This is a genomic window from Pseudomonas sp. W2Aug9 (assembly GCF_023127755.1).
In the GTDB taxonomy this organism is placed as follows: domain Bacteria; phylum Pseudomonadota; class Gammaproteobacteria; order Pseudomonadales; family Pseudomonadaceae; genus Aquipseudomonas; species Aquipseudomonas synxantha_A.
Genome location: NZ_SPKL01000010.1, coordinates 172,777 through 230,447, shown reverse-complemented (window position 1 = coordinate 230,447; position 57,671 = coordinate 172,777). Strand labels below are relative to the sequence as shown.

43 protein-coding genes (2 of these 43 only partly in view) are annotated in these 57,671 nt (G+C 59.7%); 24 read left to right on the top strand and 19 right to left on the bottom strand.

Annotated elements, in window-relative coordinates; genetic code table 11:
* The 4 genes from E3O56_RS07955 to E3O56_RS07940 form a co-directional block, all read right to left on the bottom strand.
* Window positions 1-734: the 5' portion of an amino acid ABC transporter ATP-binding protein gene (locus E3O56_RS07955; RefSeq protein ID WP_005785051.1), read on the bottom strand. 31 nt of this gene lie to the left of the window's left edge; 734 of the gene's 765 nt are visible here — the first part of the coding sequence; its start codon is at window positions 732-734; the stop codon falls past the left edge of the window.
* A gap of 11 nt (window positions 735-745) precedes the next feature.
* A complete protein-coding gene (locus tag E3O56_RS07950) occupies window positions 746-1,843 on the bottom strand; it encodes an amino acid ABC transporter permease (RefSeq protein ID WP_032877666.1) in 1,098 nt (365 codons plus the stop codon).
* A 10-nt stretch (window positions 1,844-1,853) separates the two neighbouring features.
* Window positions 1,854-3,035 (bottom strand): amino acid ABC transporter permease, encoded by a 1,182-nt coding sequence (locus E3O56_RS07945; RefSeq protein WP_005785047.1) that lies wholly within the window; start codon window positions 3,033-3,035, stop codon window positions 1,854-1,856.
* A gap of 72 nt (window positions 3,036-3,107) precedes the next feature.
* Window positions 3,108-4,139: an amino acid ABC transporter substrate-binding protein gene (locus E3O56_RS07940; RefSeq protein WP_032877669.1), complete on the bottom strand. Its 1,032-nt coding sequence runs from the start codon at window positions 4,137-4,139 to the stop codon at window positions 3,108-3,110.
* Window positions 4,140-4,485: 346 nt separating this feature from the next.
* Between E3O56_RS07940 and E3O56_RS07935 the strand changes: the two genes are divergently transcribed.
* Both E3O56_RS07935 and rhlB read left to right on the top strand, forming a co-directional pair.
* Window positions 4,486-5,142: an alpha/beta hydrolase gene (locus E3O56_RS07935; RefSeq protein ID WP_078820336.1), complete on the top strand. Its 657-nt coding sequence runs from the start codon at window positions 4,486-4,488 to the stop codon at window positions 5,140-5,142.
* Between the two features lie 95 nt (window positions 5,143-5,237).
* The gene (gene rhlB, locus E3O56_RS07930; protein ID WP_248128068.1) at window positions 5,238-6,704 is read left to right on the top strand and encodes an ATP-dependent RNA helicase RhlB; all 1,467 of its coding nucleotides are present in this window, start codon (window positions 5,238-5,240) and stop codon (window positions 6,702-6,704) included.
* A gap of 65 nt (window positions 6,705-6,769) precedes the next feature.
* On the opposite strand, the gene E3O56_RS07925 is transcribed toward rhlB, so the two are convergent.
* From E3O56_RS07925 to E3O56_RS07890, 8 genes are all read right to left on the bottom strand, one after another.
* A complete protein-coding gene (locus tag E3O56_RS07925; protein ID WP_248128067.1) occupies window positions 6,770-11,497 on the bottom strand; it encodes an RHS repeat-associated core domain-containing protein in 4,728 nt (1,575 codons plus the stop codon).
* A 35-nt stretch (window positions 11,498-11,532) separates the two neighbouring features.
* On the bottom strand, window positions 11,533-13,548 hold the full coding sequence (locus tag E3O56_RS07920) for a hypothetical protein (protein ID WP_248128066.1): 2,016 nt from the start codon (window positions 13,546-13,548) through the stop codon (window positions 11,533-11,535).
* Window positions 13,549-13,677: 129 nt separating this feature from the next.
* Window positions 13,678-14,130: a molybdopterin synthase catalytic subunit MoaE gene (moaE, locus tag E3O56_RS07915; protein WP_032877675.1), complete on the bottom strand. Its 453-nt coding sequence runs from the start codon at window positions 14,128-14,130 to the stop codon at window positions 13,678-13,680.
* Window positions 14,131-14,132: 2 nt separating this feature from the next.
* Window positions 14,133-14,375, bottom strand: coding sequence for a molybdopterin converting factor subunit 1 (moaD, locus tag E3O56_RS07910; protein WP_032877676.1), 243 nt, complete (start codon window positions 14,373-14,375; stop codon window positions 14,133-14,135).
* Window positions 14,372-14,845: a cyclic pyranopterin monophosphate synthase MoaC gene (gene moaC, locus E3O56_RS07905; protein WP_032877677.1), complete on the bottom strand. Its 474-nt coding sequence runs from the start codon at window positions 14,843-14,845 to the stop codon at window positions 14,372-14,374. Before moaC ends, moaD begins: the two co-directional genes overlap by 4 nt.
* Before the next feature lie 124 nt (window positions 14,846-14,969).
* On the bottom strand, window positions 14,970-18,698 hold the full coding sequence (locus E3O56_RS07900) for an autotransporter serine protease (RefSeq protein ID WP_103733354.1): 3,729 nt from the start codon (window positions 18,696-18,698) through the stop codon (window positions 14,970-14,972).
* A 307-nt stretch (window positions 18,699-19,005) separates the two neighbouring features.
* Window positions 19,006-20,400, bottom strand: a complete 1,395-nt coding sequence (locus E3O56_RS07895; RefSeq protein ID WP_032877681.1) for a PhoH family protein — start codon at window positions 20,398-20,400, stop codon at window positions 19,006-19,008.
* Between the two features lie 340 nt (window positions 20,401-20,740).
* Window positions 20,741-21,865 carry a polysaccharide deacetylase family protein gene (locus tag E3O56_RS07890; RefSeq protein WP_078820329.1) on the bottom strand — a complete coding sequence of 375 codons (1,125 nt, stop codon included), beginning with the start codon at window positions 21,863-21,865 and terminating at the stop codon, window positions 20,741-20,743.
* A gap of 120 nt (window positions 21,866-21,985) precedes the next feature.
* On the opposite strand from E3O56_RS07890, the gene yaaA reads away from it, so the two are divergent.
* The 13 genes from yaaA to E3O56_RS07825 all read left to right on the top strand — a co-directional run bounded on the left by yaaA (window position 21,986) and on the right by E3O56_RS07825 (window position 40,077).
* Window positions 21,986-22,765 (top strand): peroxide stress protein YaaA, encoded by a 780-nt coding sequence (yaaA, locus tag E3O56_RS07885; RefSeq protein WP_005785021.1) that lies wholly within the window; start codon window positions 21,986-21,988, stop codon window positions 22,763-22,765.
* Window positions 22,766-23,577: 812 nt separating this feature from the next.
* Window positions 23,578-24,894, top strand: a complete 1,317-nt coding sequence (locus E3O56_RS07880; protein WP_014717010.1) for a nucleotide sugar dehydrogenase — start codon at window positions 23,578-23,580, stop codon at window positions 24,892-24,894.
* An 81-nt stretch (window positions 24,895-24,975) separates the two neighbouring features.
* Window positions 24,976-26,457, top strand: a complete 1,482-nt coding sequence (gene alg8 / locus E3O56_RS07875; RefSeq protein WP_164699511.1) for a mannuronan synthase — start codon at window positions 24,976-24,978, stop codon at window positions 26,455-26,457.
* Window positions 26,458-26,494: 37 nt separating this feature from the next.
* Entirely contained in the window at window positions 26,495-27,661 is a 1,167-nt protein-coding gene (locus tag E3O56_RS07870; RefSeq protein ID WP_005785015.1) for an alginate biosynthesis protein Alg44, read from the top strand.
* 110 nt (window positions 27,662-27,771) lie between these two features.
* Window positions 27,772-29,193, top strand: a complete 1,422-nt coding sequence (algK, locus tag E3O56_RS07865; RefSeq protein WP_103733590.1) for an alginate biosynthesis TPR repeat lipoprotein AlgK — start codon at window positions 27,772-27,774, stop codon at window positions 29,191-29,193.
* Window positions 29,190-30,677: an alginate export family protein gene (locus E3O56_RS07860; protein WP_032877688.1), complete on the top strand. Its 1,488-nt coding sequence runs from the start codon at window positions 29,190-29,192 to the stop codon at window positions 30,675-30,677. The genes algK and E3O56_RS07860 overlap by 4 nt, the downstream gene beginning before the upstream one ends.
* The gene (algG, locus tag E3O56_RS07855) at window positions 30,677-32,245 is read left to right on the top strand and encodes a mannuronan 5-epimerase AlgG (protein ID WP_005785009.1); all 1,569 of its coding nucleotides are present in this window, start codon (window positions 30,677-30,679) and stop codon (window positions 32,243-32,245) included. Before E3O56_RS07860 ends, algG begins: the two co-directional genes overlap by 1 nt.
* A gap of 11 nt (window positions 32,246-32,256) precedes the next feature.
* Complete coding sequence (locus tag E3O56_RS07850) at window positions 32,257-33,705, top strand: alginate O-acetyltransferase (protein ID WP_032881093.1); 1,449 nt, start codon at window positions 32,257-32,259, stop codon at window positions 33,703-33,705.
* An 8-nt stretch (window positions 33,706-33,713) separates the two neighbouring features.
* Window positions 33,714-34,823: a mannuronate-specific alginate lyase gene (locus E3O56_RS07845; RefSeq protein WP_103733353.1), complete on the top strand. Its 1,110-nt coding sequence runs from the start codon at window positions 33,714-33,716 to the stop codon at window positions 34,821-34,823.
* A gap of 228 nt (window positions 34,824-35,051) precedes the next feature.
* Window positions 35,052-36,584: an MBOAT family protein gene (locus E3O56_RS07840; protein ID WP_032877692.1), complete on the top strand. Its 1,533-nt coding sequence runs from the start codon at window positions 35,052-35,054 to the stop codon at window positions 36,582-36,584.
* 11 nt (window positions 36,585-36,595) lie between these two features.
* The gene (locus tag E3O56_RS07835) at window positions 36,596-37,765 is read left to right on the top strand and encodes an alginate O-acetyltransferase (protein ID WP_248128065.1); all 1,170 of its coding nucleotides are present in this window, start codon (window positions 36,596-36,598) and stop codon (window positions 37,763-37,765) included.
* 16 nt (window positions 37,766-37,781) lie between these two features.
* A complete protein-coding gene (locus E3O56_RS07830) occupies window positions 37,782-38,438 on the top strand; it encodes an alginate O-acetyltransferase AlgF (protein WP_005785001.1) in 657 nt (218 codons plus the stop codon).
* 187 nt (window positions 38,439-38,625) lie between these two features.
* Window positions 38,626-40,077 (top strand): mannose-1-phosphate guanylyltransferase/mannose-6-phosphate isomerase, encoded by a 1,452-nt coding sequence (locus tag E3O56_RS07825; RefSeq protein WP_005784999.1) that lies wholly within the window; start codon window positions 38,626-38,628, stop codon window positions 40,075-40,077.
* Between the two features lie 140 nt (window positions 40,078-40,217).
* Here the strand turns inward: E3O56_RS07825 and E3O56_RS07820 are convergent, their stop codons facing one another.
* The gene (locus E3O56_RS07820; RefSeq protein ID WP_248128064.1) at window positions 40,218-43,946 is read right to left on the bottom strand and encodes a DUF6543 domain-containing protein; all 3,729 of its coding nucleotides are present in this window, start codon (window positions 43,944-43,946) and stop codon (window positions 40,218-40,220) included.
* Window positions 43,947-44,139: 193 nt separating this feature from the next.
* On the opposite strand from E3O56_RS07820, the gene E3O56_RS07815 reads away from it, so the two are divergent.
* From E3O56_RS07815 to E3O56_RS07805, 3 genes are all read left to right on the top strand, one after another.
* Window positions 44,140-44,352, top strand: a complete 213-nt coding sequence (locus tag E3O56_RS07815) for a DUF3077 domain-containing protein (RefSeq protein WP_148853492.1) — start codon at window positions 44,140-44,142, stop codon at window positions 44,350-44,352.
* 167 nt (window positions 44,353-44,519) lie between these two features.
* Window positions 44,520-44,984, top strand: a complete 465-nt coding sequence (locus E3O56_RS07810) for a hypothetical protein (protein WP_005784995.1) — start codon at window positions 44,520-44,522, stop codon at window positions 44,982-44,984.
* A 14-nt stretch (window positions 44,985-44,998) separates the two neighbouring features.
* A complete protein-coding gene (locus E3O56_RS07805; protein ID WP_032877698.1) occupies window positions 44,999-45,811 on the top strand; it encodes an SDR family oxidoreductase in 813 nt (270 codons plus the stop codon).
* On the opposite strand, the gene E3O56_RS07800 is transcribed toward E3O56_RS07805, so the two are convergent.
* Complete coding sequence (locus E3O56_RS07800; RefSeq protein ID WP_032877699.1) at window positions 45,808-46,665, bottom strand: LysR family transcriptional regulator; 858 nt, start codon at window positions 46,663-46,665, stop codon at window positions 45,808-45,810. The genes E3O56_RS07805 and E3O56_RS07800 overlap by 4 nt on opposite strands.
* A 111-nt stretch (window positions 46,666-46,776) precedes the next feature.
* On the opposite strand from E3O56_RS07800, the gene E3O56_RS07795 reads away from it, so the two are divergent.
* Both E3O56_RS07795 and E3O56_RS07790 read left to right on the top strand, forming a co-directional pair.
* Window positions 46,777-47,964, top strand: coding sequence for an MFS transporter (locus tag E3O56_RS07795; protein WP_103733348.1), 1,188 nt, complete (start codon window positions 46,777-46,779; stop codon window positions 47,962-47,964).
* Window positions 47,957-48,358 carry a nuclear transport factor 2 family protein gene (locus E3O56_RS07790; protein ID WP_103733347.1) on the top strand — a complete coding sequence of 134 codons (402 nt, stop codon included), beginning with the start codon at window positions 47,957-47,959 and terminating at the stop codon, window positions 48,356-48,358. The genes E3O56_RS07795 and E3O56_RS07790 overlap by 8 nt, the downstream gene beginning before the upstream one ends.
* 506 nt (window positions 48,359-48,864) lie before the next feature.
* Here the strand turns inward: E3O56_RS07790 and E3O56_RS07785 are convergent.
* The 4 genes from E3O56_RS07785 to E3O56_RS07770 are packed head-to-tail and all read right to left on the bottom strand — an operon-like array spanning window position 48,865 to window position 53,625.
* Window positions 48,865-49,725, bottom strand: coding sequence for an HlyD family secretion protein (locus E3O56_RS07785; protein ID WP_032877703.1), 861 nt, complete (start codon window positions 49,723-49,725; stop codon window positions 48,865-48,867).
* Between the two features lie 10 nt (window positions 49,726-49,735).
* A complete protein-coding gene (locus tag E3O56_RS07780; RefSeq protein WP_005784982.1) occupies window positions 49,736-49,936 on the bottom strand; it encodes a DUF1656 domain-containing protein in 201 nt (66 codons plus the stop codon).
* Window positions 49,926-52,103, bottom strand: coding sequence for an FUSC family protein (locus tag E3O56_RS07775; RefSeq protein WP_248128063.1), 2,178 nt, complete (start codon window positions 52,101-52,103; stop codon window positions 49,926-49,928). Before E3O56_RS07775 ends, E3O56_RS07780 begins: the two co-directional genes overlap by 11 nt.
* Before the next feature lie 10 nt (window positions 52,104-52,113).
* Window positions 52,114-53,625 carry an efflux transporter outer membrane subunit gene (locus E3O56_RS07770; RefSeq protein ID WP_228309359.1) on the bottom strand — a complete coding sequence of 504 codons (1,512 nt, stop codon included), beginning with the start codon at window positions 53,623-53,625 and terminating at the stop codon, window positions 52,114-52,116.
* A 181-nt stretch (window positions 53,626-53,806) separates the two neighbouring features.
* Here E3O56_RS07770 and E3O56_RS07765 point away from each other — a divergent pair, with 181 nt between their 5' ends.
* Complete coding sequence (locus E3O56_RS07765) at window positions 53,807-54,775, top strand: LysR family transcriptional regulator (protein WP_032877708.1); 969 nt, start codon at window positions 53,807-53,809, stop codon at window positions 54,773-54,775.
* A 56-nt stretch (window positions 54,776-54,831) separates the two neighbouring features.
* Here E3O56_RS07765 and E3O56_RS07760 read toward each other — a convergent pair whose 3' ends face one another.
* Window positions 54,832-55,224: a hypothetical protein gene (locus tag E3O56_RS07760; protein WP_248128062.1), complete on the bottom strand. Its 393-nt coding sequence runs from the start codon at window positions 55,222-55,224 to the stop codon at window positions 54,832-54,834.
* Window positions 55,225-55,434: 210 nt separating this feature from the next.
* On the opposite strand from E3O56_RS07760, the gene E3O56_RS07755 reads away from it, so the two are divergent.
* The 3 genes from E3O56_RS07755 to E3O56_RS07745 all read left to right on the top strand — a co-directional run.
* Window positions 55,435-56,409 (top strand): D-glycerate dehydrogenase, encoded by a 975-nt coding sequence (locus E3O56_RS07755; RefSeq protein WP_032877711.1) that lies wholly within the window; start codon window positions 55,435-55,437, stop codon window positions 56,407-56,409.
* A gap of 198 nt (window positions 56,410-56,607) precedes the next feature.
* Window positions 56,608-57,510 (top strand): chemotaxis protein, encoded by a 903-nt coding sequence (locus E3O56_RS07750; protein WP_005784972.1) that lies wholly within the window; start codon window positions 56,608-56,610, stop codon window positions 57,508-57,510.
* Window positions 57,511-57,513: 3 nt separating this feature from the next.
* Window positions 57,514-57,671: the 5' portion of a GNAT family N-acetyltransferase gene (locus tag E3O56_RS07745; protein ID WP_032877712.1), read on the top strand. Its footprint extends 325 nt past the window's final position; only the first 158 of its 483 coding nucleotides appear in the window; its start codon is at window positions 57,514-57,516; the stop codon falls past the right edge of the window.

Genomic DNA, 57,671 nt, shown 5'->3' with positions numbered 1-57,671 from the left:
GTCCGGTCATTCTGCGGGTTGTCGAAGAAGTCATTCGGCGCCGCCTGCTCCACAATCTCGCCCTTGTCCATGAAGATCACGCGGTTGGCCACGGTGCGCGCAAAGCCCATTTCGTGAGTCACGCACAACATGGTCATGCCGTCTTCGGCCAGGCCAATCATGGTGTCCAGAACCTCTTTCACCATTTCCGGGTCGAGTGCCGAGGTCGGCTCGTCGAACAGCATGATTTTCGGTTTCATGCACAAGGCACGGGCGATGGCCACACGCTGTTGCTGGCCGCCGGACAGTTGCCCCGGAAACTTGTGGGCCTGCTCTGGAATGCGTACACGTTCAAGGTAGTGCATGGCAATTTCCTCGGCCTTGCGCTTGGGCATCTTGCGCACCCACATCGGCGCCAGCGTGCAGTTTTGCAGGATGGTCAGGTGTGGGAACAGATTGAAGTGCTGGAACACCATGCCCACTTCACGGCGGATCGCTTCGATCTGCTTGAGGTCGTTGGTCAACTCCACGCCATCGACCACGATGCGGCCTTGCTGGTGCTCTTCCAGGCGGTTGAGGCAGCGAATGGTGGTGGACTTGCCCGAGCCCGACGGCCCGCACAGCACAATACGCTCGCCCTGCTTGACGTTGAGATTGATGTCTTTCAACACGTGGAACTGGCCGTACCACTTGTTGACGCCCTGCATCTGAATAATGCCTTCAGGGCTCACCGGCTGTTTGATTGCTTGGCTCATTGAAACAACTCCTAACGCTTGTGGCCGGTGTCGAGCTTGCGTTCCAGATGCATGGAATAGCGCGACATACCAAAACAGAAAATCCAGAACACCAGGGCGGCAAACACGTAGCCTTCAGTGGCCATGCCCAGCCATTTGGGGTCGGCGGCGGCTTGCTTGACGCTGTTGAGCAGGTCGAACAGGCCGATGATGATCACAAGGCTGGTGTCCTTGAACAGTGCGATGAACGTATTGACGATGCCCGGTATCACCATCTTCAAGGCTTGCGGCAAGATCACCAGGCCCATGCTGCGCCAGTAACCCAGGCCCATCGCCGCAGCCGCTTCGTATTGCCCCTTGGGGATCGCCTGCAAGCCACCGCGCACCACTTCAGCCACATAGGCCGACTGAAACAGAATCACGCCGATCAGGGCACGCAACAGCTTGTCGAAGTTCATGCCCTCGGGCAGAAACAACGGCAACATCACCGATGACATGAACAGCACCGTGATCAACGGCACGCCGCGCCAGAACTCGATGAAGGTCACGCACACCACCCGAATCGCCGGCATGTTCGAGCGCCGCCCCAACGCCAGCACAATGCCCAACGGCAAGGCGCCGGCGATGCCCACCGTGGCGATCACCAGGGTCAGCATCAAGCCGCCCCATTGGCTGGTCGCCACGTTGCTCAGCCCGAACACGCCGCCATGCAGCAAGCAGTAGGCAATGATCGGGTACAGCAGCAAAAAGCCCAGGCCGTAGATCGCCTTGCGTGGAAAACGCGAGATGAACAACGGCGCCACGCCAATGATGGCCAGCCATACCGTCATGTCCACGCGCCAGCGCAGGTCCACGGGGTAATAGCCATACATGAACTGCCCGAAGCGCTGCTGGATGAACACCCAGCAGGCGCCCTCTTTGGTGCAATCGGCGCGCGTGGTGCCGACCCAGTTGGCGTCCAGAATCGCCCAATGCAGGATCGGCGGCACCACCAGGTACACCAGGTAGATCGCCAGCAAAGTCAGCAGCGTGTTAAGCCAGCTTGAGAACAGATTGGCGCGCATCCAGGCCACCGGCCCGAAGACTTTGTCCGGGGGTGGCATATCAGGTTTGAACGTATGCGTAGTCATGGGCGTTTCCTCACCGCTCGATCAGCGCAATGCGCTTGTTGTACCAGTTCATCAGCAGGGAAATGCTGATGCTGATCGCCAGGTACACGCTCATGGTGATGGCAATGACTTCGATGGCCTGGCCGGTCTGATTGAGCACCGTGCCGGCAAACAGCGAAACCATTTCCGGATAACCGATACCAGCGGCCAACGAGGAGTTTTTCGCCAGGTTCAGGTATTGGCTGGTCAACGGGGGAATGATCACGCGCAAGGCTTGCGGGATGATGACCTTGCGTAGCGTAGGCCCCGGGCGCAGGCCCAGCGAGCGTGCCGCTTCAGTCTGGCCATGGCTGACGGACTTGATGCCCGAACGCACGATCTCCGCAATGAAGGCCGCCGTGTACACGGTCAGGGCCAGGGTCAACGCCAGCAGTTCCGGAATCAGTACCCAGCCGCCGACGAAGTTGAAGCCGGCAAGCCTGGGCATTTCCCAATGCAGCGGTGCGCCGAAGGTCAACCCGCACAACGTCGGGATCACAATCAATAGCGCCAGGCCCGTCCAGAATTTATGGAACGGTACGCCTGTCGCTTCGAAGCGCTTGTTGGCCCAGCGGGTCATCAGCACGATAGCCACGATAGCGACCACCACGCTGGCGACAAACGGCCAGAACCCATCGGCCGCCAGCGCCGCCGGCATGTTCAGGCCACGGCTGCTGACGAAGAACATGTCACCAAAGTTATGGCTGTTGCGCGGCCCCGGCATGGTCAGGAACACCGCGAAATACCAGAACAGAATCTGCAGCAGCGGCGGAATGTTGCGGAAGACTTCAACATAGACCGTCGCCAGCTTGTTGATCATCCAGTTGGGCGACAGGCGCGCCACGCCGATGATGAAACCGAGCAGGGTTGCCAGCACCACACCAATGACCGTCACCAGCAAGGTATTGAGCAAGCCGATCACAAACACCCGGGCGTAGCTGTCCGATTCGGTGTAGTCGATCAAATGCTGCGCGATGCCAAAGCCGGCACTGCGCTCAAGAAAGTCGAAGCCGGAGGTGATGCCCCGGTGTTGCAGGTTGGTCTGGGTGTTGTGAAACAGGTACCAGCCCAGCGAGACCACCGCCACAATGGTGATGATCTGGAAGAGCCACGCGCGCACTTTGGGATCGCTGAAGCTGAGCTTCTGCTTGGGTGCGCCGATGAGATTTTGCATGGAATGCCCCGCAAGGAATGGAACAGAACATCACCCGGCGGTTGGCCCACCGGGTGATAGAACCATCAGCGATCAGCGCACAGGAGGTGCGTACTGGATACCGCCGTTGTTCCACAGCGCGTTCAGGCCACGGTCGATTTCCAGCGGGGTGCTCTTGCCCAGGTTGCGCTCGAACATTTCGCCGTAGTTACCCACTTGCTTGACGATCTGTACGACCCAATCCTTCTTCACTTTCAGGTCCTTGCCGTATTCACCATCCGCTCCCAGCAGACGGGCGACGTCGGGGTTCTTGGTGGACTTGGCCTCAGCTTCAACGTTCTTCGACGTCACACCGGCCTCTTCGGCGTTGAGCATGGCGTAGCCCACCCAGCGCACGATGGCCAGCCACTCGTCGTCACCGTTACGCACCACCGGACCCAGTGGCTCCTTGGAAATGGTTTCCGGCAGCACCACATAGTCTTTCGGCGCCGCCAGCTTGCTGCGCTGGGCGAACAGTTGCGACTTGTCGGAAGTCAGCACGTCGCAACGCCCGGACTCCAGCGACTTGGCGCTTTCATCAGACGTGTCGAAGGTGATCGGGGTGTACTTGAGGTTGTTGGCGCGGAAGTAGTCGGAAACGTTCAGCTCAGTGGTAGTACCCGCCTGGATGCAGATGGTTGCACCGTCCAGTTCCTTGGCACTTTTCACGCCGAGCTTGTTGTTGACCAGAAAGCCGATGCCGTCGTAGTAGGTGATGAAGCCCGGGAATTTCAGGCCCATGCCCGCATCGCGGGAACTGGTCATGGTGGTGTTGCGCGACAGGATGTCGACTTCGCCCGATTGCAGCGCGGTGAAACGCTCCTTGGCGTTCAACTGGCTGAACTTGACCTTGGTGGCGTCACCAAAAACCGCAGCGGCCACGGCACGGCAGTAGTCAGCGTCAATCCCGAGGATCTTGCCGCTGGCATCCGGCACCGAGAAACCCGGCAAGCCGTCACTTACGCCGCATTGCACAAAGCCTTTTTTCTGCACGGCATCCAGGGTGGCACCCGCCTGGGCTAAACCACTGACACCCAGTACAGCCGCCGCTGTGACGATGGCCAGGGTGGACTTCAATACCTTCATTACATACCTCCAGTTGCTCTTGTTGTGTCCAAGCTCCAACCTCAGCGCACCCTTATGAGGCGATATCGACCCGTGTTGGCTTTTTTTGGGGTCAAGCAGCATGAGGTTTTTGCGGTAATTCCAGTTGCTTTCCCACCGGCGGCAGTCACTGATAGTGTTACCGCCCTAGGAGAGTTCTGACATCCACCTACACATAGCAAGGCGCGTACCAGAGTGCTGGCCGAGTCGCTGCCCGTCCTGTTCAGTGGTAAAAGATTCAACCTTGCGACATTCTCTTAACAGATCAACCTGTCGCGCACCGTCCCGACGCCCCCAATCCAAGCGTGCGCACATATATGGAGCAGACATGACCGACCCCTTGATTCTTCAGCCCGCCAAGCCCGCAGACGCCTGCGTTATCTGGTTGCATGGCCTGGGTGCCGATCGCTACGACTTCCTGCCGGTGGCCGAGGCGCTGCAGGAAAGCTTGCTGACCACCCGCTTCGTTTTGCCCCAGGCGCCGATGCGCCCGGTGACCATCAACGGCGGTTATGAGATGCCGAGCTGGTACGACATCAAGGCCATGAGCCCGGCACGTTCGATCAGCCTGGAAGAACTGGAAACCTCGGCCAACATGGTCACGGATTTGATCGAGGCACAAAAGAGAACCGGAATAGACGCTTCGCGAATTTTTCTCGCGGGTTTCTCCCAGGGTGGCGCAGTGGTTTTCCACACGGCGTTCAAACACTGGGAAGGTCCATTGGGTGGCGTAATTGCCCTCTCCACGTATGCACCGACCTTTGACGATGAGCTGGAGTTGTCCGCCAGCCAGCAACGCATTCCCGCCCTCTGCCTGCATGGCCAGTACGACGACGTCGTCCAGAACGCCATGGGTCGTAGCGCCTACGAGCATTTAAAGAGCCGTGGTGTCACCGTGACATGGCAGGAATACCCAATGGGCCACGAAGTGTTACCCGAAGAGATACGCGATATCGGCACCTGGCTGGCTGAACGCCTGCGCTGAAACCCGCGTTTATGTAGCCGTATGACAGACGCACTACGCCGCGCCCGATTCTTGCATTACACTGGCCGGCGTACATTCCTTAACCAATTAATGAGATGACCGTGCTCAAAGCACTCAAGAAGATGTTCGGCAAAAGCGAGGCTGAGCCGCTCGCGCCTGCTCCCAGTGCTCCTGCCCCGAAGCCCGGCAACCGCAATGACGGTCCACAGCCTGGCCGGACTACGCCTGCCGCCTCACCGAAAAAACCCACGGTGACGCCGCCTGAACAGGTAACGCCTGCCGAGGCCGCCCCAGCACCTGCGGCCAAACCTCGTCGCGAACGCGCGCCCAAGCCGCCGGTAACCCCGTGGAAACTCGAAGACTTCGTCGTCGAGCCCCAGGAAGGCAAAACCCGCTTCCACGACTTCAAGCTGGCCCCGGAACTGATGCACGCCATCCAGGACCTGGGCTTCCCGTACTGCACGCCGATCCAGGCGCAGGTGCTGGGCTTCACCCTGGCGGGCAAAGACGCCATCGGCCGTGCCCAGACCGGCACCGGCAAGACCGCCGCATTCCTGATCTCGATCATCACCCAGTTGCTGCAGACGCCGCCGCCCAAGGAACGCTACATGGGTGAACCGCGCGCCCTGATCATCGCCCCGACCCGCGAGCTGGTGGTGCAGATCGCCAAGGACGCCGCCGACCTGACCAAGTACACCGGTCTCAACGTGATGACCTTTGTCGGCGGCATGGACTTCGACAAGCAGCTCAAGCACCTCGAAGCCCGTCACTGCGACATCCTGGTCGCCACTCCAGGCCGCCTGCTGGACTTCAACCAGCGCGGCGACGTGCATCTGGATATGGTCGAAGTGATGGTGCTGGACGAAGCCGACCGGATGCTCGACATGGGCTTTATCCCGCAAGTACGCCAGATCATTCGCCAGACCCCGCCGAAAACCGAGCGCCAGACCCTGCTGTTCTCCGCAACCTTCACCGAAGACGTGATGAACCTCGCCAAGCAGTGGACCACCGACCCGTCCATCGTCGAGATCGAGGCGCTGAATGTCGCCAGCGAAAACGTCGAGCAACACATCTACGCCGTGGCCGGTGCCGACAAGTACAAGCTGCTCTACAACCTGATCAACGACAATGGCTGGGAACGCGTGATGGTCTTTGCCAACCGCAAGGACGAAGTGCGCCGCATCGAAGAACGCCTTGTGCGCGACGGCGTCAATGCTGCGCAACTGTCGGGCGACGTGCCGCAGCACAAGCGCATCAAGACCCTGGAAGGCTTCCGCGAAGGCAAGATCCGCGTGTTGGTGGCTACCGATGTAGCCGGTCGCGGTATTCATATCGACGGCATCAGCCACGTGATCAACTTCACCTTGCCGGAAGTGCCGGACGACTATGTGCACCGCATCGGGCGTACCGGTCGCGCAGGCGCGGCGGGTGTGTCGATCAGCTTTGCCGGGGAGGATGACTCGTATCAGTTGCCGTCAATCGAGACGCTGCTGGGGCGCAAGATCAGCTGTGAGACACCGCCGACGCACTTGCTGCGAGCTGTAGAACGCAAACGGCCGTAAGGTTGAACCAATGCCAGTCATCGAGCCTGACTGGCATTTTTTATGCGCCCACTGTCTTGTCCTGATCAGTCACTATCGCCCAGGTCACTCCAGACAGGCTGACGAATACGCACAGTCTCTTTTCGAAATTCCCCATAGAACTGAAAACTGCTCCCCGGCATGTCTGCCAGCCCCAGGCTTATGGGGCGCGGCTGTGGTTGCTGCTGGCGCTGTGACTGCTCGTCGTCGGCCGATGGCTGAGCTTGCAGGCTCTTGATTCGCGCATCCAAGCCACGACCGAAGTTAGTCCATCTGAGTACCGAGCGGGCACCGCCGAAAAGTTGACTGGCAGTGGTTATCTTGGCGGGGACAGCGAGCGAGTAAGACAACCCCGTCGCGTTTTTGCCTGCCGCAACGAGCCCGCTGCCGAGGGGGCTGGAGAAGAATCCAATGGTCTTTTCAGATGACCTGCCCGCTGCGGCTGCAAAAGCTTTAGCCCCCAATGTGGCAGAAAGGCCGACACTGGCAACAACGCCAACACTGGAGAACCCGAAAGACGCCCATCCAAGGTTCTTGATGTGCTGCGAACGATCCCACCCCATTTGCTTGTCGACGGCCTCGATACTCAGCCCTGTAATCCCCAGCGTGCCGCCTACCGAGCTAGAGCCCGTAGCGATGACGCCCAGAATATTTGCCGCCTTTACCCCCCCTTTAGCGAGCGCCGCCGCCATCCCGACCACTGCAACCTTGAACGCCACCACCGATAAGGCCAGCGCAACCCCGGTCAGCACCCAAGCCAGCCACTTTGGAAAAAGCCCACTCGGGTCGATGAGGTTGATCGGGTTACCAGCGCAGTAGGCGTAGCTGTTAATCCCACCCTCATCAAAAGGCGCCAATGGATCAGCCGAAAGAAATACCATCAAGCGCGGGTCATAGGCACGCGCGCCCAAATGGTAAAGGCCGACCGCCGCATCCAGACGCTCGCCGTTAAACGCCGGCAGTTGCAGATCCGCCATCGATCGCACATTGCCGTCCTGCGGCACAACCTGGCCCTCGCCATACGGAGCGTAATGACGCTGTACAGGCGCTTGCCCAGGCGCCACCACGCCGCGCACGGTACCGGCACCGTCATTCAGATGCAGCTGCGGCCCCTCGACGCCGCCGGTACGCGCCTGCACTTGGCCCCCGACATTGAAATAACGCAGTTTTCTACTGCCCTGCACCAACCTATCCAGATGATCCCCCGCATAGACCATGGCCACCGGTGATTCATTGTCACGGGTCGCCACGACTTGTCGAGACTCGGCATCGTACTGGTAGCTGCACTGCAGGGAACCTTCCTGCACGCAGGTCAACTGGTCATAGCCGTTGTAGGTGTACGTTCGCCCTGCTGGCCCCCCGGTCAAATTACCCGCCGCATCATACGTCAGGGCATCATCCTGCAACGGGTTGGAGTGGGTCACACGGGTCAGGCGCGTGGGGTCTGCGTCGGTGAAAAACCGCTCGCTGATGTCCTGCGTGCCGTCAGCGAAAGTTGTCACGACGCCTGTGATGTTATCCAGGCTGTCGAAGCTGAATTGCTGCCCAACGATGTCGCGCCCCAACCAATTCCGGGGATGTTCACGCCCCTCGCAGCCATAATCCTTGAGCCGCAGGAAGGCGTCATAGGTAAAGGTCTCCCCCATCACCAATTCAGAGGCTGCGTCACGCACAATGCGACTGGCCAGCAGGCTGTTGGGATGATAAGTGCTGCTCATGACGTGTAGCAGCACGCCATTGTGCAAAAAGCGCCGCTGCGCCTCCCGCCCCAAGGTGTCGTAACTCACCTGTGTGACCACCTCAGTATCGGCGTAGCGAGTGGTCAGTACATCTGGTCGCGCAAACATGTCATAGCGCTGTTTAATGACTACCGTCCCAGCAGTCATCGTGCAAACCCTGCCCAGGGAGTCATATTCAAAGTCGCTACGCTGCCCATCATCCGTGGTGTGTTGCAACATACGCCCGCCGATTGAATAACCATACTGCGTGGTCTGCGGCCTACCGAGGACCGTCTGTATCTCTTTTTCCGGGTAGCCGTTCACATCATGGAATAACTCATGTTTGAGCGCGCCGCTTTCTGAATAGGTCGGCTGACCACTGACCGGATCATGCCGGTACTGCCTATCCGTGTGCCCCGCCATTTTGACCGTGCCTGGTGTGCTCAACTGCTTGTCGTAGGTCCATTGCTGACGGTGCCCACTGCCCGAGACCACGGCGACAGGTTCGGTCCAGTTTGTCTCATAGTGCCAAGTGGTGGCGGGTGCCGTGCCCCTGGACTGCGCAGTCAAACGCCCCAGGCTGTCGTAGGTGCGCGATCCCACCTGCTTGCCATCGATACTGATTGAACTGGGCAGCGACTCGCTGGTTCCATGCGCATAGGCCACCGTGCGCAGCCGCGCAGGGCTGCCATCCGAGGGCGTGTGGAGGGTGGTCAACACGCGGTCGAACAGGTCATAGGTGTAAACGGTGCGATGCTTGTCCACGTCCACCCGTGACAGGCAGCGCCCCAGGCCGTCATAGAGGCATGACTCCACTTCAGTGACCTGCCCCAGGGCGTCCACCCGGTTTACCAGGAACGGCTGATGGTGAGCATTCAGATAGGCTTCCAGGAGCTCGCCGCCCTCGACCCCCGTTACACGCAGGTGCAGCCTTGGGTCATATTCATCGATCGCCACGCTGCCATCGGCACGGCTTACACGGCAGGCGTTGCCCCACGCGTTATAAGCGTAGCCGGTGGTCAATACACGCTCGCCATCCGGCAGATAATCAATATGAGTCCGTTCCACCGTTTGCCCAAGGGCATCGTAGCGCCAGGTCCCGAGGGGCTGCTCCTTTGCGCCATTCTCCAGTAACAATGCCTCGGCAACTGGCCGTCCTGCCCCGTCGAAGTAAGTGACGGTACTGCGGCCTTGCGCATCAGTCATCACCAAATGAGCGCGTTTCCCTGACGCTGCATAGTGATAAACAAAACGACGGCTGGCCTCCTGCGGCTCACCTGGCGAGGCTGTCTGCGCCGTCAATCGTCCTGCGACATCGTACGCGGTGACCAGCGTTGCCCCTCCGTCCCGGCTCATCAACAGTAAGCGCCTGTCGACCAGAGAGTGCGTGCGCACTGACTCCAGCCAGTGGCCCTCACGCCCCAATAGCCGGCGAGTTTCGCTCAGCGTGTCGCCGGTGACGGTGTAATCGTAATTGCTGACTAATTGCAGGCCATCAATGGTAGACGTGGTGCTTTTCAACCGGCCAACCAGCTCGGCTGGCGTGTCGTAGTAGGTTTGCTGTGTGCTGAATACACCAGCCTGAGTGACCGACTCCTGCACGACAAAGTAGCTGCTACCCATATGTGGCACACGGGTATGGGTGTACTCGGTGAGTCGGGCGGCAGGCGTGCCTTCCGCGGGGATAAGGCGCTCTTGCTTGACGTAACGCTGAAACAAATCATGAGGGTCGGCCGGGCATTTACCCGCCTCGCCTTTGATCGGGTAATAGCTGTATTCAATGCGAACCCCGGAGGCCTCAGTACGGCTTAGCTCGTTACCGTAGTCGTCAGTCTCACTCTCGAGCTTGACCACCCGTTCCGCACCACCCGCCACCAACGCGTAACACGTGGTGAGAATTTTTGGCAGCTGGAGGTTGGGAGGCTGGTCCGGGAAGAGCCCTGGGCTCACGTTATATTCAATGGTCCTGGTAGTCAGGGTGCCTTCGCGCAGGACCTGTTCCTCGGCCAGCAGGTGGAATTTGTTGTAGGTGGTACGCGTAACGCTCAGCGGTGCCTCATGGGTTGTGTTATCGATGCGGGTCTCTTCCGTCCAATAGTCATACTTACTGCCTATCAGGTACAGGTTGTCTTCGCCCTCACGAAAACCGCCTGAAAAGGGATAGCCAGTGAAATTCCTGCTTGGGCTGTAACTATAGGTACGTGACATGCCGGGCTGACCGGCAGCGGGTGTATGGACCCAACTGGTGACGCGAGGGATGTATTGACCATTGGCATACTGATGGCCGTTTTCGGCGTAGTTGATCAACTCGTCACCACCCATCGGTGAGCGCACCCGACGGATAGCAATCATGCCGTTGCGAAAGGCTTGCCACTCCAATATATAGCTTGCACTGGGAGGCGATTCGCGACTGTCATAAGGGGCGCTAAAACCGGTCAGCCGAGCGTTCGATTGGGTGAAGGTGATACGCGCATAACGTCCTCCGTCGACTCGCGTATCACTGCGTACCAAGCGCCCATTGGAATAGGTCAACAACAGCAGCACTTGCTGATCATGATCCAGAATACGCTCAAGAGAACCACCCGGCGCATACTCCCATTTCAGACGCTCACCGTTTTCAAACTGGATAGCATCAATACGATAGGGCGTGGTGCTGCCCGTACGCTTCAATATCTCGACGGTACCGTCCTTGTAAATCACGTGAAGCGTCGTGGCATCGGGCCGCTGGACCACCAGGTCGGCAAGCTTGCGATCCTTGATCACCAGTGTTCCGCCCGCAGAGGGCAGGCTCTGGGTTTTGAATTGCTCGCCGGTAAGCAGCGTGAGCATAGAACGAGCGCTATCAAACTCGGTATTGCTGATCCGCCAGCCAGTCCCATAAACACCCGACTCGGTGTTCATCATGGAGAATGACAGCGCGATCGTTCTACTGACCTCCAGCGGGCCTTGCGGGTATAAGGTGGCCAACTGAATTCGACAAAAGTATTGGCCGGTGCGTGGGTCTACTCCAGCGCCAAAACGGGTATCAAAATTGAACGCCTGAGAATAAATATCCATACAAAACCTCATCACCAAACATGAATATCATTCAACTAACCGTCCACCAATTCAAGTTCAAGCCCGTCCCAAAACTTCCGTAATCTAAAAACATGCTCACAGCCATAATTATCCAAAAGGCGCCATTGACTTTCCGTATCACCAGACCCTGGTGATGGCGCCGTCACGCGAGCTACAACAGCACGCATTATGGTAGGCCGCATATTAAACCAAATAACTTTTTCATTCCCATGAGGCGCACCTAGAACAATATCATCGAGCACAACCACCGGACCAATAATATCTTTATTGATCACTACCCCACCTTTATAATAATACCCAGCCCCCATCTTATTAAAATATGATGTCTGAAAATTCAGACCTTCCTTAATAACTGACAATGGCGCATCGAGGCCTTTGTTCACAAGAAAGTGCAATCCTGCTGGTGGAGACCAGTAGTAAACATCAACATCGTAATATTCATCATGATAGGCATCCTTATCATGGTATCTAGTCAGATTCTCTACGCGCAACTGATAAAGCCGTACCGGGCGAACAACCACATACGAGTCAAATGCAACATCACCATCACTGTAGTTAGTCGTGTAAGTCACACCACTTATCTCGATAGACGCCATGAATCTGCGCTCGTCGATGGGCACACTCGGATCCACACGTAAATAGCGATCTACGATCTCGACTTGTCGCTGAGCGTGCCCGGCCACGGCCTCTGGTTTTTGATCCGGCCTTACCTCATCGATACGTGTACGCCAGAGACCCGTATCGTAAATGTTTTTCTCCCTATCACAGCTCCAACCTTCTGGAAGCGGCTCATTGACATTTGGCGAGTAGAGCGTAACGGTCAAGCCATTACGCTCCGCTTCCGAAAGCCTGACAGGCAGCCAATACCCATCGGTTTGTCGCTGTTCAATAGCAACCTCAACAACCACCTTGCATTGATGACGACTATTGGCATACAGCTCATCGGTAAAAGTCCCGCCACCGGGCAACATGATTTTAAAATGAGTGACCCTCAGCGTCCGAACGATCTCACCGGTCAATTTAAAAAATGGAACGCCAGGCAGGTTCATTGAATCTATCTGTTTCACTAAAAACTTTTGCTCATTGCCATAGTTATCCAATACCCGCCAAAAACTCTTGGTGTCGCGACTCGCAGGCACCAGCGCAGACCTCAACCTGATCGCACGCAGCACAGTCGGTCTTTTGTTAAACGGTATCAAGGGGTTGGGCGATGGCGCAGGAAGCCCTGCATCAATCTCATGCAGATGAAGTGTCGAGTCCAACTCGTCCTTATTTATAAATGTTCCCACCCTACTCGAAGAAGTGTTATCAAGAGGTGAATGCCACGATAAAACGCTCTGAAAATCCTTACCCTCCCCAGGCAAACTCAGCGGACTATCAAAGCCCATGCTTTTTACCACCCACAAGCCGCCTGGAGGTGTCCAGTAGTAAACATCCACCGACGTGCGATAAGGCGGTGCACTGGCGTAGGCAAGATAATCTACATAGAGATCCATATCGTCTGCATCCCAGCTCATGGGACGGACCGGGCTAAGGGTGACAAAAGACTCAAGAGCAGCTTCATCTCTGAAGCTGTAAGTTGTGTAAATACAACTTTCAATCGTCACACACGCCATAAATACTGCTGGCCCGATGGGTGCGCCCGGGTCGCAACGCAAGTAGCGCTTGATAGGAGCTTCTGAGGAACGCTCAACACGCTCTACCAAGTCGTTGATCGGTTCCTGCTGCTGTGATTTGTCCCGCCAAAGTCCAAGAGTGAATTGATTTTTTTCTACATCGCAGCTCCACCCGGGAGCGAGCGTTTGATTGCCATGTTCTGACCATTCAACAAGGGTGACACTGGCGCGCTCCTCATCAGTTAAGCGCACACGGACCCACTCGTCGCCAGCGCCACTGACTTCTTTAATAACGTCAATGAGGACTTCACACTGATGGCGTCCGTTGGCATAGAGCCCATTCGCCGCCTCCGTATTGGCAGGACGACTGATGCTGAACCTCGACAAACGGCACTTGCTTGGTTGCGCGACCATGTCCCACCCCTTCATTAAGTTAGCCCTGATACCATCAGAACCTGCAGAGGGGGGGCGAAACAACTGTCAGATCTGACAGTTCGATAGATCCATTTTTAATATCACTGTCGGTTAGTGGCCCTGTATAAGCTATGGCTTCCAGCGATCCGCCGCCGCATGATCACTGTGCCGCCCTTCCACCCAACGCGGGCCGTCCGGGGTATTTTCCTTCTTCCAAAACGGCGCCCGCGTCTTCAGGTAATCCATCACAAACGCACACGCATCAAAGGCCGCCTGCCGATGCGCACTGGCCGCAGCGACAAACACAATCGGCTCTCCCGGCTCCAGCGTGCCGATGCGATGCAGCACCTCCAACTTGAGCAACGGCCAACGCTGCTCGGCTTCCAAGACGATCTTGGTCAGGGCTTTTTCGGTCATGCCGGGGTAGTGTTCAAGAAACATCCCCGACACCTCGCGCCCGTCATTGAAGTCACGCACATAACCGACAAAACTCACCACCGCGCCTACGCCCACATTGGCCGCGTGCATGGCGTTGACTTCGGCGCCCGGATCAAAGGCTTCGACCTGCACACGAATGGTCATGCTCAGCCTCCGGTTACGGGCGGGAAAAATGCGACTTCGTCACCCGCTTGCACCGGTTCATCAAGGCCGCACAGTTCTTCATTGCGTGCGCACATCAGGCTGCTCTCGTTGAGCACTGCAAACTCCGGGTCAGCGGCCAGCGCCAGGCGCACAGCATCGACGGTAGCGAAATCACCCTCCATCTCCAGAGAGTCAAAGCCTACCGCTTCGGCGTAACGGGCAAAAAACAGCACGTTGATACTCATACCGGGTCCGCCTTGAAATGCCCGCTTTTACCGCCAAGCTTTTCCAGCAGGCGAATGCTTTCGATGGTCATGCCACGGTCCACGGCCTTGCACATGTCGTAGATCGTCAGTGCCGCGACGCTGGCGGCAGTCAATGCCTCCATCTCCACGCCGGTCTGGCCTGAGAGTTTGCAGCGCGCCAGGATATGCACGGCATCCACGCCATCGGCGCGCAGTTCGACCTTGACCCCGGTGAGCATCAGCGGGTGGCACAGGGGGATCAAGTCACTGGTTTTTTTCGCCGCCTGGATCCCGGCAATGCGGGCCACCGCAAATACGTCGCCCTTGGGGTGGGCGCCGTCGACAATCATTGTCAGGGTTTCGGGCAACATGCGCACCCGCGCTTCGGCCACGGCCTCACGGAACGTCACGGCTTTGTCGGTGACGTCGACCATATGGGCACGACCTTGGGAATCGAGATGAGTCAGCACAGCAATACTCCTGATCAGGAGCAGCGATTGTAAACCTGTGGGTCAAATTTGCGCAGGGCTGTTTATTCCATAGATGACTGTGGCGCGGGAGCAAGCTCCCTCGCCACAGGACACCGCTGCCGGGTTAGAAACGGAAGGTAAACCCGGCGTTGATCCCGTTGTTGTTACCGCGATTGGACAGCAAGCCGCTGTAGTTCAGCGACACCAGGGTGTCTTTGGTCAAGGCCATTTCCGCACTGGCCTTGATCACCGCGCCGTCCCGGGCGACGGGTACGCTATTAACGGCAAAAGCAGTGTCGCTGCCGGCAAACTTCAGCGAGGCTTCGCGATCGGTATCACCGAACTGATGCTCCCAACCCAGCTCACCGCGCAACGTCACTGCCGAGGTGGAGCTGAGCGGCAACTGCGTATGCGCACGCAGGCCCACCGTAGATAGCGTCGCGTCCTGGCTTTGCTTGCTGGCGTGCAAAGCAGCGGCGCCGCCTTTTTCCTTGAACGAGTCGCTCTGGTAGTTCAGGTACGTGAGGTTGGCGAAGGGTTCGAATGGGTTCCATTGGGTGTAGCCGATCTCGGCAAACACTTGGTCGGTGCGCGCATTGTAATCGGCCTTGGCATAGTCCGACTGGTTGGCGTAAGCAACCCGCCGCGAAGTATCCAGACGGTGCCAGGTGGTAGCGCCGCCCAGGCGTAAGGCGATCGCCTCGAAGCGCTTACCGCCATACACCGACAGGTGATAGTTGTCGCTGTCCGCCGAAGCAGACTGGCCATTGAGGTGGCTCTGGGTATAACCGGTCGCCGCCCCCACGCGCCAGCCGTCGCTGACCTCGGTATCCAGCCCCAGCAACACCCCACTGGTGGACGAAGAGTAGCCACTGGCGTTGTTGTCACCGCTGACGTTATTGCGCCCACCGAGCAGCTGCACCCAGCCGCCGTTGTCACGGCTATCGATCTGCGCGCTGGAATCCAGTGCCTGGGCCTGTTGCAGACGAGCATTGACCGCTTCGCGAAGGTATCGACTGTCGGCCATTTGCGCTGCCGCAACATCAGAATGCAGCTGCCCCGACAATTGCTTGAATGCATCCCGAGCCTGAGCAGCGGAATCGGAAGCCAACAGGCTTTCGTAAACCGGGCTGCTGGCGCCCAGCTTCTCGGCCGCCGTCGCCACAGCCCGTTCGTTGCGGGTTTGCGCGACGCTGGCGAAGGTGGTCTGGTTGCGCGCTATCGCCAGGGTCAGTTGGTTCGGTTGGTAAGCGAGTTGCGTGCCGATGAACAGGTAGTTGGGCGCGAACGCCGCAAACTGGCCATTGATACCCTGGCTGGCGCTGAGGATGTTGAACTGCTGGCCCAGCAAGCTACGCGCCTCAGTGGCGGACAGCAGGTTGGGGCTGTTCTCCAGGGACACGTTCACCACACCGCCATTGAGGGTCGCCACGCCGCTGCTCTGGATCTGGTCGCTGCGGCCATTGGCCCCCACTTCAACGGCATACACCGAGCCAGGGTTGAAGGTCACGTCGCCGGTACGCAGCGTGCCAATCGAATGCCCCGGCGCCACGCGCCCGCCATTGTTGACGGTCAAGGCGCCCACCGTGCCGGTGCCGGCCAGGGTGCCGCCCAAGGTGGTCACCACGCCATTGTCCGCATTACGCGTGCCCACGGCACTGCCATCCACCGTCACGGCAGAGGTCAACGCACCGTCCACCGACAATTTGCCACCGCGCACCCAGGTGCTGCCTGAATAGGTGTTCTGGCCTTCCAACACCAACTCGCCGTCACCGGACTTGACCAGGCTACCGACGTAGGTGGTGCCGGTGAGCAGGTCCTGGCCACGGGTGAGCGTCGCCTGCTCCCGTGCATGACCGATCTCGTATTCGAACTGATCATCGGCCGAGGCATTGGTGGGCAGGCCATTGAGCCAGCCCTTCTGCTGCTTGGTCGCCGCCCAGGTGGCCTGCTCGGCAGCGTCTTCCACACGGCGGGCGCGAATGGCTTCATCGGAAATCGGGTTGGCCCAGATATCGCGGGTACCGGTAGGCAAGGCCACCGCCACGGCGCCAAGGAACTGCCCCGGCCCTTGCATCGCTTTTTGCAGATTGGGCAGGCCCCATCCGCTGACCACACCCGGCACTTGCGGCGTTCCCGGCGCGGCATCATGCACCGGTTGCAGGTTGTCGTAGGTGCGCCCTCCCGTCAGCTCGCCCACGGGCGTGTCCGCACCGTCCGGCGCCTGCAGGCTGGAGGTGGTGAGCAACACATCCCGCGCCTGGCTGGCGGTCATGTAGGGAAAGCGCTGGATCACCAAGGCCAAGGCTCCGGAAACGCTCGGCGCCGCCGCGGAGGTACCATTGGCATTCGGGATGATTTCGCCCTCAGGCCCGGCAGACGGGATGCCCGATACGCCCATTACACACCACCACTTCGAGGTGCCGCAGCGGTTGTAGACCTGGGCGCTGGTCTCGTCGTAGCCGGTGATCGCGAGGAACTTGCCTTCGATATCCGGCTTGAAAAATGGCAGGTTGGCGTTGGTGTCCGGGTTGGCACCGTGGCTGTCGTTGCCCGCCGAGATGATCTGGATAAAGGTGTTCTGGCGGGCCGCGTCGGCCATGGCGTCCATCCAGGTTTTGTGCCCGGCGTGGGCCTTGTCCCAGAACGGGCGATAGGCGGCGGTCATGTCACGCAGGTTTTGCGCGGCGCTGTCGCCGACATTGCCAAAGTGGTTCTCCACGTCATCGCGCGAGCTTTGCCCCCAGCTCTGGTTGACGATCGACACGTTCTTCGCCGCCAGGGCGTTGTAGCTGGCCATGAACGCGTTGTAGTCGAGGTCGTTGGAGCCTTGGTACCGATCGTTGTCGCTGCCGCCGGTGTTGGCGACAAAGATATTCGCATCGAAGGCAATGCCGTGCATACCGGTGCCGTTGCGATTGGCGCCGAGCACACCGGACATTTCCGTCCCGTGGCCATCGTTGAACGCCGGGTCATATTCCCCGGAGATATTGAAATGCTCACCCTGCTTGAACTCGCCGCTGGGCACTTCAAGACGGTAACGCGGATGGGTGGCGTAGTACTCGCCAGTGGATGTCACCGCCTGTACCCGGTCCTGGCCCAGGGCATTCTTGCCCTGAAACTCGAAGTGCCTGGTTAGGATGCCCGAGTCGAGCACGCCGACATTCACACCCTTGCCGGTGATGCCCAGGGCATAGGCGTAATACGCGTTGGTACGGTCCAGGCCAGAGTTGACCTGGGCTTCCGGGGTTTTCCAGGTTTGCGCGTTGGCGCTCCAGTCACGGGTTGCGCCAGCCCAGGATTGCCCGGCGTTCAGTTGCGCGTTGAGGTTGCTGCTCACGCCCGGCTCTACGTAGGTATAGGGCTTGGCAGCCGGCAGGTTGGCGATGATCGCCTTGGAGAAATCGAGAATATTGGTGGTGTAGCGACCATTGTTGCTGAACAGCCGGCTGCGGTAGTAATCCAGGCGCGAGGTGTAGTCCAGCGGTCGCCGGGTATCGCCGAGCATGGCGCCGATGGTGAGGTTTTCCGGTTGCAGCTCGTAGTTTTGCTTGAGGGCCGAATCGAACTTGCCGGACTGGGCGGCGAAGTCCTTGGCCGCCAGGTCGACGATATCCGCGTAGGCAAACCGCAGGTTCTTGTACACCTCAGTGTCGGGGCCGAACGAGGCGACGGCTTTGCGAAATGCCGACTCCAGTACCTGGGAGGTGTAGGGATTGTCGTCCGCCCAGGCCAATGAGCCCTGGCCCAGCCAGAGGGCCAGACCGAGCGCGATAGGTGTCAGGGGTATCTGCTTGAAACGAGTGGCGTGCTTGCGTTGCGACAAAGTGAAGCCATTACCTGCTACGTCCATTTTCCTTTCCCTTTGGATATGTGCGTCATCAATGAGCGATGTATCGGGCTTTTGTAATAGGCAGGGTCACGGTGAAAACCTTAAGGCCGGTCTTCTAAACATTCGTCGAATCAAGGAGGTGGTGTTCCGACGGGGTCACGCAATGTTCTTATTTTTACCGCGGAAAAATGTAACAAAATAATTACAAAAACCACAAGCACCCAGGGCGCGTTATCGCAGGCAAATGTCGCACACAACAAAAACCCCGGATTTCGTGAAAAATCCGGGGTGATTCATAGCATTTAGCCACTTATTGGATTACGGGTAGTTACAGGTGGGACTCGGCGTACTCGGCCAAGATCGAACGAGGCACCCCTTGCAGCGCGATATGCACGCCGTTGGGGAAGTCTTTGAAACGTTCCGTCAGGTAGGTCAGCCCGGAGCTGGTCGCGGACAGGTAAGGGGTGTCGATCTGTGCCAGGTTGCCCAGGCACACCACTTTGGAACCGGCGCCGGCACGGGTGATGATGGTTTTCATCTGGTGCGGGGTAAGGTTCTGGCATTCATCGATCAGGATCAGGCTCTGCTGGAAGCTGCGACCTCGGATGTAGTTGAGGGATTTGAACTGCAACGGCACTTTGCTGAGGATGTAATCGACACTGCCATGGGTGTTTTCGTCATCCATGTGCAAGGCTTCGAGGTTGTCGGTGATCGCCCCCAGCCACGGCTCCATTTTTTCCGCTTCGGTGCCGGGCAAAAAGCCGATTTCCTGGTCCAGGCCCTGCACGCTGCGCGTGGCGATGATGCGGCGGTAGCGCTTGGTCACCATGGTCTGTTCGATGGCAGCGGCCAGGGCGAGGATGGTTTTGCCCGAGCCTGCGGCGCCGGTCAGGTTGACCAAGTGGATGTCCGGGTCGAGCAGCGCGTACAGCGCCAGGCTTTGGTAGATATCACGCGGTTTCAGGCCCCAGGCTTCCTGGTGCAACAGGGGTTCCTGATGCAGGTCGAGAATCAGCAGCTTGTCGACCTGGATCTCTTTGATCCAGCCCACGAAGCCTTGTTCGTCGACGATGAATTCATTGATATGCACGGCCGGCAGGTTGTCGATCAGCTGTACCTGGTGCCAGGTGCGGCCATGGTCCTGACGGGTCTCGACCTTGCTGACACGGTCCCAGAACGAACCGGTCATCATGTGATAACCCCGCGACAGCATCGACACGTCGTCGACTAGCTGGTCGGTGCTGTAGTCCTCGGCAGCGATCCCACACGCTCGTGCCTTGAGGCGCATATTGATGTCTTTGGTCACCAGCACTACGCGCAGGTCCTTGTCGCGAGCGTGCAGGTCGATCAATTGGTTGATGATTTTGTTGTCGTTCAGGTTTTCCGGCAGCAGGCTGTTGGGCTCGCTGCGCTTGCTCATCAGGATCGACAGCAAGCCCTTGGGCCCGCTTTTGCCACGCTGGATCGGCACACCGACCTCAACGTCCTCGGGCGAGGCTTCGCCCAGGGTCTTGTCGATCAGACGGATGGCCTGGCGGCATTCGGCGGCGACGCTGTGGTGGCCGCTTTTGAGTTTGTCGAGCTCCTCAAGCACGATCATCGGGATGGCGACGTGGTGTTCTTCGAAGTTAAGCAGTGCGTTTGGATCGTGGATCAATACGTTGGTATCAAGCACGTAAAGGATTGGCTGGTCGGAAGAAGGGGTACGTCCATGATCATCCATACTCGGTCACCTTTGTGGGAGCCAGTCGACGCAATACCTGGGCGGTGCTGCGCCTCGATTCGACCACCGACCACACCTGAGTGACGTCAAGTGCAGTGCCCACATGAGGAGTCTTGGAAGACGCCACCTGTGTTGCAGGGTTCGGCGGTCTGACTTCGTAATACCGCAAAACCCATGACAGGAAAAAGCACTTTGACGCTTTTTTGAAGTTTATTTTTCAGGATGACGAATAGCACTAGCCGAGTGCCAGCCACCCCGTTAAAGTCGGAAGTCCGCCTGCATCGAAATGTCGCAGCAAATCACCCCAGAAATGCCTCATCCCCAACGGGGCCGGGGATTTTCAGCGAAATGCCTCGCGACACTCCTGCCAACCCAAACCACTCTGCGCCGTTGCCTGCAACACTATCGGTATTGCCACCCGCGCCTTGTCCTGGGTGTCGTGAAACGCAATTACGCCTTTGCGCCACAGCAGCATCAGCGTCAGCACCCGCTGCGCCGATTCCTCGGCCTTGAGTTTGCCCGGATCGTCCTGGGAGTCGATGTCCCACAACGCCACCTGCAAACCCTGCTGCTGGAAGAACCCCTGGCTGTCCGCACGACGCTGCCCATAAGGCGGTCGGAACAGCGGCACATAGTTTTCCGGCATCAGGTTCTGTACCAGCGCGGCACTGCGGGTGATGGAGCTTTGCCAGTCGACCCAATGGCTATGGGAACGGTATTGCCAACCCTGGATACCTACGCACTGCCCTTGGTACAGCGCCTGCACATCCGCGACAGAACTGCGCTCCACACGGCTTTGCAAACTGCTGCCGAGGGCGAAGAACGTGGCGTTCATCTTCTGCTTGCGCAGGTAGTCGGTGAGCCAGTCGGTATTACCGCCCACCAACGCCGGGCCGCCGTCGAAGGTCAGCAGGAACATGCGATCGTTGAGCTCGTCGCCATTGCGCTCATGGTCGCCGAAACGCGCCACTTCGCTGCTGATCTGCGGGAACAGCGCAGCCTTGCGCAGCAACTCATCCAGGTAGCGCTCATGAAAGTGCCGGCTGGGTGCGGCCCAGCCTATATAGAACGAGTTGTCACTGACCTCGAACTTGCCGGCCTGCTCGCGCAGGTCGTCCATGTTTTCCACCAGGTAGCAGAACGAAGCATCTTCCTCGCAGCTTTGCTGGGCGAAGCTGTAGTTCTCCAACAGCCGTTGCCAGAGCTGGCGGCGCAGGTCGTCGATGGCCGCCAGGTTGATGATCTTCAGCCCCAGGCGTTGCTTGAGCGCGCTTTCGTCCAAGGCTTCGCTGGCCAGCAGGCCGTGGGCAAACATCAGGATTTCTGCCCGCGAAGCCACATCGAACAGCGCCGGGCTGCTGAGTTTTTCCGGCCAGGTGCTACGGTCTAGGCTGGCGACATCCACCGGCGCCGCTTGGGCGGTGACGCACAGCAGGCAAGCCGACAATAAAAGCGCTAATCGCACACGGGGTCTTCCTTTCCAGAGTTACCGCCCATCATAGCGGATCGCATCTATCGCCATCATAGGTGGAGTCCAAACGCCCCAACCCCTAGAATCTCGCCCACGATTCCAGGAGCCAACTTCATGCTGATGGTGATTTCCCCCGCCAAAACCCTCGATTTCGAGTCCAAGCCGGTCACTGCGCGCTTTACCCAACCGCAATACCTGGACCATTCCCAGGAGCTGATAGAACAGCTGCGCGAACTGAGTCCGGCGCAAATCAGCGAATTGATGCACGTCTCCGACAAGATCGGTGGCCTCAACGCCGCCCGCTTCGGCAGTTGGACACCAGCCTTTACTCCGGCCAACGCCAAGCAGGCGCTGCTGGCTTTCAAGGGCGACGTGTATACCGGCCTGAACGCCGAGACCTTCAGCGATGCCGATTTCAGCTATGCCCAGGACCACCTGCGTATGCTCTCAGGCCTGTACGGCCTGCTGCGCCCGCTGGACCTGATGATGCCGTATCGCCTGGAGATGGGCACCAAGCTGGCCAACGCCCGGGGCAAGGACCTTTACGCGTTCTGGGGCACCCGCATCAGCGAATGGTTGAATGAGGCCCTGGCCGCACAAGGCGACGATGTGCTGCTCAACCTGGCGTCCAATGAGTACTTCTCGGCGGTCAAGCGCACGGCCCTGAACGCGCGGATCATCAACACCGAGTTCAAGGACCTGAAGAACGGCCAGTACAAGATCATCAGCTTCTACGCGAAAAAGGCCCGGGGCATGATGAGCCGCTTTGTGATTGAAGAACGCATCAACGATCCGGCCAAGCTCAAGCAGTTCGATGTGCAGGGCTATCGCTTCAATGCGGAGCAGTCCAAGCCGGATAACCTGGTGTTTTTGCGCGATCACGCACCGGAGTAAGGCTGCACAGACACTGCGGATCAAATGTGGGAGCAAGCCCCCCTCCCACATTTTTTTTGTATTCCAAACCATAAATCGTCATTTATTTGGCGCCAGAAAAACATCCAGACATAACCCTAACGATTTATTCACTCGACACTCGTCGGTTTTTTTCGTAGTGGCACCACTTTTTTTAATCAGTAGTGGCACAAAACTATCTACGCGTACCAACTCCCCATAACTACTGGCCTAAATAGCAAGTGCTATCACTATAGTGCCAGTGCCATCTTTTCTAATATTTCAAGAAATTTCCGGAAACAGGATGAGCGGCCAGGAACTTCGTCCTGATGCACCGCTCATACCACCGGTAACGAAATTCTCTGCTTACGTAAGAGATGACTTACATAACGACCAACGGAAGTAGCCAAGTTGTCATAAAACACTTTGGTTCTATGGTCATAACATCAACTGATCGAGTTAAGGGTGGCGATAAGTACGCATTGCTATCCCCCGCAGGCCAAGGCAGCGCTGACCTAAATGAGCCCGTGCACACACACAAGGCATTGATAAAAAAGGCATTTTGCCTTCATCAAAACCTTGCCGCACCGGCGCCGGAGCCTTCCTCCAAGGAAGCACGGCTGCATTTCAGGGCAAGCCCCAATAATAAGGCCTCGTTGCGCACAACTTGAGTGCAATAGTTAGTCACTCGTTATTCAACATGCCTGCACGCGGTAAGTCGGCGTCTATTCGCCTAACTTTCGCGGCATCAGTGACGCTTGCAAACATGAACTCCGGCCATTTAATGGCATGAATTAAACAAAGAGGTAATTGCGATGCGCATCAGCATATTTGGTTTGGGTTACGTTGGCGCCGTGTGTGCCGGTTGCCTGTCTGCCCGTGGCCACGAAGTGGTCGGCGTAGACATCTCCAAGGAAAAGATCGACCTGATCAATGCGGGTAAATCGCCGATTGTTGAGCCGGGTCTGGGGGAGCTGTTGAGCCAGGGTATCCAGACCGGCCGACTGCGTGGCACTACCAACTTCGCCGAGGCGATTCGCGATACCGACCTGTCGATGATTTGCGTCGGCACGCCCAGCAAGAAGAACGGCGACCTGGAACTGAACTACATCGAGTCGGTATGCCGCGAGATCGGTTTTGTCCTGCGTGACAAGACCACCCGCCACACCATCGTGGTGCGCAGCACCGTCCTCCCGGGCACTGTCGCCAACGTAGTGATTCCAATCCTCGAAGACTGCTCCGGCAAGAAAGCCGGCGTCGACTTCGGCGTTGCGGTCAACCCGGAATTCCTGCGTGAGTCCACCGCCATTGCCGACTACGACCTGCCCCCGATGACCGTCATCGGCGAGTTCGATAAAGCTTCCGGCGATGTCCTGCAATCGCTGTACGAAGAACTCGACGCGCCGATCATCCGCAAGGACATCGCTGTCGCCGAAATGATCAAGTACACCTGCAACGTGTGGCACGCCACCAAGGTCACCTTCGCCAACGAGATCGGCAACATCGCCAAGGCCGTCGGCGTCGATGGTCGTGAAGTGATGGAAGTGGTCTGCCAGGACAAGACCCTCAACCTGTCCCAGTACTATATGCGCCCAGGCTTCGCTTTCGGCGGTTCGTGCCTGCCAAAAGACGTGCGTGCCCTGACCTACCGCGCCGGTTCCCTGGACGTGGAAGCACCACTGCTCAACTCGCTGATGCGCAGCAACGAGTCCCAGGTACAGAACGCCTTCGACATCGTTTCCAGCCACGACAAGCGCAAAGTCGCCCTGCTGGGCCTGAGCTTCAAGGCCGGTACCGATGACCTGCGTGAAAGCCCATTGGTAGAACTGGCGGAAATGCTGATCGGCAAGGGCTACGACCTGAGCATCTACGACAGCAACGTCGAGTACGCCCGTGTGCACGGCGCGAACAAGGACTACATCGAAGGCAAGATCCCGCACGTATCGTCCCTGCTCAACTCGGATTTCGATGATGTGATCAACAACTCCGACGTGATCATCCTCGGTAACCGTGACGAGAAGTTCCGTGCCCTGGCGCATAACGCTCCGGAAGGCAAGCAAGTGGTCGACCTGGTGGGCTTCATGTCCAAGGCCACCAGCGTGAGTGGCCGTACTGAAGGTATTTGCTGGTAACAGCAACGGCAAGTTTCAGGCTGCCAGTGGCTTACCCCAGCACTTGCAGCCTGAAGCCTCCTCCCCTTCCGGATGACGCTTATGTCCAAGTTAAAACATGTATTTCTGCAATCGGCCGGCTGGCTGTTATTCCTCAGCCTGTTGATGGGGCTCGCCCTGCTGTTGCCGGCGAGTACCTTCGATTCGCAATCGAAGAATTTTATTTTCCTGATTGGCGCCGTGGGTATCTGGCGCTACTCGATGGGTGCGACGCATTTCTTTCGCGGCATGCTGTTTCTCTACGTGGTGTACCCGCACCTGCGCCGCAAAGTGCGCAAGCTGGGCAAGGCCGCCGACCCGTCCCACGTGTTCCTGATGGTCACCAGTTTTCGTATCGATGCGCTGACCACCGCCCAGGTGTACAGCTCGGTGATTCGCGAAGCCATCGAATGCGGCTTCCCCACCACCGTGGTCTGCTCGCTGGTGGAAATGTCCGATGAGCTGCTGGTGAAAAGCCTCTGGGAAAAGATGAACCCGCCGGCTCACGTCAAGCTCGACTTCGTGCGCATCGCCGGTACCGGCAAGCGTGACGGTTTGGCCTTCGGTTTTCGCGCCATCTCGCGCCACCTGCCGGATGACCGTGCCGTGGTAGCTGTGATCGATGGCGACACCGTGCTCGCCGAAGGCGTGGTCCGCAAGACCGTCCCCTGGTTCCAGCTGTTCGGCAATGTCGGTGGCCTGACCACCAACGAATTCTGCGAAGTGCGCGGCGGCTACATCATGAGCGAGTGGCACAAGCTGCGCTTCGCCCAGCGCCACATCAACATGTGCTCCATGGCTCTGTCCAAGCGCGTGCTGACCATGACCGGGCGCATGTCGGTGTTCCGCGCCAGCGTAGTGACTGACCCGGGCTTTATCGCCGACGTGGAAAGCGACTCGCTGCAACACTGGCGCCTGGGGCGCTTCAAGTTCCTCACCGGCGATGACAAGTCCAGCTGGTTCAGCCTGATGCGCCTGGGCTACGACACCTTCTACGTACCGGACGCCGCGATCAACACCGTGGAACACCCGCCGGAAAAGAGCTTTATCAAAGCCAGCCGCAAACTGATGTTCCGCTGGTACGGCAACAACCTGCGCCAGAACTCCCGTGCCCTCGGGCTGGGCGTGCGTCGCCTCGGCCTGTTCACCAGCGTGGTGCTGTTCGACCAGCGCGTGTCGATGTGGACCTCCCTGCTCGGCCTGACCGTGGCGATGATCGCCACGTTCAAGTATGGCGGCGCGTTCATCCTCGCGTACCTGCTGTGGATCGGTATCACCCGCCTGATCCTGACCCTGTTGCTGTCGTGCTCGGGCCACAAGATCGGCCCGGCCTACCCGCTGATTCTCTATTACAACCAGATCATGGGCGCGTTGGTGAAGATCTACGTGTTCTTCCGCCTTGATCAACAGTCCTGGACCCGCCAGGACACCAAACTGACCCGCGATTTGGCCAGCTTTCAACGTTGGTTCAACACCTGGTCGTCTCGGACCATGACCTTCTCCGCCGGCAGCATCTTCGTTGCCGTGTTGCTGATGATGGTCTGACCCTGCCAAGCCTGAATTAACTAGGAAATCGAATACTATGAACAGCCAAGTAAACGCCAACGTTGTCCACGAATCCGAAGCCCAGCGCCAGCACGCCCGGGTCAAAATCCCGGCCAAGCTGCGCTTCTTCAACAGCGACCGCACGCCAACTGAAGCACGCGTGATCGACCTGTCCGCCGGTGGCCTGGCCTTTACCGCCACCCAGCCGCTCACCGTCGGCCAAGTGCACAAGGGCCGCCTGCAGTTCGTGATCGATAACCTCGGCCTGGCCATGGACGTGGAGCTGCAAATCCGCTCCTACGACCGCCAGACCGGCCGCACCGGCTGCCAGTTCCAGAACCTCGATGCCCAGGATATTTCCACCCTGCGCCACCTGATCACCTCGCACTTGTCCGGCGACATTGTGACCATGGGCGACGTGCTGGCGACGCTGCAACGCGACAACTTCACCAAGGCGCGCAAGGTCAAGGACGGCGGCAGTGGCATGACCGCGTTCGGTCGCCTGCGTGCGGTGACGTTCAGCCTGGCGATTTTCCTGGTTGGCCTGGCCGCCTTCGGTTTTGTCTTCAAATCGCTGTACGGCATGTACTTCGTCAGCCACGCCCAGGCCGGCCTTGTGAGCGTACCGGGCATGAACGTGACCATGCCGCGTGACGGCACCGTGCAGAGCCTGCTCAAAGGTGACTCGGTAGCGGCCAAGGGCGCGCCACTGGCGACGTTCAGCACCAGTATGCTCGACGTGCTCAAGGGCCACCTGGACGAAGACCAACTGCAACCGGCCAAGGTTGAAGAGCTGTTCGGCAAGCAAATGACCGGCACCCTCACCTCGCCATGCGATTGCGTGGTCGCCCAGCAACTGGTCGCCGACGGCCAGTACGCCAGCAAGGGCGATGTGATCTTCCAACTGGTGCCGCGTGGCAGCCAGGCTAACGTCGAAGCCCGCTTCACCTACCGCCAGTTTGGCGATGTGCGTCCAGGTACGCCGGTGAGCTTCCAGGTCGCCGACGAAGAACAGGTTCGCACCGGCACCATCGTCAGCAGCACCAGCCTGAACAGCGCCGACCTGTCCTCTGACATCCGTGTGCAGATCAAGCCCGACGCACCGCTGGACAGCACCTATGCCGGTCGCCCGGTGGAAGTCACCAGTGACCGTGGCCCATCGCTGAACTGGCTGATCGACAAAGCCATGGCTCACGGTCTGTAAGCGAGGACATGCCTGTGAACCCTATTCCAACAACACCGCTGACCTCTGTGGGAGCCGGGCTTGCCCGCGATGCAGGCGACTCGGTGCATCAGTTGCGCCGCAGCGATGCCATCGCAGGCACGCCAGCTCCCACACAGAGCAGATTTCACTTGGCCTCTGCGTACTGCGCGCTGGCACTGGCCGTGAGCCTGGCCGGTTGCGCCGGCCTGCCCGACCAACGCCTGGCCAATGAAGCGCTGAAACGCGGCGACACCGTCACCGCGCAGCAGAATTACCAGCAACTGGCAGACCTGGGCTACAGCGAGGCCCAGGTGGGCCTGGCCGATATCCAGGTAGGCACCCGCGATCCGGCGCAAATCAAGCAGGCCGAAGCCACTTACCGTGCAGCGGCAGACACCTCGCCGCGTGCCCAGGCACGCCTGGGTCGCCTGCTGGCGGCCAAGCCTGGCGCCACTGAGGCCGAGCACCATGAAGCCGAAAGCCTGCTGAAAAAAGCCTTCGCCAATGGCGAAGGCAACACCCTGATCCCGCTGGCGATGCTGTACCTGCAATACCCGCACAGCTTCCCCAACGTGAATGCCCAGCAGCAGATCAGCAAATGGCAAGCGGCCGGTTACCCGGAAGCCGGCCTGGCCCAGGTGCTGCTGTATCGCACCCAAGACACTTACGACCAGCACCTGGATGATATCGAGCGCATCTGCAAGGCCGCGTTGAACACCACCGATATCTGCTATGTCGAGCTGGCCACGGTCTACCAGAAAAAAGCCCAGCCAGAACAACAGGCCGAACTGCTCAAGCAAATGGAAGCCGGCTACAGCCGTGGCACAGTCACCGCCCAGCGCGTCGACAGCGTCGCCCGCGTACTCGGTGATGCCAGCCTCGGCACGCCGGACGAAAAAACCGCTCAGGCATTGCTTGAAAAAATCGCCCCCGGCTACCCGGCGTCCTGGGTCAGCCTGGCGCAGCTGCTCTACGACTTCCCCGAACTGGGCGATGTCGAGCAGATGATGAAGTACCTGGACAACGGCCGCGCCGCCGACCAGCCGCGCGCCGAATTGCTGCTGGGCAAGCTCTACTACGAAGGCAAGTGGGTGCCAGCCGACGCCAAGGCCGCCGAGGCGCATTTCGAAAAAGCCGTGGGCCGTGAAGTGGCCGCCGATTACTACCTCGGCCAGATCTACCGCCGTGGCTACCTGGGCAAGGTCTACCCGCAAAAGGCCCTGGACCACTTGCTGACCGCTGCGCGCAACGGCCAGAACAGCGCCGACTTTGCCATTGCCCAACTGTTTTCCCAAGGCAAGGGCACCAAGCCCGACCCATTGAACGCCTATGTCTTCAGCCAGTTGGCCAAGGCCCAGGACACGCCAGAGGCCAATGACCTGGCCACCCAGCTCGAAGCGCCGTTGACCCCTGAGCAACGCGCCGAGGGCCAACGCCTGGTGCAACAGGAACTGGCCGCCCGCGGCACCCTGGCCCAAAGCACGCTGCAACTGCACGCCCTGCAAGAAGAAGACGGCGAGGAATCCCTATGAAGCTCAACCCATTCGTCAAGGCCGGTATCGGCCTGTCCTTCGCCCTGCTGTGGTCGTGCCCGACCCTGGCCGCGCTGACCGAAGCCAAGAACTTCGGCCTGGAAGTCAAAGCCACCGCGCAGTCCGAAGACGACCGCGACCTGGGCACCCAGAAAGGCGGCGACGTCAACGGTATCGGCCTTGACCTGCGCCCCTGGATCTACGGCGAAAGCGGCGCGTGGAGCGCCTATGCCATGGGCCAGGCGGTCGTGTCCAGCGACATCATCGAGACCGACACCCTGCAACAGTCGGCCGATGACACCACCGAACAATCGAGCAACGACGACCGCAAGGCCAAGAAAAACTACCTGGCCCTGCGCGAGTTCTGGGTCGGCTACAGCGGCTTCACGCCCTACCCCGGCGAGATCCTCAAGTTCGGTCGCCAGCGCCTGCGCAATGACGACGGCCAATGGCGCGACACCAACATCGAAGCGCTGAACTGGACCTTCGATACCACCTTGCTCAAGGCCAATGTCGGCGCCGCCGAACGTTTCAGCGAATACCGCACCGACCTCAAGGAACTCTCGCCGGTCGACAAAGACCGCCAGCACTTCTACGCCGACGCCGCCTACCAGTGGACGCCGGGCCAGTGGATCGGCCTGCGCGGCCACCACACTCATGACGACGGCAAGCTCGATTACGCCGAACCGGGTGTGGCCAGTGACCCGTTGGACAAGCGCGAAAACGGCGACCTGACCTGGCTCGGCATCGAAGCCAACAGCGATGCTTATAACTGGCGCAATACCAACACCGTCAACTACTGGGCCAGCATCACCGGTATGCGCGGGGACCGCGACAAGGTCAACGCCTTGAACGCCGACGGCACGCGCCCCACCAGCGCCAAGCGCAGCGATGACCTCAGCGGCTGGGCCACCGACATCGGTGTGCGCCTGCGCCTTGACCCGCAGTGGCAAGTGGGTGCGGCCTATTCCCGTGCCAGCGCCGAATACGAACAGAACGGCCTGCAAAGCAACCGTTCGAACTGGACCGGCACCCAGTCCCGCGTACACCGCTTCGGTGAAGCGTTTCGCGGCGAGATGAACAACATGCAGTCCATGAGCCTGTTCGGTTCCTGGCAGCTGCGCGAGGACTACGACGCCAGCCTGGTGTACCACAAGTTCTGGCGCGTGGACGGCAACAAGCCGGTGGGCAGCAACGGTATCGATGCGGTGCAGAACAACACCGATGACGTCACCGGCGCGATCCTCTCCAGCACCTCCCTGCCGCTGGAAGATGGCAAGAAGGACCTCGGCCAGGAGATGGACCTGGTGGTCACCAAGTACTTCAAGAAAGGCTTGCTGCCCGCCGCGCTGAGCCAGTCGATCGACGAGCCATCGGCCCTGGTGCGCTTGCGTGCCGGCGTGTTCAAGCCGGGCGACGCCTATGGCAGCCAGGTCGACTCCTACATGCACCGCGCGTTTGTCGACGTGGTCTGGAAATTCTGATGGGAGCCTGCGCCATGAATGCTCAAAGCCTACTCGTCGCGGCAATGCTGATGGCCAGCGCCACAGCGTTTGCCGATACGGCGGCCAAGGCGCCGATCATCGCCAAGGAACTGCAACAGGCCAAGACCTACACCATTTCCAGCCCGCCCACCGCGCCGCTGGAAATGGCCAAGCCGGCGCTGCCCGATCTGTCGGGCTACACCGCTGCGGCGATGGAAAAGAAGATCATCAAGACCAAGGCGGGCAAGATCAGCATCCGCCGCATGATGCAGGAAGACGCGCTCAAGGACTTTATCGGTGGCGATAACAAGATGGCCGAGTGGGTGGTGCGCCAGCATGGCATTCCTCAGGCAATCTTTGTCGACGACGGCTACATGAACCTCAAGGACCTGCTGGGCAAGGTGCCAAAGCAGTACTTCAGCGAGACTTCGCCGGGAGTGTTCCTGGCCAAGCTACCGATTGTGGTGGGCCGCAAAGGCATCCTCGATATCGACAAGAACACCCAGGAATTGCGCCTGTCCCAGCAAGCCGGCTCGTTTTTGATCAACGACGGCCAGTTGTTCGTACGTGACACCAAGGTCACCGGCTGGGATGAAAAAACCAACGGCCCTGCCCTGTTCAAGTCGCCCAAGGAATTCCGCCCGTTCCTGCTGGCCTGGGGCGGCACTGAGACCTATATCTCCAAGACCAAGATGGCCAGCTTCGGCTACGCCAACAGTAAGTCCTACGGGGTGAGTATTTCCCAGTACACGCCGAACATGGCCAAGGTGCTCAAGCGTCCTGAGCCGACCGGTTGGATCATCGACTCCGAGTTCTCGGACATGTGGTACGGCTTCTACTGCTACGAGACCACGGGCTTTGTGATCAAAGGCAATACCTACAAAGACAACATCGTCTACGGCATTGACCCCCATGACCGTTCCCACGGCCTGATCATCGCCGACAACACCGTATACGGCACCAAGAAGAAGCACGGCATCATCATTTCCCGGGAAGTGAACGACAGCTTCATCTTCAATAACCGCAGCTACGACAACAAGCTCTCGGGCCTGGTGATCGACCGTAACAGCGTCAACAACCTGATCGCCGACAACGAGATCTACCGCAACCACACCGACGGCATCACCCTCTATGAGAGCGGTGACAACCTGCTGTGGGGCAACAAGGTGATCAGCAACCGTCGCCACGGTATCCGCGTGCGTAACAGCGTGAACATCAAGCTCTACGAAAATACCTCGATGGCCAACGGCCTGACCGGCGTGTACGGCCACATCAAGGACTTGACCGACACCGACCGCGACATCGCCCTCGACCCATTCGATGCCAAGGTCTCGCTGATCGTGGTGGGTGGTGAACTGGCGGGTAACGGCAGCGGGCCGCTGTCCATCGATTCGCCGTTGAGTATCGAGTTGTATCGCGTGTCGATGCTGGCGCCGACCAAATCCAGCGGCATCAGCTTCTCCGGCATTCTGGGCGATCGCCAGGAAGAAATTCTCGACCTGCTGGTTCGCCAGCAGAAAGCCGTGCTGATCGACCCCGTCGAACGCCAGACCGAATTGCAGGACTGAGGATGACCCTTATGCACCCACACATGATCAAACTGCTGAGCCTCTCGGGTCTGACCCTCGGCCTGCTGGCGGCCAGCCAGGGCGTGCGCGCCGATGAAGTGAAAGCACCGACCTTCACCGCCGAACCATGCTGCAGCCTGTGCCCGGCCGCCCATGACGCGAAGAACTACACCACGCGCTACCAGCAGAACTTCACCACCCTGGTACAAGCCCAGGGCGACTGGCTGTTCCGTACCCAGGAAGACCTGCGCACCGAATTCGACACCACCCCGGCCGGCTACAAACGCATGCAACAGTTGCACGATGCGTTCAAGGCCAAGGGCGTGGAACTGGTGGTGGTCTACCAGCCGACCCGTGGCCTGGTAAACCGCAACAAGCTCAACCCTGAAGAAAAAGCCAAGTTCGACTTCGACAAGGCGCTGACCAACTACAAGACCATGCTCGGGCGTTTCGCCAAGATGGGCTACGTGGTGCCGGACCTGTCGCCGCTGACCAACGAGCAGTTGCCGGACGAGCTGCCGGCTCACGACTTCTACTTCCGCGGCGACCAGCACTGGACCCCCTACGGCGCCCAGCGCACGGCGAAGATCGTCGCCGCCAAGGTCAAGCAGATGCCGGAGTACGCCGAGATTCCCAAGCGCGAATTCGAGACCAAGCGCTCGGGCCGCATGGGCAAGACCGGCACCCTGCACAACATGGCCGGGCAACTGTGCGGCACCAGCTATGCGATCCAGTACATGGACCAGTTCACCACCGAACCCAAGGGCGAGGCCGGCGACGGTGACCTGTTCAGTGATTCGGGCAACCCGCAGATCACCCTGGTGGGCACCAGCCACAGCGGCAAGAACTACAACTTCGCCGGTTTCCTCGAAGAAGAAATCGGGGCCGACATCCTCAACGTCGCCTTCCCCGGCGGTGGCCTGGAAGGCTCGATGTTGCAGTACCTGGGCAGCGACGAGTTCCAGAAGACCCCACCGAAGATCCTGATCTGGGAATTCTCGCCGCTGTACCGTCTCGACCAGGAAACCATCTACCGCCAGATGATGGCGCTGCTGGACAACGGTTGCGAAGGCAAGCCTGCACAGATGTCCGCCAGCACCACCCTCAAACCCGGCAAGAACGAACTGATGGTCAACAGCGCGAACAAAGACCTGCGCAACGCCAACCATCAGGTCGATATCCGCTTCGCCGATCCATCGGTAAAAACCTTGCAAGCCACCCTCTGGTACATGAACGGTCGCCACGAGGACATCAAGATCGAGAAACCCGAGACATCCGATACAGACGGGCGTTTCGCCTTTGAACTGCGCACCGATGAAGACTGGGCCTCGCAGAACTTGCTGGCCGTGGAAGTACAGGGCCCGGAAAAGGGTGCTGCCGCGCAGAAAGTCGAAGCGAAAATTTGCACACGCAACGTATTCCCAAGCGGTGGTCAACAGACCGCTTCAACTGGGCAATGAGGTTACTTATGCAGAAGCTATTGATTCCATCGTTACTGGGCCTGGCGATCTTCGCCGGGGCAGCCAACGCCGCCGCGCCGCTGCGCCCGCCCCAGGGCTATTTCGCACCGATCGAAGCGTTCAAGACCGGCGACTTCAAGGAAAACTGCGACACCATGCCGACGCCCTACACCGGGCCGTTGCAGTTTCGCAGCAAGTACGAAGGTTCGGACAAGGCGCGCTCCACGCTGAACGTGCAGTCGGAAAAAGCCTTCCGCGATAGCACCGCCGACATCACCAAGCTGGAAAAAGACACCAGCAAACGGGTGATGCAGTTCATGCGCGACGGTCGCCCGCAGCAGCTCGAATGCACCCTGAACTGGCTGGTCTCGTGGGCCAAGGCCGACGCACTGATGTCCAAGGACTTCAACCACACCGGCAAGTCCATGCGCAAATGGGCACTAGGCAGCATGGCTTCGGCCTATGTACGCCTGAAGTTCTCCGAATCTCACCCGCTGGCCAACCATCAGCAGGAGTCGCAACTGATCGAAGCCTGGTTCAACAAGCTGGCCGATCAGGTGGTGAGCGACTGGGACAACCTGCCCCTGGAAAAAACCAACAACCACTCTTACTGGGCCGCCTGGTCGGTGATGGCGACCTCCATCGCCACCAACCGTCGCGACCTGTTTGACTGGGCCGTGAAGGAATACAAGGTCGGTGTGAACCAGGTCGATGACCAAGGCTTCCTGCCGAACGAATTGAAGCGTCAGCAACGCGCCTTGTCGTACCACAACTACGCCCTGCCGCCGCTGTCGATGATCGCCAGTTTTGCCCTGGTCAACGGTGTGGACCTGCGCCAGGAAAACAACAGCGCGCTCAAGCGCCTGGGCGACAAAGTGCTGGCCGGGGTGAAAGATCCGGACATCTTCGAACAGAAGAACGGTAAAGAGCAGGACATGAAGGACTTGAAGCAGGACATGAAATTCGCCTGGCTTGAACCCTTCTGCACCCTCTACACCTGCGCGCCGGATGTGATCGAGCGCAAGCACGGGATGCAACCCTTCAAGACGTTCCGCCTGGGTGGCGACCTGACCAAGGTGTACGACCCGGCGCACGAAAAAGGCAACAAAGGCAGCTGATACATAGCTCCCGGTTGGACTCGGTCCAACTGTGGGAGCTGGCTTGCCTGCGATAGGGGTCTGACATTCAACATTGATGTCGACTGATACACCGCCATCGCAGGCAAGCCAGCTCCCACCGTTAACCCGGTTCCTTCAGTGAAATTGCAATACAACCTCCTCCGAAATCGTGGGGGGGTTTGGGGGGGCTCTGGCCCTTGACTGTTGGTTAAACATGGAGAGATCGGGATGGTTTTCTCGTCCAATGTGTTCCTGTTTCTGTTCTTGCCGATCTTTCTCGGCTTGTACTACTTGAGCGGGCAACGCTATCGCAATCTGCTGCTGCTGATTGCCAGCTACGTGTTCTACGCCTGGTGGCGAGTGGACTTCCTGGCGCTGTTCGCCGCCGTCACGCTGTGGAATTACTGGATCGGCCTCAAGGTCGGTGCCGCCGGCGTGCGCACCAAGCCGGCGCAGCGCTGGCTGCTGCTCGGCGTGGCGGTCGACCTGTGCATCCTCGGCTACTTCAAGTACGCCAACTTCGGCGTCGACAGCATCAATGTAATGATGAAGTCAGCGGGCCTGGAGCCGTTCATTCTCACCCACGTGCTGTTGCCGATCGGGATCTCGTTCTACATCTTCGAGTCCATCAGCTACATCATCGACGTGTACCGTGGCGATACCCCGGCGACCCGCAACCTGATCGACTTCGCGGCGTTCGTGGCAATCTTCCCGCACCTGATCGCCGGCCCCGTGCTACGTTTTCGCGACCTGGCCGACCAGTTCAACAACCGCACCCACACCCTCGACAAGTTCTCCGAGGGTTGCACGCGGTTCATGCAGGGTTTCATCAAGAAGGTATTTATTGCCGACACCCTGGCGGTGGTGGCCGACCATTGCTTCGCCCTGCAAAATCCCACCACCGGTGACGCCTGGCTCGGCGCGCTGGCCTACACCGCGCAGCTGTACTTCGATTTCTCCGGCTACAGCGACATGGCCATCGGCCTGGGCTTGATGATGGGTTTCCGCTTCATGGAAAACTTCAAGCAGCCATACATCAGCCAGTCGATCACCGAGTTCTGGCGGCGCTGGCACATCAGCCTCTCTACCTGGCTGCGTGATTACCTGTACATCACCCTGGGCGGCAACCGCAAAGGCACGCTGACCACCTACCGCAATCTGTTCCTGACCATGCTGCTCGGTGGCCTGTGGCACGGCGCCAACATCACCTACATCGTGTGGGGCGCCTGGCACGGCATGTGGCTGGCGATTGAAAAAGCCATCGGCCTCAATACTGCGCCGCGCAGCTTCAACGTGTTGCGCTGGGCCTTCACCTTCCTGCTGGTGGTGATGGGCTGGGTGATCTTCCGCGCCGAAAACCTCCACGTCGCAGGCCGCATGTACGGTGCGATGTTCAGCTTCAGCGAATGGTCGCTGTCGGAACTCAACCGCGCCAACCTTACCGGCCTGCAAGTGGCAACGTTGGTCGTGGCCTACGCAACCCTGGCGTTCTTCGGCCTGCGCGATTTCTACACCAACCGCCCAGCCGACAAGACCAAGCCGGCCGATCCGAGCCTGATCAAGGCGGTACCGGGCGACAACCCAGGCAGCATTCACGAGCCCGGTTTCAGCGTGGGCCGTGACGCCGCTGTGCAACCGGCCTACTGGACCGCTGACTGGCCACGCTACGCCATGCGCGCTGCGGTGCTGCTGCTGTTCGTGGCGTCGATCCTGAAACTGTCGGCGCAGAGTTTCTCGCCGTTCCTTTACTTCCAATTCTGAGGGAGCCGACCATGACCCGTTCATTACGCGTCCTCTATATCGGCCTGTTCCTGGTGCTGCTGCTGGCACTGGGGGCGTGGTCACTGCGCAGCTTCTTTGGCTTCAGCACCAACGCTGATGCCACGGTGCTTAACGGTCGCTGGACCAAAGCCGTCGAGACTCACTATGACGAGGAGTTCCCGATCAAGCGCCTGGGCACCAACCTGTGGGCTGCGCTGGACTACAAGCTGTTCAATGAAGGTCGCCCTGGCGTAGTGCTGGGCCGCGACCACTGGCTGTACAGCGACGAGGAGTTCAATCCCGCCGTCAACGAAGACCAGAACCTTGAAGGCAATTACGCACTGGTCGAAGGCGTGCGCCAGAAACTCAAGGCCCAAGGCATCCAACTGGTGATGGCGATTGTGCCGGCCAAGGTGCGCCTGTACCCGGAACACCTGGGTGAGGTGAAGCCGGCGAGCATCCACGCCAACTTGTACCAGGACTTCCACGCCCGGGTCGCCGCCGGCAACATCCCGGCTCCCGACCTGCTCGGCCCGCTGCAACAGGCCAAGCTGGGTGGCAAGCAGGTGTTCCTGCGTACAGACACTCACTGGACTCCGGACGGTGCGGAAATCGCCGCCAAGCAACTGGCCAAGGCGATTGCCGACAAGACCCCGCTGAGTGGCGAGCCGCAGCGTTTTGTCACCGAGGCCGAAAAGATCGAGCCACACAAAGGCGACCTGCGTCTGTTCCTGCCCCTGGACCCGCTGTTCGAAAACCTGATGCCGCCTAAAGAGCCGCTGGAAAAACGCGTCACGCACCTGGCCGAAGAAAAAGGTGACGACGCGCTGTTCAGCGACAGCGAAACCCCGGTGGCCCTGGTGGGCACCAGCTACAGCGCCAACCCCAACTGGAACTTCGTGGGCGCGCTCAAGCAAGCCTTGCACAGCGACGTGGTCAGCTACGCCGAAGACGGCCACGGCCCGATCCTGCCGATGCTCAGCTACCTCAAAAGTGACGACTTCAAGAACAACCCGCCCCAGCTGCTGATCTGGGAATTCCCCGAACGCTATCTGCCCGTGAATAACGAAATCGGTGACGCCGACCCAGCGTGGGTTGCGCAGCTTAAACAAGCCGGTTCGCGCCAACAGAACATGGCAATCAACACTAAATCCGAGACGCCCGACCGGGCGCAAAACTGAAAGAGAGGTAACTCACATGACTTTCACTACTACTCCTCGTCGTCTCGCCAAGACCCTGGCTATCGCTGCCGGCCTGAGCTTCGTATCAATGTCCGCCTTTGCCGGTGGTGACGCCGCCCTCTACGGCCCGACCGCGCCGAAGGGCTCCAGCTTCGTGCGCATCTACAACGCCAGCAACCAGGAAGTCAGCGCCACCGTCGGCGCCACCAACCTCAGCGACGTTGCACCGTTGGCCAGCAGCGACTTCAGCTTCATGCCGGGCGGTGACTACAGCGCCAAGGTCGGCAGCCAGACCGTACCGGTCAAACTCGCCGCCGACCACTACTACACCCTGGTCAACAGCGGCAGCGGCCAACCGCAGTTGATCGAAGAACCGCCGTTCAAGAACAAGCAGAAATCCCTGGTACGCGTGCAGAACCTCAGCGACAAGGCCCTGAGCCTGAAAACTGCCGACGGCAAGACCGATGTGGTCAAGTCGGTGGCCGCCAAGGGCCGTGGCGAACGTGAAATCAACCCGGTGAAAGTGAGCCTGGCGCTGTATGACGGTGACAAGAAGGTCGGCGATGTGAAGCCGGTGGCCCTGGAGCGTGGTGAGGCAGCGGTGCTGTACGTCACCGGTTCCGGTTCGAGCCTGTCGCCAGTCTGGGTCAAGCGCCCAGTGTCGACCCGCTGATTATTTCCCTGAGTTGACACGTCCCCTTGTGGGAGCTGGCTTGCCTGCGATGGCGGTCTTGTAGGCGCCATCGCAGGCAAGCCAGCTCCCACACTGACCGGTTTTCAACTCAGGACCGAGACAAAAACAAGAGTGAAACGACAAACCTTCGTAGCTCTGACCCAAACTGATTCAAGGAGAAACACCCATGATCCCAGTAATCCTTTCCGGTGGTAGCGGCTCACGTCTTTGGCCGCTTTCGCGTAAACAGTTCCCCAAGCAGTTCCTGGCCCTGACCGGCGAACACACGCTGTTCCAGCAAACCCTGGAGCGCCTGGTGTTCGAAGGCATGGACTCCCCTATCGTGGTCTGCAACAAGGACCACCGCTTCATCGTCAACGAGCAACTGAGCGCACGTAAGCTCGAATGCCAACGCATCCTGATGGAGCCCTTTGGGCGCAACACCGCACCGGCCGTGGCCCTGACCGCGATGATGCTGGTCAACGAAGGCCGTGACGAGCTGATGCTGGTGCTGCCTGCCGACCACGTGATCGACGACCAGAAAGCCCTGCAACGTGCCTTGGCCCTGGCCACCGTAGCCGCCGAGCGTGGCGAGATGGTGCTGTTCGGCGTACCGGCGACCCGTCCGGAAACCGGCTATGGCTACATCAAGTCCACCAACGACTCGCTGTTGCCCGAAGGCGTGAGCCGCGTGCAGCAGTTCGTGGAAAAACCCGATGAAAAGCGCGCCATCGAGTTCGTCAAAAGCGGTGGTTACTTCTGGAACAGCGGTATGTTCCTGTTCCGCGCCAGCCGCTTCCTCGAAGAGCTGAAAAAGCACGATCCGGACATCTACGACACCTGCGTGCTGACTCTGGAACGCAGTGAGCAGACCCACGACACCGTGACCTTCGACGATGCCACCTTCGCCTGCTGCCCGGACAATTCCATCGACTACGCCGTGATGGAAAAGACCCAACGCGCCTGCGTGGTGCCATTGGCCGCCGGCTGGAGCGACGTGGGTTGCTGGGCCTCGCTGTGGGCGGTCAATGATAAAGACGCCAACGGCAACGTGAGCAAAGGCGACGTGGTGATCCAGGACAGCCGCAACTGCATGGTGCATGGCAACGGCAAACTGGTATCGGTGATCGGCCTGGACAACATCGTGGTGGTGGAAACCAAGGACGCGATGATGATTGCCCACAAGGACAAGGTCCAGGGCGTCAAGCAGATGGTCAACACGCTCAACGAGCAAGGCCGCAGCGAAACCCAGAACCACTGCGAAGTCTACCGTCCGTGGGGCTCCTACGACTCGGTGGACATGGGCGGCCGCTTCCAGGTCAAGCACATCTCGGTCAAGCCGGGCGCGTGCCTGTCGCTGCAAATGCACCACCACCGCGCTGAACACTGGATCGTGGTCAGCGGCACCGCCGAAGTCACCTGTGACGACAACGTGTTCCTGCTCTGTGAGAACCAGTCCACCTACATCCCGATCGCCTCAGTGCACCGCCTGCGCAACCCGGGCAAGATCCCGTTGGAGATCATCGAAGTGCAATCGGGCAGCTATCTGGGTGAGGACGATATCGAGCGGTTCGAAGATATCTACGGGCGCTCGACACCGGTTGAACGAGGTGTTTCGGTGAAAACTATCGCGCAATAAAACAGTCGTACAAGAAGCCCTCACCCAACCCATTGCGTCCCCTATCCGCAGTGGGTTGGGTGGGGGCTTTTTGTTTGGGCCTTTGTGGTCAATTTAAAGCCATCATGGGCCCTTACCCAATACCGGCCAACGCCATGGGCTTATATTTTAATTGGCGTTTTCCCATGAGAAATAACGCGATTGACCATTACACGGTCAGGACCAGCTGGGTACTGCAAAGGAATTGCAAACTTCGTCTCCACATAAAAAATATGTGGGTTATGAGAGCTTTGGATAACGTTCAACCCCGACGTATTGATTTCATAGTAGTGCGACATTTTATCCAACGCATTTTGATATTTACGCTTCCCAAAGATGGTTTCGGAAATCTTTTTGGTCGGCATATCTCCTGGCGCCAAGTCCGTAAAGTAATGCCTGCCTTTACCTTGGGGCAGACGTTGACCATCAAAATCTGACGCTGAAGAAGTAAGGGCTTTCTCACCCATGATTTCGTGATGAGGATTTTTCCCGGTGTAGTGATAAAAAACATTCTGACCTTTTACCGGTGGATCCAGCAGCGCCTTTAAACCGTCAGGGACGCCCTCCACTCTAGGTTGCTTATTGGCCGGTTGAGCACTTGTCGCGTTATTCGTGTCGACGTTGCCTGAAAAGCTGCCTTGGTCCAACGGACGCTTGTTCGGCCGGGATGTCCCCGTAGCAGTGGGAACCCCGCCCGGCAATCGGCTCAATCGCCACTCACCGTTACCCGCGGACCCCAGAAATGCTTGAACCCTATAGAGCTTCGACGTCGTCAATGGCGCCTGAGGATCCACGATAGCGACCCGCCCGTCACGTGCGTGGAAGGCCGAATCAATTTGATACACCTTGTTGACCCCGGTACTGTCGGTATAGCGCACGTAAAAATTATCGCCCACATTATAGGTACCGTCCGGCCTCAAAATGCGGCCTTTGATGACATCTTCCGACACGGAAAAGGCGCTCAGATCAAGGTTTGGACTCGTGCCGGCCGTTGGTGCTCTGGCGATGACTGGAGGGGCTGGCGGCACCACCGGGCTTTTGAACACCGGCCGCAACGGCACGGCATTCACATTGGGAATACCAGAGGCGGCCATCGTGAAATCCGAGTAGACCGCACGCATCGCGCCCGGACTTTTGAGCAGCCGCGGCAAGATTCGAGCATTGGCGCGCAAGGCCGTCACGCCAGCCTTTCCTAAGCGAACCCCCATGGAGATGCCTTTTCCGAGCACTGGCAACAAGTCAAGGAAGATGGAGGCCACCTCAATGCCGAACTGAACCTTGTTGATTCTCGATTGATGCGCAACCTCTGCGCTGCTGACGCTTTGGTGGTCCGCGTGATCGATGAGCAACTTCACTTTCTGCTTGTACAGCTCATCCTGAAAGTTGCCATCGAAGGGTTTGAGTGTCACCGGAGCGCTCGTCAATTTGAGTGCAGTGACGAGCGCATCCAGCGTGCGCAATGGGCTCTTCGTCGGATCGAATGCGCGCTCCTTGATCGCCTCGCCAGCTTTAACCACGTCGTTTTTATCGACCGGCGACGCTCTGCTCGCGGTGTAGAGCCTCCACTCCTTTTTCTCCATCAAGGCGTTCAGCGCATTCACATCCGCCAATTCGCGAAAACACACGCCGTCGGGCGCATTCGGCGTGCACAGTACAAGCGAGGCGTCTGTGTCATTGCCAATCACCATCGCGCCCTGAACCGGCAACCCACGCTGAATAAGGGCACTGGTGACAATTTTTTTCCCATCCACCAGAGGCCGGTCAGCCGAGTCCGGGTAGTCAAGAACAGCCGCGACCCACTGCGCTCCTCGTTTGGTACTGGTGTCTTGGGTAGCGTCTATGTTGTAGGTATTGGGGTTGAGTGCTGCGAGAAAAGCCTCTTTATCCAGCATGTCGCTCAGGTGGGTTTTCCACGCTTTGCGGACGTCGCCGGCAGCACCCGACTCGGCATCCGTGGCCAACTCCTGTTTAAGCAGCTCAGTATAGGCGCCTCCCACATCGGCAGTGTTGACCAACGCTTTGAGCTGCTCGGTATCCAGGATGACCTGCTTGCCATCGTCGCCCAGCAGAGGGTTGCCGTGAGTATCGGTCAGCGGCAGTTCGAAGGTGGACCGGCTGAAGTGGCCGTGCTGGACGGCTGGAAACTCACTGGGGTTTTTCAGCGCCAGATCAGTCAGCGATACGCGGTGCTGCTTGACGGTGAGCGTATGACTGCTGCTTTGCCCGCCAGAGTGAGGATTGGACCTGGTTTTCACCCGCACCATCAGCTTGTCCGCATCGACCTGCGCAGCGGGGAACTGCCGTTTGATCGCTTCGTTCATCCGGTCGCGGGAAAAGCTACCCAGAGAAGGAAGGGTTGCCAGCGATGACGCCAGCGCATTTGCACTGCGGGCCTCGGAGTGTTCCAGGTAATCAAACAACGCTTCCTGGGCCGGGCTCAGGTTTTTCAGCCACTCGGGGGCCAGCTTGTCAGCCAGTTGTTCATCTCGCGCCGCCATGGCGTTTTCGCCACTGAGCAGGTACGACCAGTCAGCGGCATCATCCATGCGCTTGAGTGCTCCCGGCTCTGTCGATACCCGGGCGAGATTCGCAACGACTTCCTCCTGCTGACGCTTGAGCATCCAGGGGATGCCTTCGGCCAGCACATCCCCCGTCAAGGGTTCGGCGCTCAACATCACATCGTCGCCAGAAGGCGGTTCCGACTTGTTTTGTAACGACAACGGCAGTGTTTGCAACAGTAGGTCCGCGTCGGCGCCCCCCTCATCAAGGCGCGCTGCAATCGCCTGGCGCGCCAGGGCTGGCGTCGCAAACTGCTCGAACCCCTCACCCGGGGTGTACAGCACGACCGGCCCATTAGTCTCATCGAGTGCCAAGGTCCGGCCTTTGGTCCAGACGGGGGGCGTGGCCCCGGAACCGTCGGTGCTGGTGATTAGGAAGCAGCCCGCCATCAAGGCTCCCCGCTCGCTACCGTCATCAACGGTAAGCGGGTAGACACCAGGGCGTGCGCCATTGGGGAAGACAGCTTCCCGTTCAGCCAGCGTGGGGTATTGCAGTGCTGCGTCGATCAACCGCTTGCTCGCTGCGCTCAGTGTTCCATCGCTCACGCGCAATGCCGCCAGCGTCGACAGTTGTTGCTTGTGCAAGGTCAACAACTGGTCTTGAGGGGCCTGCAGAACCTGAGGGTCTTTCAACGTCGGGCGGGGGGTTGTCCAGAAGGTTTGAAGGGCCATCGGAAACTGCGTGACCATGCGCTGGGCAATCGTATCCAGTGTCAACTGTGGCGTGACGAGGGTGCCCGGGCTAGTGTCCGTGTCCGGGGTAAAAATGCCGGACTGTTCAACATCGTCAACGACGGGCTGCTGGCCAGGATTGGCCAGCAAGGTCGCAACCTTCCTGTTCAAGGCGTCCAGCACCGGCTCGGACGACAGTGTTTTGATAGAGCCATCGTCCTGCTCGACCCAGCGCTTGAAGACCAGGTCTTGTGGCTTCAGGGTCGACATGTACGGAAACATTTGGTCCACTTGCTGGCGCAGGAAGTCCTGGAAGCTCGGTTGCTCACCGTGCAAACGCTGCATGTCGCGGGACTGAAGGGCGTGTTGGGTGACAAACGCCTCCTGATTGGTAACCTTGAATTGCTGCATGAGCCGTGGGTATTCCACCCCGACCGGGGGTATGCCGGCCGAGGTGGGAAGATGAATACCGTCCGGCGCGTAGGTCAATACCGGTGGCAGGTGAACAGGGGGTTGCACAGATGTTTCAACGGCAATATCGGTTTGGGTGGCCAATGCGTTTGGGGCAACAACGCTTTGTGGGGGGGAAAGGTGGGTCGAGTTTTCGGTCGCTGCAAACATGGAATAAACCTTACATAGAAGAGTTGAACGTCGCCGCTACCTCCCTGTAGGTCGTCAGATAAGTGGACGTTCAATGCGCTCCGGTTCCTGTCCCGAATGTAAGCTCAAGTAGCAGAACGCTGTGAGCTCTGCTGAAAATGCAAGAGCAAGTACCAGGGCACTGTACGGTCCTATTGATTGAAGTGAAAAACACCTGCCTGGCGTACAGCCCCTTCCCCTCGAACATGCGCTGGAACATGCCAGTCATGTACTGGGCACCACTCGAGTCCTCACCCTGGCTGCTCAGGACCTATACACCGAACACCAGAGCTACCTGAATTGGGCCAGCTTGCAATTAGCCGAAACCGGCTTGGCCTTGGTCGAGGCCCACATCGAAGGTTTGCAGGTGGACGCTGCTGCTCAGTAAGTAAGTCATCGGGAGCAAGCCCCCTCCCACATTTGAATGTGTTCACAAATCAAAGGTGGGAGGGGGCTTGCTCCCGATGAGGCCCGCACGGCCACCACAGCACTCAAGTTAACCAATCCCACCTACGCTTAAGTTAGGATGCTCGTTCCCCATTCGAGGTGGTCTCCATGTTCTTCGGCGTTCTCCTGATCATCACCTGGCTGATCCTGCTGCTGCGCTACCCGGCGAAGGCGCTGCCGGTTTCGCTGGCGGCTGCCGTCGGCCTGGGTTTCGTCGCCGTCTGGGTGGTGTGGCTGGACAACCGCGAAGCCGCGCAACTGGCACGCCTTGAGTTGCGCATCAGCTATGCCCCGCAGGACTGCCCGGCCGACCGCCCACTGAAATTGACCCTCAACAACGGCAACGACGTGCCGTTGACCGAACTGCGCTGGCGCGTGGCCGCCTACGCGCCGGGCGACACGGTCAACCTGGCCGACAATGTCTACGCCGCCCCACGCTATCGCGGCCCCGGCGAGTTGCAGGCCGGGGCCACCTGGGATGATTGCCTGCCCACACCGCCGTTGCGCCCCGGCTATCGCCCGCAAACCCTGGAATTTCGCGCCGAGCACCTGCAAGGCAGTTTCTCGGACTGACAAAGGAATGATGCATGCCCAACGTACTGATCACCGGTTGCTCCAGCGGCATCGGCCGCGCCCTCGCCGACGCGTTCAAAGCCGCAGGCTTCAACGTGTGGGCCAGCGCCCGCCAGCCAGATGACGTCGCCGCCCTCGCTACCGCTGGCTTCAATGCCGTGCAGTTGGACGTCAATGACAGCGCCGCCTTGCAACGCTTGGCCGAACAAATGGGCGAACTGAATGTGCTGGTCAACAACGCGGGCTACGGCGCCATGGGCCCGTTGCTCGATGGCGGCACCGAGGCGATGCGACGCCAATTCGAAACCAATGTGTTTTCCATCGTTGGCGTCACCCAGGCACTGTTTCCCGCGTTGCGCCGCAGCAAAGGACTGGTGGTGAATATCGGCAGCGTTTCCGGGGTATTGGTGACGCCGTTCGCCGGCGCCTACTGCGCATCCAAAGCCGCTGTCCATGCCTTGAGCGATGCCCTGCGCATGGAACTGGCACCGTTTGGCGTGCGGGTGATGGAAGTGCAGCCCGGTGCGATCAATACCCATTTTGCGAAGAATGCCGGGGCCCAGGCCGAATTGTTGATCAACGAAACATCGCCCTGGTGGCCGTTGCGCGAAGGCATTCGGGCGCGCAGCCAGGCCTCCCAGGACAAGCCAACCCCAGCCACTGAATTTGCGGCGGATGTGCTCAAGGCCGTGCAGCAAGCGCAGCCACCGCGTCTGCTAAGGTCGGGCAATGGCAGCCGGGCGTTGCCATTGATGGCGGCGCTGTTGCCCAAGGGGTTGCTGGAGAAGGTGTTGAAGAAGCGCTTTGGGTTGGGCGGTAAACTCTAACCCTTCATAAAATCAATAAACGCCCGCACCTTAAGCGGCAAATGCCGGGTATCCGGATACATCGCGTAGACCCCTTGGGGCGCGAAGCGATAGTCCGCCAATACACGCACCAGCCGTCCCGCCTCCAAATCCTCCTGCACAAGCCACTGTGGCAAGATCGCCACACCGTGGCCACGCACCGCAAACGCCTGGAGCACCGCCGCACTGTCGGCCACCAAGGCGGCCGGACCTGCGCGGTATTGATGCCCATCGCCGGCAGGGTCGGTCACGCTCAACTCCGTCAAGCGGCCATGGCCCAGCCTGGGCACCTGCTCCAACTCCTCCAGGGTCTGAACGCCCGCAAACGCTGGCGCAGCGACGGCGAACACTTCAAACGTCGACAACCGCACCGCTCGATGATTGGAGTCCAGCAAGCGCCCCAGGCGAATAGCCACGTCAAAACGCTCGGAGATCAAATCGGCGTGGGTGGAGGATGTGGATAAGTGGATATTCAGGTCCGGGTGCAGGCGGCGAAACGCTTCCACCGCCGGGGCGACCACGGCCAGGGCATACTCGACGGTGGTGGTGATGCGCAGCGTGCCTTTGAGCTGCGCATGTTCGGAACGGGCCTCTTCCACCGCCAGGCGCGCCTCTTCGAGCATTCGTGTGCAGCGCAGGTAGAAACGTTCGCCGGCATCGGTGAGCGCCAGCTGGCGAGTGTTGCGGGTCAGCAGGGTGACGCCCAGCTCCGCCTCCAGGCGCTTGAGGTTGAAGCTGACCACGGCGCGGGTCTGGCCGAGCAGATCCGCGGCGGCCGTGAGCGAGCCGGCCTCGACCACGGCCTTGAAGGTGTCGAATCGATCCAGGCTGACCATCGCCACGCCCTCCGTTTGTCAAAATATTTTTGACAAACTAACAGGCAAACCGACGTATCCCAAACCCTGCTTGCCGCCTACCCTGCGCGCTTCATTCGCAGGATCGCGTTCATGACCTACCGCTCGAAAATTGCCTGGATCTTTCTACTGGGTTTTGCCCTGGACCTGGTGAACATGTTTGTCGCCACCGTCGCCTACCCGGACATCGCCCGCGAACTGCACGCCTCGGTCACGCAACTGGCGTGGATCAGCAATGCCTACATGCTCGGGCTGACGGTGATCATTCCCTTGAGTGTGTGGCTGGCGGCGCTCATGGGCGAGCGCACCCTGATCGCCACCAGCCTGCTGCTGTTTGCCGGGGCATCGGTGATGGTCGGCCAGGCCGGCTCCATCGACGCGTTGATTGGCTGGCGCGCTGTGCAGGGGCTCGGCGGCGGCTTGTTGATTCCGGTGGGGCAAGCCATGGCTTACCGACACTTTCCCGCGGCCGAGCGCAGCCAGTTGACGGCGCGGGTCATGTCGGTGGCATTGCTGGTACCGGCATTGTCTCCGGCGCTGGGTGGGGTAATTGTCGACAGCCTGTCCTGGCGCTGGATTTTCTACGCCAACCTGCCTCTGGCGCTGGTGACCCTGCTGCTGGCGCTGCTGTGGATAAAACCCGATGTGCCTTCCACCGTACGCCCGCCCCTGGACCTGGGCAGTATGTTCAAACAAGCCGCCAGCCCGATGCTGCGTGTGGCAATGCTGGTTTACCTGTGTATTCCGGGGATATTTATCGGCACCAGCCTGATCGCCATCCTCTACGTGCGTGACCTGGGGTATGACGCCACCCAGACCGGCGTGCTCATGTTGCCGTGGGCACTGGCCTCGGCAGTGGCGATTTACTTGAGCAAAAAACTCTTCAATCGCTGCGGCCCGAAACCTTTGCTGCTGGCGGGCATGGTGCTGCAATGCGGCGGCATCCTGTTGCTCAACGAGCCGGCGCTGATCATTGCGGCCTACGTCTTGATGGGCCTGGGCGGCAGCCTGTGCAGCAGCACCGCACAGACCCTGGCCTTTCTGGATATTCCCGCCGAGCGCATGGGCCACGCCAGCGCGTTATGGAACATGAACCGGCAAGTGAGCTTCTGCGTGGGCGCCGCCTTGCTCAGTGCAGTACTGTCGACCTTGGATTCCTTCGCCATAACCTTCACGATAGCGGCAGCTCTGACCCTGTTGCCGCTTTTCGCAGTGTTGCGCCTGGATGCCTCCAGGATACGCACGCTGCTTCACCCTTGCAGCGAGCCCAAGCATGATTGACTACAGCGATTTTTTTGAGGAAGTGATCCAGACTCACGTCGAGATCGAACAATGGTTTGCCGGGGTTGCACCTGAGGGCACGCTGGAAAACCTGCTGGCACGCTTCTCACCGGAGTTCAGCATGGTAGCGCCGGCCACCGGTACGCGGGTCAACAGGGCCGGGGTCAATGCGTTGTTCACGCGCCTGGGTGGGATGCGGCCGGGGTTGAAAATCACCTTGAGCGAAATGACCGGGATTGATCGTCATGCGCGGGGAGCCACGGTGACGTATCGCGAGCATCAGGTGGATGACAGTGGCACCCAGACAGATCGCCGCGCCACGGTGGTGTTCGAGAAGCAGGCCAGTGGTGCGCTGTTGTGGCGGCACTTGCATGAGACGTTTATCAAGGCTTAACGCGGGCCTAAATGTGGGAGAGGGCTTGCCCCCGATGAGCATAGGTATCTACACAACTTTGTAGTCGCCAATGGTAACCACGATGCGAAGCGAGCCGCTCTTGATCTTGATCTGCTTTTGATCTCAGGCGCCCCGTCAAACCACGCTGGCCGGAATTCGACAGGGATTTGGGGGGTAAACCGGCAGGGATGCCGGTTTAGCCGCCCCGCGCCATGGATGGCGCGTGGCGGCGGCCCCCCAAATCCATGGCGGATTACGGGCACACCGAGCCTAAGCGAGGTGCCGAGTGGTGGGGCAAGAGCCCTTTGGTTACTTTGGGGCTCTTTTCCAAAGTGACCCGCTGTAAAAGCGGAACCAATAGCAGCCGTTACCCAAATAACGGATATGTACTCGGTCTGATCCAACATCCTGGTCGGCTGTCAGGCCGCCATCGGGGGCAAGCCCCCTCCCACAGGGGCCCGCGGTATACCGAAAAGTTGTGTAGATACTCATGCCCCTCCCACAGTTTAGTTTTGTGTTGGGTTGACGATCACAGTGCAGGTAATCCCGGCCGCCAACAGCACGCCCTCCGGCACTTCATCAATGTGAATCCGCACCGGCACACGCTGCGCCAACCTCACCCAGTTGAACGTCGGGTTCACATCGGCAATCAGCTCACGGCTCTCGGGGTTGTCGCGGTCGTAGATGCCACGGGAGATGCTTTCCACGTGACCCTTGAGTGTCTCGCCACTCATCAATTGCATATCGGCTTTATCCCCGACGTTGACGTGGGGCAGCTTGGTTTCTTCAAAGAAGCCATAGACCCAGAACGAATTCATATCCACCACAGCCATCTTCGCTTCACCGATACGCGCATAGTCGCCGCGATGCACGTTGAGGTTGGTGACGTAGCCATCCACTGCCGCCAGCACACGGGTACGTTTCAAGTTGAGTTCAGCGGCCTCCAGTTGCGCCAGGGCGTGCTGGTAATCGGCCAGGGCCGAGTCAGCGATATTACTGGCGTCGTCGCGGTTTTCCCTGGAGATCACCAGGGCGTCGAGGTCGGCGCGGCGGTGGGCGTTGAGCTTGCGCATCTCCCAGGTAGCCTTGCGTGAGGCCACCAGCGATTGAGCTTGCTTGACGGCAATGCGGTAGTGCTCGGGGTCGATCTGCATCAGCAGGTCGCCTTTTTTTACCAACTGGTTATCGCGTACCGGCACGTCCACCACCTCGCCGGTCACGTCAGCCGCGACGTTGATGATGTCGGCGCGCACGCGGCCGTCGCGGGTCCATGGCGTTTGCATGTAGTGCACCCACAACGTGCGGCCAATCCAGATCGCCAGGGCCAGCACCAGCAAGGTCGCGAGCAGGCTGAAAAACTTTTTCATCGGGGCATTCTCAACGGTAGACGCTCAGCGCCAGGGCGCCGAACAGGCAAGCGAACAGGCTCAGGCGCAACAGCGCCGGGTGCCAGAAAAACCGGTACAGGTCGAACCCGGCCAGAAAGCGATCAATCGCCCAGGCCAGCCCGGCGGCGATCAGGAACATCAGGGTCATGGTCGGCATATAGATGCCATGAAATGCGATTTCACGAGGCATTCGAGGCTCCTTTGAGGGCCGCCAGTGGCGATTGCGGGTCGAGCAGCGAGGTGCGGATAAAGTGCAGGTAGCTCTTCACCCGGCGCAGGGCTGAGGTATCGAAGTGCGGGGCGAAAGGTTCGTCGGTGGCCTGCACGCGGCTGATCGCATGGTCGACGGCGATCAAGCCGCGCTCCAGGTTGCTGGCGCTGGGTTGCAGGAACAACCGCACCAGCGAACGGCCCATCACGCGGATTGCCTGGCGCCACGGCTGGGACTCGGCATAGGCCGGATGCACCGGCAGGATCGCCTGCTCCTTGCGCAACTCGATGATTGCGTGGCCGACCTCCAGCACCACGAACATCCAGCGCAGCAGGTCGCGTTGCACCTGCGGCTGGCCGGCCGCGAGGCCGTAAGCCTGATGCAGCAGGTCGCGGGTACGGCTTTCAAAACTCGACGCCAGGCCCTTGAGCTTGCCGCTGATCGCATACACCACCTGCTCACGCAGGTCCTGCTCCAGGCGGCGCCACAGCCAGCGGCTGTTGGGTGGCAGGATGATCGCCCCCGCCGCCGCGCACACCAACATGCCGATGACCATGGCGATGTAGTCGTTGATAAAGGTGTAAGGGTTGTAGACCGTGAGGTTGTCCGGCACCGAGCCGGTGCTGAAGAAAATCAACAGGCCCACGCCGACACCGGCGTACTGCGGGCGGGAGGAGAGGAAAGCACCGAAGATGATCACCGGTGCGAGCATCACGCACAGCAGCGGGAAGCCGTCGATCCAGGGGAACACGAAGAACATTTCGACAAAGCCGACCAAGGCGCCGATCAAGGTGCCGCAAGCCATCTGGAACGCCATGCGCTTGGGGTTGGGTGTGGCAGCGGAGAGGCCCACCGTGGCCGCCGCGATCAAGGTCATGGTCGCGCCGCTGGGCCAGGCGGTGGCTACCCAGTAACTGCCCAGCACGATCAGGATAAACGAGGCCCGCACCCCGGCGGCGGCGCAGGCCAGCCAGTTGGTTTTTGGCGTATAGGCTTCGTGCCAGTCTTCCCGCGCATGGCGGTGGTCAGCCAGGGACGCGTGGGTTTGCGCGTAGTTGTGCAGGTCGTCGACGAAGCGGTACAGCAGCTCGTAGGCGGTATGAAAGTCCAGCTGCTCGGCTTCGGTCGGGTTACCGTCCTGGAAGCTCGCCCGCAGGCTGCGCACCTTGGCGGGCAGGTCGTCCTTGTAGGCGCTCAGTTGATTAACCAGGCGCGCGGCGTCCGGGCTGGTGAGGGCGCGGCCCGAGAAGCTGTCGAGCACTTCGGCCAGGTCTTGCAGGCCGGGTTTGATCGCTGCGACCACATGATCGGCCTCATCGGCACGCAAGCGTTCAAGCAACTGGTGCAAGGCGTTGAAGCGCGTGGTGATGCTCATGAATTCGCTGTTGAGGCGACTGAGCCGCCCGTTGCGTCGGCGCATGTGCGGGTCTTCGAACACGGTGACGCTGCGCAGCCCTTCCAGGCCCACGGCTTCGGCGATAAAGCGCACGTTACTGGCCTCGAACCCTTCGCGTTGGCTGCGCCCGCGCAGGCCGTCGGTGACGAACAGCGCGAACACGCCGAAGCGCTGGTACAGCGCGTTGCGCATGGCGGCGCTGGAGGTCTGCGGCAGGATGGCGGCGCTGACCACTGTCGAGCACAGAATCCCCAGAGAGATTTCCAGCACCCGCCACACCGCTGCCATAAAGGCGCCGTCCGGGTGGGCCAGTGCCGGCAGGCCGACCATCGCGGCGGTGTAGCCGGCAAGCACAAACCCATAGGCGCGGAAGTTGCGGTTGCGCGTAGCGCCAGCGGTACAAATGCCCACCCAGATCGCCAGCGCGCCGAGGAACAGTTCGGTGTTCTGCGCAAACAAGGCGATCAACAGCACCATCACCGCCGAGCCCGCCAAGGTACCGAGGAAACGGTAGAAACTCTTGGCGAACACCTGGCCGCTCTGGGGCTGCATCACGATAAACACGGTGATCATCGCGGTGCGCGGTTGCGGCAGTTCCAGGCGCATCGCCAGCCACAGCGTGAGGAACGCGGCGACCAGCACCTTGAAGATATACACCCAGGTCACGCCGTCGCTGCGTGCCCAGTCGAAAAAGCCACGGCGCCACTCAAGGGAATGCAACCAGCGCAGCGGTGCAGGCAAGGAAGTCATCGAATCCTACTCAGTGGTCGAACACGGCAAGTGCCGCCGGGGTCTTGCTTGGAAGGGTCTTGGCATCCTGGGGCACATCGTTGCCGGCACCAAGGCCGCCGCCCAATGCCGTTACCAGTTCGGCATGGGCACTCAGGCGCGCCGCCTGCACCTGTTGCTCGACCTGTTGCTGACGGAACAGCAGGGTCTGGGCGTTGAGCACATTGAGGTAGTCGGTGAGGCCACGCTGGTAGGCGATCATGGCGATGTCGTAGGTCTTCTGCGCCGAGGCAACCGACTGCGCGGCGAAAGCCGACTGCTTGTCCATGGACTCGCGGCGGATCAACTGGTCGCTGATGCCCTTGAGCGCATTGACCAGCGTCTGGTTGTACTGGGCGACCGCGATGTCATAGCCGGCACTGGCTTCGCCCAATTGAGCACGCAGGCGGCCGCCATCAAAGATCGGCAAGGTGATCGCCGGACCGACGTTGTAGTTGAATTTCTTGCCAGCCAGGAACTCCAGCATACCGCCGCCCGTGGCCATGTAGCCGAGGCTGCCGACCAGGTCGACGTTGGGGTAGAAACCAGCGTGGGCCACATCGATGCCACGGGCCTGGGCCGCCACCTGCCAGCGGCTGGCGACCACATCCGGGCGTTGGCCGAGCAGTTGCGCAGGCAGGCTTGAGGGCAACTTCAATGGCGCGGCGAGGGCCAGGGTCGGGCGTTGCAACTGCGCACCCTCGCCCGGGCCTTTACCGGCCAGCGCCGCCAACTGGTTACGGCTCAGGGCGATTTCCTCGTCCAGGGCATCCAGTTGGCGATGGGTTTCCGGCAGCGGGGTTTCGGCCTGGCTGACGTCGAAGTGGGTGCCGATCCCGGCGTTAAGGCGTTTGTTGGCCAGGTCGAGAATCTGCTGTTGCTGGGCCAGGGTGGCCGCGGCGATATCGCGGTTGGCGTAATGCAACGACAACTGGATATAGGCGCGCACCACGTTGTTCTGCAGTTCGAGCTGGGCCTGACGTGCTTCGGCAGCGCTCATGTGCGCCAGGTCGACCGCACGTTCGGTGCTGTTGCTTTCCCGCCCCCACAGGTCGAGGGCATAACTCAGACCCAGGGACGAGTTGTTATCCCAGGTGTTGGCGCCGCTCAATTCGCCGGGGCCGTAGAACTGATCTTTCGGCCAGTTGTGGCGCTTGAGGGTGGTGTCGCTGTTGATCTGCAACGACTCGGCCGACTCCGCAACCCCGGCCAGCGCCCGCGCTTGCCGCACGCGTGCGGCGGCCACGGCCAGGCTGGGACTGTTCTGGGTGGCGAGTTCGACCCAACGGTTGAGCTGCGGGTCGCCGTAGGCTTGCCACCATTGGGCGGTGGGCCAATGGGCGTCCTGGGAGGCGTCTTGAATGGCTTCATCGGTGGCCAGGGTATTGGCGTTGAGGGCCTGGCCTTGGGGGGCAATTCCTCCGGTTCCGATGCAACCGCTGATGGCTAACGATAAGGCCCAAACACTGAGAGTCTTCAGCTCTCTGCTGATGCGACGCGGCACGGCAAGCGAATTCCTGAGAGGTGTTGCGCAAGAGGTGGCGCAATTCTAGGCGGCGGCATGGAGGACGATAAGCTGGCATTCCTGTGAATCTTTGTTACCGTTCAGGCGATAATCCGTTGGTAGGGATCACTGGTCGGCGTAACTTTCTGTCACAATTTGTCATCTCCCTTGAGAACACTCCATGGACACTTTGCAAAACATGCGCGCTTTCAGTTGCGTGGCCGAAGCCGGCAGCTTCACCGCCGCCGCCGTGCAACTGGACACCACCACGGCCAATGTCTCGCGCGCGGTCTCCAACCTTGAGGCCCACCTGCAAACCCGCTTGCTCAACCGCACCACCCGGCGTATCGCGCTGACCGAGGCCGGTAAACGCTATTTGCTGCGCTGCGAGCAGATCCTTGCGTACGTCGAAGAAGCCGAAGCCGAGGCCAGCGACGCCCACGCCCGCCCTGCCGGGCAGCTCAAAGTGCACACCATGACCGGGATCGGCCAGCATTTCGTCATCGACGCGATTGCCCGTTACCGCCGCACCCACCCCGACGTGACCTTCGACCTGACCCTGGCCAACCGCGTACCGGACCTGCTCGACGAGGGCTACGACGTGTCCATCGTGCTGGCCAGTGAACTGCCGGACTCGGGTTTCGTGTCCCAGCGCCTGGGCATCACCTACAGCATTGCCTGTGCTTCCCCGGAATACGTCAAGGCCAAGGGCTGTGCACAGCGGCCGCAGGATTTGCTCAACCATGCGTGCCTGCGCCTGGTCAGCCCGGTGATCCAACTGGACAAATGGACCTTCAACGGGCCTGAAGGTCAGGAAAGCGTGGCGATCAACAGCTCGCCGTTCCTGGTCAACTCGGCCGACGCGATGAAAACCGCAATTACCAGCGGCATGGGCGTAGGCCTGCTGCCGGTGTATGCCGCCATCGAAGGGCTGCGCAACGGCACACTGGTGCGGGTGATGCCGACCTACCGCTCCCAGGAACTGAACCTGTACGCCATCTACCCTTCGCGCCAATACCTGGATGCGAAGATCAAGACCTGGGTGGAGTACCTGCGTGGTTCGTTGCCGGAAATTCTGGCGGCGCACCAGGCGGAGCTGGTGGCGTATGAATTGAGCGGTGGTTTAGGTGGTGCTCGCTTGAGTAATTGAGCCAAGCATGCGGTGACTGGTTTTGAACAGGTCACCGTATGCCTTGATAGGACGCATCATCTGACGGTGAAGGTCGTCCACTCAGAGGTTTCTTTGCCATCGATGAAGTAAAGACAAAGACCAAGCTCGTTTTTATGCAACTTTTCAATCTTTTGCTTGGGCACGGTAACAACGTAAGGTTTCACCTCTATCACTGTAACGGCCTCGTTATAGTCGCCATCCGAAGGCGTATTGCTGAACAAATATAAAACGAACTCCTGACCCTCCAGCATAGTGTCGTAATCCACCCCAACCTTCAGCCCCGTCCCAGGTACATGGTCGACGAACAACTCGCCATTGACGATCAATTCGATTGTGGGAGCCTGCGGCAAAGCCTCGTCAGGCTCGTTGCGTGTTTTACCAGCGGCTAAAAAATCCCTGATTCGCTTTATCTCATCGTCGATATTCATAAGAGTGATCTCCTGTTTAACAAAGGCATCAACCCAGCCTTGAAAAACGAGAATAGGCGCTCACGTATTGGCCGAACAGCTCGTAGTTTTCACAGTTGACAGGTATTAAAACCAATGGAAGAGAAGCAGGACCGATCAAAACCCTGCAAAATTCTTATCGGGAATGTTAGCGTGCTTGGCATTCTTCCGTAGTCGACGAGCCCGCCTGCCATGAAAAAGACTGTCCTGGCCTTCAGCCGCATCACCCCACCGATGATCGAACGCCTGCAACAGGATTTCGAGGTGATCGTGCCCAACCCCAAACTGGGTGATATCAACGCGCAGTTCAACGACGCCCTGCCCCATGCCCACGGCTTGATCGGCGTGGGCCGCAAGCTGGGCCGTGAACAGCTTGAAGGCGCGAGCAAGCTTGAAGTGGTGTCCAGTGTATCGGTGGGCTACGACAACTACGACGTGCCGTACTTCAACGAGCGCGGCATCATGCTGACCAACACCCCTGATGTACTCACCGAAAGCACTGCCGACCTGGCCTTTGCGTTGCTGATGAGCAGCGCACGCCGGGTGGCCGAGCTGGACGCCTGGACCAAGGCCGGTCAGTGGAAAGCCAGCGTCGGCGCGCCGTTGTTTGGCTGCGATGTACACGGCAAGACCCTGGGCATCGTCGGCCTGGGCAATATCGGCGCGGCCGTGGCCCGGCGTGGGCGCCTGGGTTTCAACATGCCGATCCTGTACAGCGGCAACAGCCGCAAGACCGCGCTGGAGCAAGAACTGGGCGCACAGTTCCGTAGCCTTGACCAGTTGCTGGCCGAGGCGGATTTTGTCTGCCTGGTGGTGCCATTGAGCGACGAGACCCGTCACCTGATCAGCACGCGCGAATTAGGCCTGATGAAGTCCAGCGCGATCCTGATCAATATTTCCCGTGGGCCGGTGGTGGATGAACCGGCGCTGGTCGAAGCCCTGCAAACCCAGAAAATTCGCGGTGCCGGGCTGGATGTGTATGAAAAGGAACCGCTGGCCGAATCGCCACTGTTCCAGTTGAGCAATGCCGTGACCCTGCCGCACGTCGGGTCGGCCACCGGTGAAACCCGCGAAGCCATGGCCAATCGTGCTTTGGATAACCTGCGCAGCGCACTGCTGGGCCAGCGCCCGCAGGACCTGGTGAACCCGCAGGTCTGGAAGGGCTGATACATAACCCAATGTGGGAGGGGGCTTGCTCCCGATGGCGGTGGATCAGTTGTACATCTGCTGACTGACACGCCGATATCGGGAGCAAGCCCCCTCCCACATTAGCAGTGCCCGACACAAAATCCGGTTAAAGCCCAGGCCAGCCGAGTCGATAACCTTCCATAGATGATCGTCATCCCTGATCCACAGAAGGTTTTTATGTCCACCACCAAAGCCCGCGCAGACTCACTTTCGCTTCTGCTCTTTACCCTGCGCAGCGGCAAGCTGATGGCCATCAACCTGTTGAAAGTCAGTGAAATCATCCCCTGCCCGCCGCTGACCAAGCTGCCGGAGTCCCACCCGCACGTCAAAGGCATTGCCACCTTGCGCGGCACCTCGCTGTCGGTGATCGACTTGAGCCGCGCCCTCGGTGAAATGCCCTTGCAAGACCCGGACGGCGGCTGCCTGATCGTCACCGACGTCAGCCGTTCCAAGCAGGGTTTGCATGTGCAGGCAGTGAGCAAGATCGTGCATTGCCTGACCACCGACATCCGCCCGCCACCCTACGGCTCCGGGGGCAACCGTGCATTTATCACTGGGGTAACCCAAGTGGAAGGTGGCCTGGTACAGGTGCTGGATATCGAGAAAGTCATCCACGGCATCGCCCCGGCACCGATTGAAACGGCGCCGACCGACCTGACCATGGAAGAAGCCGAAGTGCTCGGCAACGCCCGCATCCTGGTGGTGGACGACAGCCAAGTGGCCTTGCAGCAGTCGGTACACACCCTGCGTAACCTTGGCCTGACCTGCCACACCGCGCGCAGCGCCAAGGAAGCCATCGATGTGTTGCTGGAACTGCAAGGCACGGGCGAGCAGATCAATGTGGTGGTGTCGGATATCGAGATGTCCGAGATGGACGGCTACGCCCTTACCCGCACCCTGCGCGAAACCCCGGATTTCAAGGACCTATACGTGCTGTTGCACACTTCCCTGGACAGCGCGATGAACAGCGAGAAAGCCCGCCTGGCCGGTGCCGATGCGGTGCTCACCAAGTTCTCCTCCCCGGAGCTGACCAAGTACCTGGTCATCGCCGCGCAAACCGTGGCACAAAAGGGCCTGTAAGCAGTGGCCGAGTATTTCCAGCTGCTGCGTCGCGACCTCACGGGCAGCCTGCCCGCCCCGCAGTGGCCAGCGAATACGCGGCTGGATCATTACCGGGATGAATTGGCCCCGGCGATCCATGCCGTGTTGCGCATGACTCAAGACCAGGGCGGAGGCCGTGT

What these genes read in the sequence shown, in the direction of transcription:
- E3O56_RS07780 (WP_005784982.1), bottom strand. Translation starts at nt 49,936, where the DNA reads ATGCCTCGTGAAATCGCATTTCATGGCATCTATATGCCGACCATGACC.
- E3O56_RS07935 (WP_078820336.1), top strand. Translation starts at nt 4,486, where the DNA reads ATGACCGACCCCTTGATTCTTCAGCCCGCCAAGCCCGCAGACGCCTGC.
- E3O56_RS07845 (WP_103733353.1), top strand. Translation starts at nt 33,714, where the DNA reads ATGCAGAAGCTATTGATTCCATCGTTACTGGGCCTGGCGATCTTCGCC.
- E3O56_RS07835 (WP_248128065.1), top strand. Translation starts at nt 36,596, where the DNA reads ATGACCCGTTCATTACGCGTCCTCTATATCGGCCTGTTCCTGGTGCTG.
- E3O56_RS07840 (WP_032877692.1), top strand. Translation starts at nt 35,052, where the DNA reads ATGGTTTTCTCGTCCAATGTGTTCCTGTTTCTGTTCTTGCCGATCTTT.
- rhlB (WP_248128068.1), top strand. Translation starts at nt 5,238, where the DNA reads ATGACCGTGCTCAAAGCACTCAAGAAGATGTTCGGCAAAAGCGAGGCT.
- E3O56_RS07810 (WP_005784995.1), top strand. Translation starts at nt 44,520, where the DNA reads ATGTTCTTCGGCGTTCTCCTGATCATCACCTGGCTGATCCTGCTGCTG.
- E3O56_RS07900 (WP_103733354.1), bottom strand. Translation starts at nt 18,698, where the DNA reads ATGGACGTAGCAGGTAATGGCTTCACTTTGTCGCAACGCAAGCACGCC.
- E3O56_RS07920 (WP_248128066.1), bottom strand. Translation starts at nt 13,548, where the DNA reads ATGGTCGCGCAACCAAGCAAGTGCCGTTTGTCGAGGTTCAGCATCAGT.
- moaD (WP_032877676.1), bottom strand. Translation starts at nt 14,375, where the DNA reads ATGAGTATCAACGTGCTGTTTTTTGCCCGTTACGCCGAAGCGGTAGGC.
- E3O56_RS07785 (WP_032877703.1), bottom strand. Translation starts at nt 49,725, where the DNA reads ATGAAAAAGTTTTTCAGCCTGCTCGCGACCTTGCTGGTGCTGGCCCTG.
- E3O56_RS07750 (WP_005784972.1), top strand. Translation starts at nt 56,608, where the DNA reads ATGTCCACCACCAAAGCCCGCGCAGACTCACTTTCGCTTCTGCTCTTT.
- E3O56_RS07795 (WP_103733348.1), top strand. Translation starts at nt 46,777, where the DNA reads ATGACCTACCGCTCGAAAATTGCCTGGATCTTTCTACTGGGTTTTGCC.
- E3O56_RS07820 (WP_248128064.1), bottom strand. Translation starts at nt 43,946, where the DNA reads ATGTTTGCAGCGACCGAAAACTCGACCCACCTTTCCCCCCCACAAAGC.
- E3O56_RS07830 (WP_005785001.1), top strand. Translation starts at nt 37,782, where the DNA reads ATGACTTTCACTACTACTCCTCGTCGTCTCGCCAAGACCCTGGCTATC.
- E3O56_RS07940 (WP_032877669.1), bottom strand. Translation starts at nt 4,139, where the DNA reads ATGAAGGTATTGAAGTCCACCCTGGCCATCGTCACAGCGGCGGCTGTA.
- E3O56_RS07880 (WP_014717010.1), top strand. Translation starts at nt 23,578, where the DNA reads ATGCGCATCAGCATATTTGGTTTGGGTTACGTTGGCGCCGTGTGTGCC.
- E3O56_RS07775 (WP_248128063.1), bottom strand. Translation starts at nt 52,103, where the DNA reads ATGACTTCCTTGCCTGCACCGCTGCGCTGGTTGCATTCCCTTGAGTGG.
- E3O56_RS07860 (WP_032877688.1), top strand. Translation starts at nt 29,190, where the DNA reads ATGAAGCTCAACCCATTCGTCAAGGCCGGTATCGGCCTGTCCTTCGCC.
- E3O56_RS07800 (WP_032877699.1), bottom strand. Translation starts at nt 46,665, where the DNA reads ATGGTCAGCCTGGATCGATTCGACACCTTCAAGGCCGTGGTCGAGGCC.
- E3O56_RS07870 (WP_005785015.1), top strand. Translation starts at nt 26,495, where the DNA reads ATGAACAGCCAAGTAAACGCCAACGTTGTCCACGAATCCGAAGCCCAG.
- E3O56_RS07805 (WP_032877698.1), top strand. Translation starts at nt 44,999, where the DNA reads ATGCCCAACGTACTGATCACCGGTTGCTCCAGCGGCATCGGCCGCGCC.
- E3O56_RS07945 (WP_005785047.1), bottom strand. Translation starts at nt 3,035, where the DNA reads ATGCAAAATCTCATCGGCGCACCCAAGCAGAAGCTCAGCTTCAGCGAT.
- yaaA (WP_005785021.1), top strand. Translation starts at nt 21,986, where the DNA reads ATGCTGATGGTGATTTCCCCCGCCAAAACCCTCGATTTCGAGTCCAAG.
- E3O56_RS07755 (WP_032877711.1), top strand. Translation starts at nt 55,435, where the DNA reads ATGAAAAAGACTGTCCTGGCCTTCAGCCGCATCACCCCACCGATGATC.
- alg8 (WP_164699511.1), top strand. Translation starts at nt 24,976, where the DNA reads ATGTCCAAGTTAAAACATGTATTTCTGCAATCGGCCGGCTGGCTGTTA.
- E3O56_RS07825 (WP_005784999.1), top strand. Translation starts at nt 38,626, where the DNA reads ATGATCCCAGTAATCCTTTCCGGTGGTAGCGGCTCACGTCTTTGGCCG.
- moaE (WP_032877675.1), bottom strand. Translation starts at nt 14,130, where the DNA reads ATGACCATTCGTGTGCAGGTCGAAGCCTTTGATCCGGGCGCCGAAGTC.
- E3O56_RS07950 (WP_032877666.1), bottom strand. Translation starts at nt 1,843, where the DNA reads ATGACTACGCATACGTTCAAACCTGATATGCCACCCCCGGACAAAGTC.
- algG (WP_005785009.1), top strand. Translation starts at nt 30,677, where the DNA reads ATGGGAGCCTGCGCCATGAATGCTCAAAGCCTACTCGTCGCGGCAATG.
- E3O56_RS07925 (WP_248128067.1), bottom strand. Translation starts at nt 11,497, where the DNA reads ATGGATATTTATTCTCAGGCGTTCAATTTTGATACCCGTTTTGGCGCT.
- E3O56_RS07760 (WP_248128062.1), bottom strand. Translation starts at nt 55,224, where the DNA reads ATGAATATCGACGATGAGATAAAGCGAATCAGGGATTTTTTAGCCGCT.
- E3O56_RS07765 (WP_032877708.1), top strand. Translation starts at nt 53,807, where the DNA reads ATGGACACTTTGCAAAACATGCGCGCTTTCAGTTGCGTGGCCGAAGCC.
- E3O56_RS07895 (WP_032877681.1), bottom strand. Translation starts at nt 20,400, where the DNA reads ATGGATGATCATGGACGTACCCCTTCTTCCGACCAGCCAATCCTTTAC.
- E3O56_RS07850 (WP_032881093.1), top strand. Translation starts at nt 32,257, where the DNA reads ATGCACCCACACATGATCAAACTGCTGAGCCTCTCGGGTCTGACCCTC.
- E3O56_RS07790 (WP_103733347.1), top strand. Translation starts at nt 47,957, where the DNA reads ATGATTGACTACAGCGATTTTTTTGAGGAAGTGATCCAGACTCACGTC.